This window comes from Streptomyces sp. NPDC090021, assembly GCF_044748225.1.
Taxonomy (GTDB): Bacteria; Actinomycetota; Actinomycetes; order Streptomycetales; family Streptomycetaceae; genus Streptomyces.
Genome location: NZ_JBIVFO010000005.1, coordinates 168,723 through 220,791, shown reverse-complemented (window position 1 = coordinate 220,791; position 52,069 = coordinate 168,723). Strand labels below are relative to the sequence as shown.

General features: G+C 70.8%; 49 protein-coding genes, 1 tRNA gene and 6 pseudogenes (1 of these 56 running past the window's edge). 31 read left to right on the top strand and 25 right to left on the bottom strand.

The annotated features are described in order from the left end of the window. Positions 1–64: 64 nt before the first annotated feature. The 7 genes from ACIPXC_RS05810 to ACIPXC_RS05780 form a co-directional block, all read right to left on the bottom strand. Positions 65–472, bottom strand: a complete 408-nt coding sequence (locus ACIPXC_RS05810; protein ID WP_401613866.1) for a hypothetical protein — start codon at positions 470–472, stop codon at positions 65–67. A 477-nt stretch (positions 473–949) separates the two neighbouring features. Then, positions 950–1,034 (bottom strand) — tRNA-Ser (locus ACIPXC_RS05805). A gap of 50 nt (positions 1,035–1,084) precedes the next feature. Beyond that, positions 1,085–2,041: a trypsin-like serine peptidase gene (locus ACIPXC_RS05800; protein WP_401613864.1), complete on the bottom strand. Its 957-nt coding sequence runs from the start codon at positions 2,039–2,041 to the stop codon at positions 1,085–1,087. Between the two features lie 208 nt (positions 2,042–2,249). Continuing rightward, the gene (locus tag ACIPXC_RS05795) at positions 2,250–3,296 is read right to left on the bottom strand and encodes a YeiH family protein (RefSeq protein ID WP_401613863.1); all 1,047 of its coding nucleotides are present in this window, start codon (positions 3,294–3,296) and stop codon (positions 2,250–2,252) included. Then, on the bottom strand, positions 3,296–3,844 hold the full coding sequence (locus ACIPXC_RS05790; protein ID WP_401613861.1) for a cysteine dioxygenase: 549 nt from the start codon (positions 3,842–3,844) through the stop codon (positions 3,296–3,298). Before ACIPXC_RS05790 ends, ACIPXC_RS05795 begins: the two co-directional genes overlap by 1 nt. Before the next feature lie 79 nt (positions 3,845–3,923). Beyond that, a complete protein-coding gene (locus ACIPXC_RS05785) occupies positions 3,924–4,829 on the bottom strand; it encodes a LysR family transcriptional regulator (RefSeq protein ID WP_401613859.1) in 906 nt (301 codons plus the stop codon). 92 nt (positions 4,830–4,921) lie between these two features. Continuing rightward, entirely contained in the window at positions 4,922–6,478 is a 1,557-nt protein-coding gene (locus tag ACIPXC_RS05780; RefSeq protein WP_401613857.1) for a S1C family serine protease, read from the bottom strand. Between the two features lie 238 nt (positions 6,479–6,716). Between ACIPXC_RS05780 and ACIPXC_RS05775 the strand changes: the two genes are divergently transcribed. The 3 genes and pseudogenes from ACIPXC_RS05775 to ACIPXC_RS05765 all read left to right on the top strand — a co-directional run bounded on the left by ACIPXC_RS05775 (position 6,717) and on the right by ACIPXC_RS05765 (position 9,384). After that, positions 6,717–7,505, top strand: a complete 789-nt coding sequence (locus ACIPXC_RS05775; protein ID WP_401613878.1) for a glycerophosphodiester phosphodiesterase — start codon at positions 6,717–6,719, stop codon at positions 7,503–7,505. A gap of 85 nt (positions 7,506–7,590) precedes the next feature. After that, positions 7,591–8,192: pseudogene (locus ACIPXC_RS05770) on the top strand (ATP-binding protein). Positions 8,193–8,409: 217 nt separating this feature from the next. After that, entirely contained in the window at positions 8,410–9,384 is a 975-nt protein-coding gene (locus ACIPXC_RS05765) for a DUF5926 family protein (RefSeq protein ID WP_401613855.1), read from the top strand. A 182-nt stretch (positions 9,385–9,566) separates the two neighbouring features. Here the strand turns inward: ACIPXC_RS05765 and ACIPXC_RS05760 are convergent, their stop codons facing one another. Both ACIPXC_RS05760 and ACIPXC_RS05755 read right to left on the bottom strand, forming a co-directional pair. Beyond that, the gene (locus tag ACIPXC_RS05760) at positions 9,567–10,139 is read right to left on the bottom strand and encodes a hypothetical protein (RefSeq protein ID WP_401613853.1); all 573 of its coding nucleotides are present in this window, start codon (positions 10,137–10,139) and stop codon (positions 9,567–9,569) included. A gap of 108 nt (positions 10,140–10,247) precedes the next feature. Next, positions 10,248–11,012 carry a bifunctional DNA primase/polymerase gene (locus ACIPXC_RS05755; protein ID WP_401613851.1) on the bottom strand — a complete coding sequence of 255 codons (765 nt, stop codon included), beginning with the start codon at positions 11,010–11,012 and terminating at the stop codon, positions 10,248–10,250. Positions 11,013–11,409: 397 nt separating this feature from the next. On the opposite strand from ACIPXC_RS05755, the gene ACIPXC_RS05750 reads away from it, so the two are divergent. Then, positions 11,410–12,963 carry a PP2C family protein-serine/threonine phosphatase gene (locus ACIPXC_RS05750; RefSeq protein WP_401613849.1) on the top strand — a complete coding sequence of 518 codons (1,554 nt, stop codon included), beginning with the start codon at positions 11,410–11,412 and terminating at the stop codon, positions 12,961–12,963. A 118-nt stretch (positions 12,964–13,081) separates the two neighbouring features. Next, on the top strand, positions 13,082–14,548 hold the full coding sequence (locus ACIPXC_RS05745) for an aminopeptidase P family protein (protein WP_401613847.1): 1,467 nt from the start codon (positions 13,082–13,084) through the stop codon (positions 14,546–14,548). Positions 14,549–14,722: 174 nt separating this feature from the next. On the opposite strand, the gene ACIPXC_RS05740 is transcribed toward ACIPXC_RS05745, so the two are convergent. Next, positions 14,723–15,166, bottom strand: coding sequence for an ATP-binding protein (locus tag ACIPXC_RS05740; protein ID WP_401613845.1), 444 nt, complete (start codon positions 15,164–15,166; stop codon positions 14,723–14,725). A 243-nt stretch (positions 15,167–15,409) separates the two neighbouring features. Here ACIPXC_RS05740 and ACIPXC_RS05735 point away from each other — a divergent pair, with 243 nt between their 5' ends. The 9 genes from ACIPXC_RS05735 to ACIPXC_RS05695 all read left to right on the top strand — a co-directional run bounded on the left by ACIPXC_RS05735 (position 15,410) and on the right by ACIPXC_RS05695 (position 25,123). Beyond that, positions 15,410–16,219, top strand: a complete 810-nt coding sequence (locus ACIPXC_RS05735; protein ID WP_401613844.1) for a hypothetical protein — start codon at positions 15,410–15,412, stop codon at positions 16,217–16,219. Positions 16,220–16,327: 108 nt separating this feature from the next. After that, positions 16,328–17,062: a YcnI family protein gene (locus ACIPXC_RS05730; protein ID WP_401613842.1), complete on the top strand. Its 735-nt coding sequence runs from the start codon at positions 16,328–16,330 to the stop codon at positions 17,060–17,062. A gap of 76 nt (positions 17,063–17,138) precedes the next feature. Further along, positions 17,139–17,795: an SCO family protein gene (locus ACIPXC_RS05725; protein ID WP_401613840.1), complete on the top strand. Its 657-nt coding sequence runs from the start codon at positions 17,139–17,141 to the stop codon at positions 17,793–17,795. After that, positions 17,792–18,271: a copper chaperone PCu(A)C gene (locus ACIPXC_RS05720; RefSeq protein ID WP_401613838.1), complete on the top strand. Its 480-nt coding sequence runs from the start codon at positions 17,792–17,794 to the stop codon at positions 18,269–18,271. Before ACIPXC_RS05725 ends, ACIPXC_RS05720 begins: the two co-directional genes overlap by 4 nt. A gap of 21 nt (positions 18,272–18,292) precedes the next feature. Beyond that, positions 18,293–20,251 carry a copper resistance CopC/CopD family protein gene (locus ACIPXC_RS05715; protein WP_401613836.1) on the top strand — a complete coding sequence of 653 codons (1,959 nt, stop codon included), beginning with the start codon at positions 18,293–18,295 and terminating at the stop codon, positions 20,249–20,251. After that, positions 20,176–21,534, top strand: coding sequence for an iron uptake transporter deferrochelatase/peroxidase subunit (efeB, locus tag ACIPXC_RS05710; RefSeq protein ID WP_401613834.1), 1,359 nt, complete (start codon positions 20,176–20,178; stop codon positions 21,532–21,534). Before ACIPXC_RS05715 ends, efeB begins: the two co-directional genes overlap by 76 nt. 42 nt (positions 21,535–21,576) lie before the next feature. Further along, positions 21,577–22,512: a prephenate dehydratase gene (gene pheA / locus ACIPXC_RS05705; protein ID WP_030026448.1), complete on the top strand. Its 936-nt coding sequence runs from the start codon at positions 21,577–21,579 to the stop codon at positions 22,510–22,512. A 524-nt stretch (positions 22,513–23,036) separates the two neighbouring features. After that, the gene (gene serS, locus ACIPXC_RS05700; protein ID WP_030816969.1) at positions 23,037–24,314 is read left to right on the top strand and encodes a serine--tRNA ligase; all 1,278 of its coding nucleotides are present in this window, start codon (positions 23,037–23,039) and stop codon (positions 24,312–24,314) included. Beyond that, positions 24,311–25,123 carry an HAD family hydrolase gene (locus ACIPXC_RS05695; protein WP_401613831.1) on the top strand — a complete coding sequence of 271 codons (813 nt, stop codon included), beginning with the start codon at positions 24,311–24,313 and terminating at the stop codon, positions 25,121–25,123. Before serS ends, ACIPXC_RS05695 begins: the two co-directional genes overlap by 4 nt. Before the next feature lie 137 nt (positions 25,124–25,260). Here the strand turns inward: ACIPXC_RS05695 and ACIPXC_RS05690 are convergent, their stop codons facing one another. Continuing rightward, the gene (locus ACIPXC_RS05690; protein WP_401613880.1) at positions 25,261–25,467 is read right to left on the bottom strand and encodes a hypothetical protein; all 207 of its coding nucleotides are present in this window, start codon (positions 25,465–25,467) and stop codon (positions 25,261–25,263) included. A 60-nt stretch (positions 25,468–25,527) separates the two neighbouring features. Here ACIPXC_RS05690 and ACIPXC_RS05685 point away from each other — a divergent pair. Beyond that, a pseudogene (locus ACIPXC_RS05685) lies at positions 25,528–25,755 on the top strand (response regulator transcription factor); the annotation flags it as partial. Here ACIPXC_RS05685 and ACIPXC_RS05680 read toward each other — a convergent pair. From ACIPXC_RS05680 to ACIPXC_RS05660, 5 genes are all read right to left on the bottom strand, one after another. After that, on the bottom strand, positions 25,741–26,397 hold the full coding sequence (locus ACIPXC_RS05680; protein WP_401613829.1) for a rhomboid-like protein: 657 nt from the start codon (positions 26,395–26,397) through the stop codon (positions 25,741–25,743). The pseudogene ACIPXC_RS05685 and the gene ACIPXC_RS05680 overlap by 15 nt on opposite strands. Positions 26,398–26,481: 84 nt before the next feature. Then, positions 26,482–27,201, bottom strand: coding sequence for an ABC transporter permease (locus ACIPXC_RS05675; protein ID WP_401613827.1), 720 nt, complete (start codon positions 27,199–27,201; stop codon positions 26,482–26,484). A 15-nt stretch (positions 27,202–27,216) separates the two neighbouring features. Next, complete coding sequence (locus ACIPXC_RS05670; protein WP_401613825.1) at positions 27,217–28,128, bottom strand: ABC transporter ATP-binding protein; 912 nt, start codon at positions 28,126–28,128, stop codon at positions 27,217–27,219. After that, positions 28,125–29,012: an ABC transporter permease subunit gene (locus ACIPXC_RS05665; RefSeq protein WP_401613823.1), complete on the bottom strand. Its 888-nt coding sequence runs from the start codon at positions 29,010–29,012 to the stop codon at positions 28,125–28,127. The genes ACIPXC_RS05670 and ACIPXC_RS05665 overlap by 4 nt, the downstream gene beginning before the upstream one ends. Further along, positions 29,002–29,991, bottom strand: coding sequence for an ABC transporter ATP-binding protein (locus ACIPXC_RS05660; protein ID WP_401613821.1), 990 nt, complete (start codon positions 29,989–29,991; stop codon positions 29,002–29,004). Before ACIPXC_RS05660 ends, ACIPXC_RS05665 begins: the two co-directional genes overlap by 11 nt. A gap of 217 nt (positions 29,992–30,208) precedes the next feature. On the opposite strand from ACIPXC_RS05660, the gene ACIPXC_RS05655 reads away from it, so the two are divergent. The 4 genes and pseudogenes from ACIPXC_RS05655 (at position 30,209) to ACIPXC_RS05640 (ending at position 34,005) form a co-directional block, all read left to right on the top strand. Next, positions 30,209–31,081 (top strand): M24 family metallopeptidase, encoded by an 873-nt coding sequence (locus ACIPXC_RS05655; protein ID WP_401613819.1) that lies wholly within the window; start codon positions 30,209–30,211, stop codon positions 31,079–31,081. Positions 31,082–31,086: 5 nt separating this feature from the next. After that, on the top strand, positions 31,087–32,868 hold the full coding sequence (locus ACIPXC_RS05650) for an SDR family oxidoreductase (protein WP_401613817.1): 1,782 nt from the start codon (positions 31,087–31,089) through the stop codon (positions 32,866–32,868). 53 nt (positions 32,869–32,921) lie between these two features. Then, a pseudogene (locus ACIPXC_RS05645) lies at positions 32,922–33,080 on the top strand (metal-dependent hydrolase); the annotation flags it as partial. A gap of 10 nt (positions 33,081–33,090) precedes the next feature. Next, complete coding sequence (locus ACIPXC_RS05640) at positions 33,091–34,005, top strand: MerR family transcriptional regulator (protein ID WP_392577000.1); 915 nt, start codon at positions 33,091–33,093, stop codon at positions 34,003–34,005. Positions 34,006–34,262: 257 nt separating this feature from the next. On the opposite strand, the gene ACIPXC_RS05635 is transcribed toward ACIPXC_RS05640, so the two are convergent. After that, positions 34,263–35,099, bottom strand: coding sequence for an aquaporin (locus ACIPXC_RS05635; RefSeq protein WP_401613815.1), 837 nt, complete (start codon positions 35,097–35,099; stop codon positions 34,263–34,265). Positions 35,100–35,242: 143 nt separating this feature from the next. On the opposite strand from ACIPXC_RS05635, the gene ACIPXC_RS05630 reads away from it, so the two are divergent. From ACIPXC_RS05630 to ACIPXC_RS05620, 3 genes are all read left to right on the top strand, one after another. Then, a complete protein-coding gene (locus tag ACIPXC_RS05630; protein ID WP_401613813.1) occupies positions 35,243–35,782 on the top strand; it encodes an RNA 2'-phosphotransferase in 540 nt (179 codons plus the stop codon). A 147-nt stretch (positions 35,783–35,929) separates the two neighbouring features. Beyond that, positions 35,930–37,822, top strand: coding sequence for an HSP90 family protein (locus tag ACIPXC_RS05625; RefSeq protein WP_401613811.1), 1,893 nt, complete (start codon positions 35,930–35,932; stop codon positions 37,820–37,822). After that, the gene (locus ACIPXC_RS05620; protein ID WP_401613809.1) at positions 37,819–40,875 is read left to right on the top strand and encodes a tetratricopeptide repeat protein; all 3,057 of its coding nucleotides are present in this window, start codon (positions 37,819–37,821) and stop codon (positions 40,873–40,875) included. The genes ACIPXC_RS05625 and ACIPXC_RS05620 overlap by 4 nt, the downstream gene beginning before the upstream one ends. Before the next feature lie 147 nt (positions 40,876–41,022). Here ACIPXC_RS05620 and ACIPXC_RS05615 read toward each other — a convergent pair whose 3' ends face one another. Together ACIPXC_RS05615 and ACIPXC_RS05610 are read right to left on the bottom strand one after the other, a co-directional pair. Further along, positions 41,023–41,919, bottom strand: a complete 897-nt coding sequence (locus ACIPXC_RS05615) for an LLM class flavin-dependent oxidoreductase (protein ID WP_401613807.1) — start codon at positions 41,917–41,919, stop codon at positions 41,023–41,025. 298 nt (positions 41,920–42,217) lie between these two features. Beyond that, entirely contained in the window at positions 42,218–42,988 is a 771-nt protein-coding gene (locus ACIPXC_RS05610) for an SDR family oxidoreductase (RefSeq protein WP_401613805.1), read from the bottom strand. Positions 42,989–43,048: 60 nt separating this feature from the next. On the opposite strand from ACIPXC_RS05610, the gene ACIPXC_RS05605 reads away from it, so the two are divergent. Together ACIPXC_RS05605 and ACIPXC_RS05600 are read left to right on the top strand one after the other, a co-directional pair. After that, positions 43,049–43,396: a darcynin family protein gene (locus ACIPXC_RS05605; protein WP_401613803.1), complete on the top strand. Its 348-nt coding sequence runs from the start codon at positions 43,049–43,051 to the stop codon at positions 43,394–43,396. Beyond that, the gene (locus ACIPXC_RS05600) at positions 43,389–43,976 is read left to right on the top strand and encodes a TetR/AcrR family transcriptional regulator (RefSeq protein ID WP_401613801.1); all 588 of its coding nucleotides are present in this window, start codon (positions 43,389–43,391) and stop codon (positions 43,974–43,976) included. The genes ACIPXC_RS05605 and ACIPXC_RS05600 overlap by 8 nt, the downstream gene beginning before the upstream one ends. 124 nt (positions 43,977–44,100) lie before the next feature. On the opposite strand, the pseudogene ACIPXC_RS05595 reads toward ACIPXC_RS05600, so the two are convergent. Both ACIPXC_RS05595 and ACIPXC_RS05590 read right to left on the bottom strand, forming a co-directional pair. Then, positions 44,101–44,316 (bottom strand): annotated as a pseudogene (locus tag ACIPXC_RS05595) (LLM class flavin-dependent oxidoreductase); the annotation flags it as partial. A 194-nt stretch (positions 44,317–44,510) separates the two neighbouring features. Further along, on the bottom strand, positions 44,511–44,774 hold the full coding sequence (locus ACIPXC_RS05590; protein WP_401613799.1) for a hypothetical protein: 264 nt from the start codon (positions 44,772–44,774) through the stop codon (positions 44,511–44,513). A gap of 391 nt (positions 44,775–45,165) precedes the next feature. Here ACIPXC_RS05590 and ACIPXC_RS05585 point away from each other — a divergent pair, with 391 nt between their 5' ends. The 3 genes from ACIPXC_RS05585 (at position 45,166) to ACIPXC_RS05575 (ending at position 46,336) form a co-directional block, all read left to right on the top strand. Continuing rightward, positions 45,166–45,510 carry a hypothetical protein gene (locus tag ACIPXC_RS05585; RefSeq protein ID WP_401613798.1) on the top strand — a complete coding sequence of 115 codons (345 nt, stop codon included), beginning with the start codon at positions 45,166–45,168 and terminating at the stop codon, positions 45,508–45,510. Between the two features lie 155 nt (positions 45,511–45,665). Continuing rightward, complete coding sequence (locus tag ACIPXC_RS05580; protein ID WP_401613796.1) at positions 45,666–45,947, top strand: hypothetical protein; 282 nt, start codon at positions 45,666–45,668, stop codon at positions 45,945–45,947. Beyond that, the gene (locus ACIPXC_RS05575) at positions 45,944–46,336 is read left to right on the top strand and encodes a type II toxin-antitoxin system VapC family toxin (protein WP_401613794.1); all 393 of its coding nucleotides are present in this window, start codon (positions 45,944–45,946) and stop codon (positions 46,334–46,336) included. Before ACIPXC_RS05580 ends, ACIPXC_RS05575 begins: the two co-directional genes overlap by 4 nt. Before the next feature lie 54 nt (positions 46,337–46,390). Here the strand turns inward: ACIPXC_RS05575 and ACIPXC_RS05570 are convergent. Together ACIPXC_RS05570 and ACIPXC_RS05565 are read right to left on the bottom strand one after the other, a co-directional pair. Next, positions 46,391–46,630, bottom strand: a pseudogene (locus ACIPXC_RS05570) (hypothetical protein); the annotation flags it as partial. 134 nt (positions 46,631–46,764) lie between these two features. Beyond that, positions 46,765–48,258, bottom strand: coding sequence for a hypothetical protein (locus ACIPXC_RS05565; RefSeq protein ID WP_401613792.1), 1,494 nt, complete (start codon positions 48,256–48,258; stop codon positions 46,765–46,767). Between the two features lie 258 nt (positions 48,259–48,516). Between ACIPXC_RS05565 and ACIPXC_RS05560 the strand changes: the two genes are divergently transcribed. The 3 genes from ACIPXC_RS05560 (at position 48,517) to ACIPXC_RS05550 (ending at position 49,639) form a co-directional block, all read left to right on the top strand. After that, the gene (locus ACIPXC_RS05560; protein ID WP_401613790.1) at positions 48,517–48,912 is read left to right on the top strand and encodes a hypothetical protein; all 396 of its coding nucleotides are present in this window, start codon (positions 48,517–48,519) and stop codon (positions 48,910–48,912) included. Between the two features lie 80 nt (positions 48,913–48,992). Beyond that, positions 48,993–49,241 carry a hypothetical protein gene (locus tag ACIPXC_RS05555; RefSeq protein WP_401613788.1) on the top strand — a complete coding sequence of 83 codons (249 nt, stop codon included), beginning with the start codon at positions 48,993–48,995 and terminating at the stop codon, positions 49,239–49,241. Next, a complete protein-coding gene (locus tag ACIPXC_RS05550; protein ID WP_401613786.1) occupies positions 49,238–49,639 on the top strand; it encodes a DNA-binding protein in 402 nt (133 codons plus the stop codon). The genes ACIPXC_RS05555 and ACIPXC_RS05550 overlap by 4 nt, the downstream gene beginning before the upstream one ends. Positions 49,640–49,697: 58 nt before the next feature. Here the strand turns inward: ACIPXC_RS05550 and ACIPXC_RS05545 are convergent. Beyond that, positions 49,698–49,946, bottom strand: a pseudogene (locus tag ACIPXC_RS05545) (LLM class flavin-dependent oxidoreductase); the annotation flags it as partial. A 117-nt stretch (positions 49,947–50,063) separates the two neighbouring features. Between ACIPXC_RS05545 and ACIPXC_RS05540 the strand changes: the two are divergent. Then, the gene (locus tag ACIPXC_RS05540; RefSeq protein WP_401613784.1) at positions 50,064–50,951 is read left to right on the top strand and encodes a Cof-type HAD-IIB family hydrolase; all 888 of its coding nucleotides are present in this window, start codon (positions 50,064–50,066) and stop codon (positions 50,949–50,951) included. Between the two features lie 62 nt (positions 50,952–51,013). Here the strand turns inward: ACIPXC_RS05540 and ACIPXC_RS05535 are convergent, their stop codons facing one another. Beyond that, positions 51,014–52,069: the 3' portion of a GAF domain-containing protein gene (locus ACIPXC_RS05535; protein ID WP_401613782.1), read on the bottom strand. Its footprint extends 696 nt past the window's final position; 1,056 of the gene's 1,752 nt are visible here — the last part of the coding sequence; the start codon falls outside the window, past its right edge; its stop codon occupies positions 51,014–51,016.

The following is a 52,069-nucleotide window of genomic DNA, read 5'->3' as shown; positions in this document are numbered from 1 at the left end:
AGCGGGTACTTCCTCGGCGCAGGCATCGTCTGGGCTCCTCTCATGAGACCCATCTGACCCTCTGTCACCCATCCCCGCATCTCGGGGGAACCTCAATCTTGTCCTGGAACGGGTACTTGGGCCGCCATTCCGCGATCTTCTGCGGGTTTTCCCACCGCCGCTTGTTGCCGCCCGAGTCGACCAGGCAGACCTGGTTTCCCTTGAACAGGTACAGGTCACCCGGGCTGCGCGGGTCGACGAAGCACGCGTCGATCCCGTCACTGAAGGGGTATAGAGAACGCCACTCGGCGATCTTCTGGGGCTTGTCCCACCGCCGCTTGTTGCCACCGGAGTCGACCAGGAGGACCTGCGATCCCTTGAACAGGTACAGGTCACCCGGGCTGCGCGGGTCGACGAAGCACGCGTCATACAGCGGCTCCGAGGAAAAATCCTCCTCTGTGTCTTCCATGCCCTCTGGGTTGAGCGCGGTCATGCTTGCTCCTCGGTGTCTTGGGGCCGCGACGGTCACAGGCCGTCTGCGGGGTCGTTGAACTGTTCCGGGGCTTCCATGCCCGCATCGCATGTGTTGTGTTCTAGGCGTCACTCGGCCAGCTCAGGAAGAAAGCATTCACCCATGTGAAACGGAGTAACGGCCCACACCCGTCTGGTTTCGTCGCATCGACGAGCGGGTGAGCCTCGGCAGGAGCAAACGTGTCGGCAGAAAGCGGGGCAGATCCCGTGATCTCAACACTGGTGGCCCAAGGGGCGTCCCATCACGGGGCGCCCCTTTCGCATGCCTACGTATGCGCAGGTCAGCGGCCTGCGGACCGGTGGACCGTGGTCCACGCCTGGTCCACAAACAATGATCCAAAGCGGTACAGGGGCGGTTCAAGGTGAGACAGGACCCATGACGAAGGGGCGCCCCGCTCTCGGGACACCCCTTCTGATCAGCACCTTCTCTGACCTGGTGCGGTGGGTGTGGGATTTGAACCCACGGTGACTCGCGCCACGACGGTTTTCAAGACCGTTCCCTTAGGCCGCTCGGGCAACCCACCTGGCCGGTACAGAGTACCGGCCGGGCGGGGGTGGCGGGGCGACTGTTGGATCAGGAGGCCTGCGCCTTGTCGTAGGCCGCCTTCGCCTCGTTGCCGAGGTACGGGCCGTACATCCGGTTCGGCAGGAAGACGTAGCCGAAGCTGTTCACCGAGACCTGGGTGCCCAGGCCCGTGGCCTCGTTGAAGTCCTGGAACCAGGGGCCGCCGCTGGAGCCGCCCGTCATGTTGCAGCCCAGACTGTGGTCCTTCGTGAGCAGGAAGTCCTTGCCGCTGTTGCCGCTGCAGTAGACCAGCTTCGTTCCGTCGTACGGGGCGGCCGCGGGGAAGCCGAAGGAGTACATCTTCTTGTTGTAGCCGCCGTTGAAGAGGACTCCCTGGGCGCCGACGGCCTGGCTGAGGGTCTGGCCGTTCAGCGGGGCGACGACGGCGAGGCCGACGTCCATGTTCATGTCCTCGCTGGCCGCCCACTGGTCGGTGGCGAAGGTCTTGGTGGCCGACCACTGGCCGTAGGGCGCCGACCCGTTGTCGTAGGCGGGCACGAAGACCCAGTTCGTGTGCCACGCGCCCTGGTACTTCACGCAGTGGCCTGCCGTCATGACCGTGCTGCCGTTGGCGCTGGTGATCGAATTGCCGGAGCAGGAGGCGGTGCGGCCGCCCATCGTGAAGAAGACCCGGCCCGAAGTCCTCACTACCGCGCCTCCGCCCGTCCAGGACCCGCCCGCCTGCGGGAACGCCGTGGGCGATACGGCGGACGAGGCGGCCGTCGAGGCGATGGCGGTGGGAGCGGCCGAGCCGGCCACCGCGGTGCGGGCGGCGCCGGGGACCGCCGTCACGTCGAGCGGGGTGGCACCCCGCATCCGCTCGGCGGTCCAGAAGCCCTGGGTCTGCTGCGGGCGGAAGGACGTAGGGGTGTCCGCCGCGATCGAGGGGGTGGCCGCCGTCAGGACGCCCGCGACCAGGGCGCCCGCCGAGAGCAGGACGGACAAGGCCGTGCGATGACGATTCACGCATGACTCCTTCTGCCGTGCCCGGACCGGTGGGGACCGGGCAGGGTGGGGGTGAAGAGCGGTCGGTGCGGATCGGCTGTGCGTGGTGCGTCGTACGTGGTGGGGCTTGCCGGGGCAGAGTGGCACGGCCCCGCGTCAATGTCAGCGGGCAGTCAGAACGTTCGGTCGGTTCCGGCCATGAAATGGCCAACTCCCGGCCGTTGCAGCGTCATACGGTGAGGACCACTCCCGCGTACGAGACCCCGGCGACGACCACCCACGCGCCGAGTCCCAGCGCCGCCGCGCGGCCCCCGGTCCGCGCCAGCGTCGGCAGATGGACGGCGCTTCCCAAGCCGAACAGGGCGGCCGCCAGCAGGGCCTCCTGCGCGGTGTGCGCCCACTGCAGCGCTACGTCGGGCAGCACACCGGTGGCGCGCAGCCCGGCCGCGGCCAGGAATCCGGCCACGAACAGCGGCACCGGTGCCGGTCGGCGCCCCGAGGGCGTGCGCGCCCCGCGCCGCCGGGCCCGTACCGAGAAGGCGACGGCCGCCACCAGCGGAGCGAGCAGGGCCACCCGCATCAGTTTGACCAGCACCGCTTCGCCCAAGGCGTCCGGACCTGCGGTCTGCGCGGTCGCCACCACCTGTCCGACGTCGTGGACCCCGGCACCGACCCAACGCCCGAAGGCGGGGTCCGTGAGTGCCAACGGGGCCTGGAGGAGAGGAAGTACGGCTATGGCGAGGGTCCCACAGAGAGTGACCAGTGCCACCGACGCCGCCACGTCCTCCTCGTCGCTGCCCGAGACCTGGCTCACGGCGCCGATCGCCGAGGCGCCGCAGATCGAGTACCCCGTGGCGATCAGCAGCGGCTGGTCGCCCGGAAGCCCGAGCCGGCGGCCCAGCCAGAGAGTGCCGAAGAACGTGGCCGCGACCACGGCGACCACCATGGCCACCGTGGCCCAGCCCAGTCGGAGCACCTGGTCCAGCCCCAGGCCGAGGCCCAGCAGGACGATGCCGATCCGCATGAGCCGTCGGCCGGCCAGGGACAGACCCGCGCGCCCGGCTCCCCGTACGAAGGTCCGCGGCCCGGGGAGGTGCGCCACCGCGATGCCCAGCACCACCGACGCGGTCAGCATGGGCACGGCGGGTACGAGCCGGTGGATGCACCAGGCGGCCAGGGCTCCGCCCGCGGCGAGCGCCAACCCCGGCCAGGCAGTGGATGTTTCACGTGAAACATGCCGAACAACCGTGCCCTGCGGGCGATGAAGGAGCGCCATCAGTCGACGGGAAGCTTGTAGACGCGCCGGATGCTGGTACCCAGACGGGACACGTCGGCGCCGTACACATGCACCGATATCGCTTTCGTCGCGCAGGAGTTGCGCACCTTGTGGATGTCTCCGGGAGGCGCGAACCCGCAGACCTCACCCTGGGCGTTGACCACGTCCTCGGTCGCCACCAGACGGGCGGGACCGGCACCGGGGGCGAGCCGGAAGCGGCGTTCGCTCTCCTCACCCTGGTGCACCCCGGCCACGCACCACGACACGTGGTCGTGGATGCAGGTCTCCTGCCCGGGGAGCCATACCAGCGCCACCACGGAGAAGCTGCCGTCCGACTCCGCGTGCAGGATGTGCTGCCGGTAACGCTCGGGGGCGCCCTCCTGCTGCATCGGCGTCAGCAGGTCGGGCGCCCCCAGGTGCGGGGCGAGCCGTTCGCCCACGAGGTAGGCGGTGAGGTCGGGAGCCAGCCCCCGCTCCACGACCGTGCGGATCTCACTGACGAGGGCGGCCATCCTCGTGGTGGTACGGGCCGGTGTGGTGGTGGTCATACGGGCAGCGTGCGGGCGCCGTTCCATCGCGTCCAACGACAGTTGTGACGTGAAATCCCAAGCAGCGCTTATGGATCGGTCAGCAGCCGACCCGGTTGGCGGCCACCTGCTTCAGCGCGTCCAGCACCACGGCCGTCGCCGGGATCCGCAGATGGTCCCGGTAGACGTACGCGGCGATGTGCCGACGCGCGGCGGGCTGGAGCGCACGTCCGCACACCCGGTTCAGCGAGAGCGAGGGCAGGACCAGCGCGGGCGTCATCGCCACGCCCAGGCCCTGCGCCACCAGACTCTGCACCACCAGGTTGTCGTCGGTGGCGAAGCGGATGTCGGGCACGAATCCCAGCTCCGCGCACTCGTGCAGCAGGTTCGCCCGGCAGCGCGGGCAGCCCGCGATCCACCGCTCCTCGGCGAGATCGGCCAGGTGCACGGCGCGCCGTCGGGCCAGCGGATGGCCGTTCGGGAGCAGCACTGTCAGCTGGTCCTCCAGCAGCCTGACCTCGGCGACCTCCTCCGGCACCTCCTCGTGCAGGCCCGGATAGGTGAAGGCCAGGGTGATGTCGCACTCGCCGCGCTCCAGCCGTCGCAGCGAGTCCGGGGGCTCTCCCTCCAGCAGCTCCACCTGTATGCCGGGGTGGTCCTTGGCCAGGCCGCTCAGGGCTTCCGGGACCAGGGTGACGTTGGCGCTGGGGAAGCCGCACAGTCTGACCCGGCCGGTGCGCAGCCGGGCGTACGCCCGCAGCTGGGCCTCGGCGGCGGAGAGGTTGCCGAGGATGGTCTCTGCGTGCCGGGACAGGGACTCACCGGCCTCGGTGAGCTGCATCCTGCGGCCCACCCGGGTGAACAGCGGGGTTCCGACGGCGCGTTCGAGCGCCTTCATCTGCTGGGTGATGGCGGGCTGGGTGTAGCCCAGCACGCGGGCGGCCGCCGAGTACGAGCCGGAGGCAACCACCGTGTGGAAGGTCCGTATGTGCCGAGAATCGAACACCAGCGAAGCATAAGCGGACGTTGGAGAGGCCGTGGGCGAAATCCCGCCCACGGCCCCTCGTCAAACCGCCACCGCGGTGGCCGGTGCTGATCCTACTTGTCACCGATCCTGGAGCCGAGTGTGATGTCGACGGTGGTCGGCTTGCCGTCGCGCAGGTAGGTCAGCTTCACCGTGTCGCCGGGCTTGTACGTCCAGATCATGCTGATCAGGGTCGGGCCGCTGTCGACCGGCTTGCCGCCGAAGTCCGTGATGACGTCGCCCGGCCTGAGGCCCGCCTTGCCGGCCGGACCGTTGGGGTCGACGAGCTCGTTGGCGGCCGCGCCCTGTTCGGAGATCTTCGCGCCCTCGGTCTTGGCCTGGAGGTCCACGGAGACCGAGATCACCGGGTAGACCGGCTTGCCCGTCTTGATCAGCGATTCGGCCACGTTCTTGGCCTGGTTGATCGGGATGGCGAAGCCGAGGCCGATGGAACCGGCCTGGCCGCCGCCGAAGCCGCCGTTGCCCGCCGACTGGATCGCGGAGTTGATGCCGATGACCGCGCCGCGTCCGTCGAGCAGCGGGCCGCCGGAGTTGCCCGGGTTGATCGAGGCGTCCGTCTGGAGCGCGCTCATGTACGAGTTCTTGCTGCCGGTGCCGTCGCCGGAGGCGACCGGGCGATTCTTGGCGCTGACGATGCCGGTGGTGACGGTGTTGGACAGGCCGAACGGCGCGCCGATCGCGATCGTGGCGTCCCCGACGGCGACCTTGTCGGAGTCTCCGAGCGCCAGCGGCTTGAGGCCGGCCGGCGGGTTCTTCAGCTTGAGCACGGCGACGTCGTAGCCCTGGGCCCGGCCGATCACCTCGGCGTCGTACCGCTTGCCGTCGGAGAAGGTCGCGAAGAGCTTGCCGCCGTTCGCCGCGGAGGCCACCACGTGGTTGTTGGTGAGGATGTGGCCCTGCTGGTCGTAGACGAACCCGGTGCCGGTGCCGCCCTCGCCGTCACCGGCCGAGGCCTCGATGGTGACCACGCTGGGCAGCGCGCCCGCGGCGAGTCCGGCGATGGAGCCGGCCTCGCGCTTGAGGTCCTTCGGGGTGTTGGCCGCGCTGATGGTGGTCGAGCCGGTGCCGTTGTTGCTGCGCTCGGCGGCCCAGTAGCCGACGCTGCCACCGATGCCGCCGGCGAGCAGGGCCGCCACGAGCACGGCCGCGATCAGGCCGCCCTTGCCCTTCTGCTGGGGCGCGGGATAGCCGTCGGCGGCCGGGGGAGCGCCCCAGACGGGGCCGCCGCCCGCACCGCCGGCGCCGTACGCCGGCACGGTGGGCGGCGGGGGCGGCCAGCCCTCGGCCCCGTGCGCGGCGGGGACCGGGGCCTGGCCGTAGCCGGGGGCCTGCGCCGCGGTCGCGGGCGAGATCTGCTGCGTCGGCTCGGTGCCCGGCGCGGGCGTCGGCGGAAGCTGCTGGGTCACCTGCTCACCACCGGCGGGCGCCGCAGGCGTGGCGGGCGCCGTCGGCGGGACCGGCGGTGCGGCCGGAACGGCGTCCTGCGGGGCGTGGTCCGGGCGCGGAGCGGGCGTGGAGGCCGCCGACGCCGTCTCGGAGCCCTGAGCGGGGGTTACGGACGGGGTCGCGGGGGGCGTGGGGGCCGCGGTGCCCTCGTTCTCGGTGCTCACAGCTCTCTCTCCTCGTCACACACAGCTGCAGAAATCTGGCGATATCGATCCGGCTGAACGTTCGACGTGCCGTACAAGTTCCTGGGCAGAAGCCTTTCCCATGACCCGTCAGAGCACTGTAAGCCGGACCTGTGCATCTCCCCCCATTCTTTATGTCCGACATTTGGGACGCACTCGCAGGGTCGGACCTCGACGCCCAAGGGGCTGACGGTGGCACCATGACCCGGTGACCCACGCAATGCCGCGCACCATCCAGGTCGTCGCCCACCGCGGCGCCTCGGAGGACGCCCCCGAGCACACGCTGGCCGCCTACCGCAAGGCCATCCAGGACGGCGCCGACGCACTCGAGTGCGATGTCCGTCTCACCGCGGACGGCCATCTGGTCCTGGTCCACGACCGCCGGGTGAACCGCACCTCGAACGGCCGCGGCGCCGTCTCCGCCCTGGAGCTGGCCGATCTCGCCGCCCTCGACTTCGGCTCCTGGAAGGACCGAGAGGAGTCCCCCGACTGGGACGCCGACCCCGAGCGCACCTCGGTCCTCACCCTGGAGCGCCTGCTGGAGCTGGTCGCGGACACCGGACGGCCGGTCCAGCTCGCCATCGAGACGAAGCACCCGACACGCTGGGCCGGGCAGGTGGAGGAGCGCCTGCTCATCCTCCTCAAGCGCTTCGGCCTGGACGCCCCGCCGGCCGAGGGCCCGCACCCGGTCCGGATCATGAGCTTCTCCGCGCGCTCCCTGCACCGGGTACGGGCCGCCGCACCGACGGTCCCGACCGTGTACCTGATGCAGTTCATCTCACCCCGGATGCGCGACGGGCGGCTGCCGGCCGGTGCGACGATCGCCGGCCCCGGGATGCGGATCGTCCGCAATCATCCCGGCTTCATCCGCAGGCTCCAGGATGCGGGCCATTCCGTGCACGTATGGACAGTGAACGATCCAGAAGACGTTCAGCTCTGCGCTGATCTGGGTGTGGAAGCAATCATCACGAACAGACCCCGTCAGGTTCTGTCCCAACTGGGTCGCTGAAGTCCCCATTTGCCCACCCACCACCCCCACCCCCTTCGTCACAGGGCGTGCCCCGGCGCATCCGCTCCGCATTCGGCCGACGTGAATGCGTCAGAGCGGCCTGCTCCGGCGGTTTCCGGTCCAGGCCAAAGGGGCATCCAGACCATGCGTGGGGCTAAGGAGGTTCCGGGGGTGGCGTTGGTGGTGGCACAAGAAGTGCCCACGTCGTCGTGCATGGACGTACGCCATGGTCCTGCGGGCGTGGGCAAGGCCAGACACCGGATGCGCGAGCAATTGCGGATCAGCGGGGTGGCCGAATCGGTCGTGGACGATGCCGTACTGATCCTTTCCGAACTGCTCAGCAACGCCTGCCGACACGGCAGGCCTCTGGGTGCGCGGGAGGTCGGGGACGGGGAGATACGCGCCGCATGGCGCGTCGACAGAGCCGGGCGGCTGACGGTGGAGGTCACGGACGGGGGTGGGCCCACCCGGCCTGTTCCTTCCACGCCCTCGGTCACCGCACGCGGCGGCCGGGGGCTGAACATCATCAGCGCCCTCGCCCAGGACTGGGGTGTCCGGGACGGAGCGGCGGGTGAGGTCACCGTCTGGGTGGTCGTCGCCTGTGGGCCCCGGCACGAGGATTTCGCTACGCGCGTTGCGCCCCCGGCGATCGACTTCAGCACGGCGTTCGACGATCTCGATGTCTGAACGCGTGGATCCACGAACCGGGACCCTCTGGAAGCCGGATCCCTGACCGCACAACAGCTCATCATCAGCACAGCAGTACCGGTCATCCGTACAGGCGGCCGTCCGGGAGCGCACGCCGACCGTGCTCCCGGCCGCACCCCACCGGTTCCGGCGGTACGAACGGCTAGGCTCGCGCCCAGACACGACGCCGTACCGCCGCAACCGGGAGACACGCACGATGGCCAAGAAGCGCCCCGCAGCCAAGTCCGCAAAGCCGCAGCTCAGCAATGGTGAGATCCCCGTTGTCGGCGCGCGCGAGCCCTGCCCCTGCGGATCCGGGCGCCGCTACAAGGCCTGTCACGGCGCAGCCGCCGCGCACGCCGCAACCGACCAGGTCCGGCGCCCCTTCGAAGGCCTGCCGGGCGAGTGCGACTGGGTCGCGCTGCGCGAACTCGTACCCGCGGCCACCATCCCGCTGTCGCTGAAGGGCGGCCTGCCCGACGGCGTCCCCTCCGTCACGCTGGTGACCGTACTGCCCATGGCCTGGCCGGCGCTGCGCCGCGAGGACGGGTCCGTACTGCTCGGCCTGCAGAACGAGACCTCCACCGGGGACCTGAGCCGCGACATGGCCGACACCCTGGAGCGCGCACTCGTGGCGGAGCCTGGAACTCCGGTCGCTGCCCGCCGGGTCCCGGCCGAGGGGCCCCGACTTCAGGATCTCCTGGACACCGACGGCGGTTTCGAGCCGGTTGTGCACAGCGGCTTCGAATTCTGGATTCCGGAATCCGAGGGCGGCCAGAACGCGTCCCCGGAGATCGCCGCCTCGCTGGAGCGGGCCAACGCCGCCGCCATCCCGACCGTGAAGCTGACCGGCGTCGACGCCGCCTACTGGTGTGAGACCCCGGACAAGAACCACCTGCGCTGGGTCATGCCGCACCCCGAGGAGAAGCTGCTCGACGCCCTCGCGCGGCTGCACGCGGCCGGCACGTCGTCGCTCGGCGAGGGCACGAAGCTCGTCGGCTCCTTCCGCGCCCACGGGCTGATGGTCCCGGTCTGGGACCTGCCGACCGGTGTGACCGCCGACGACGTCGAGAAGCCGGCGGCGGAGTTCGCGGAGCGGCTGGCCAAGGCGCTGGCCACGGATGCTCCGCTGTCCACGGAGGAGCGCCGGGCGCGCGGCGGTCTCACCAACCGCCAGGTGACTCTGAGCTGACGTCGCGCGCACGCGCGGGACCGGTGACCGGAGTCACAACTCCCGCTAATCGTCTGCAAATCGGTGTCTGAATATCAGAGATCGAATTTGCGAACAGGCGATCTCTTGTTACCGTTCTTGTAGCCCGGTCGCTGGTGCATCCCCCGTCGCCAGCGACCGGGCCCTTCCATTTAGGGCGGTGGTCAACCGTCACCCGGTGCCGGTGAGTTGCTTCCGGACCGCAGGAGCAGCTGCCCTTCATCATCCGGAACTGCAAACTCCGCAACAGCGTAGTAACTGTCCGGCTCTCCGGCCGAGTCCTCCTTCGGGGTCTCGCAGAGCCCGGGTTCGTCACCGGCGCCGACCGAACAGCGGATCTGCACCGTGCGCCCGGCCGGGCCCATCATCGTCAGCACGGCGTCCAGTTCCCGACCACTCGTGTTCCGGTAGTAACTCCGGCCCCACGTCCGGCCTTCGGCCACCAGCACGCACGTCTGCGCCTCCACTCCGTGGGGCGAGGACAGTTCGGGGCCGCAGCGGGAATCCGTACGGGGCTGCTCCGCCGGGCCGGTCCGGCCGGTCGCGGCCGGTGCCGCCGGGCGCCCGGCCGGCGCGGGCGAGGTACGGGCAGGGTCCGAAAGACCGAGGGTCCGGAACAGGCCACCGCCCTTTCCGTCGCCCTGACCGGCGAAATCAGGCCCGGCGATCGCGCCGGCGAGCGGGAGCGACAAGATGATCAGCACACCGGCGCCGATACCGATCAGGCGGAGATTCATTCGCCGAAGATAGCGATGCGGGAATGGGCGCGGAGATCCCCGCGCCCAATTCCCTTGGAAACTCGTCCCGCTGGCACCCGTACGAGTGATCCCGCGGAACCCCGCAGGTCAGTACGCCAGTCGGCTGCCGCCCCCCGGCGCACCGCTGCTCGCCTCGACCAGCGCGTCCACGACCGCCTCGACGTCCGGCAGCCAGAGCCCCGCGCCCGAGCCCTGCGAGGGCCGCACGCCGGGAGACTTCGGATCCGCAGGACACTTCGACAGCGGCATCGCACGCGGTTCACGCTCCCAGCGCACCCGACCGCCGCTGGACGCGGCGGACGGCGGCAGCAGCAGGTATCCGCCCTCGCCGTGGAACCGCAGCGAAGAGGGCACGTGGTCCTTCGCGTACAGGAGTTCCCCAAGCCGCTCCAGCGAGTACGGCGCCACGAGCAGCGCCCACCGGGTGGGTGTGGCGACGACCGGCCCGAGCCGCATGCCCTGCGCGTCCAGTCGTACGAGGGCCCGCGCGGCCGCGCCGGCCGGGAGGCTCACCGCGCAGGGGGCGGTTCCCCCGGTCGCCATCAGGACGGGCGCGGTGGGCCGGTTGGTCCACCACCAGGCCACCATCCGGGGGTCGGTGGAGGCGGCGAGCAGACCCGGATCGAAGGGATGGGCACCGGGAACGACGCAGTCGGGGTCGGGGCAGGCACAACGCGTGCCGTCCGTACCGGACCGGCCGACGCCGGGCAGGACGGGCCACTGCCAAATGGTGGCGCAGGTGAGCGCCGCTTCGAGGAGAGCGGGGGTGCCGCCGCTCCGTCCCCGGTCGGGGCGTAGGGATTGAAAGCGATCGCGGAGCCGCTGGAGACGCCTTCCGAGGATCTCGCGCATGAGCGCTCGTTCCTTTCCGTTGAACGCCGAGGGCCACATCACACCATGTAACCGGTGACTCACCACACGTGCAGGTTTCGCGTCACTGTCCGCCAGAGGCAGGTTCACACGGTTCGTGCAGTTTTCTTGCGGGTCCATCAAACGTCCGGCGGGGATGGAGCGCGACACGCGCCGACTGCCGAGACCGGCTGCCGCCTCTAACGACGACCGCCCGCGACCGAGCGGTTCCCGGTACGCCAACTGACCTCGGCCACCACCGAGTACGTACCCGACCCCCCTGCGGAGCTCGTCCAGTCGACCTCAAAAACCGACCGCTTCCAGCTTTTTCCGGCCAAGTTCTAGCCTTGACCCGACAGTGAGTTGCCGCCTCACGGACACCAGGATTCCCACCTGGGCGATGCTGGACATGCATCCATGTGTGCGTGTAGATGTGGATTCCTTGATGGCGGCGCAGCACGGTCTGGGGGTTTGCGATGCTATTTGGCGAATCGCACCAGGTGGAAAGGCGGACGCCATGAGCGCCCCGCACCTGCCGAAAGTGGCTGGAATCGATCCAGCAGTTACCGCGTCGCCGCACACTGCTGCGCCCGCGCCCGTCCGGACCACCCCCGCACCGGCCCCGCCGCCCGCACCGGGCAGCCTCATCCAGGACCGGCTGGCGGGCATGGTCTCGGACCTCACCACCCTGCACGAGCTGACCGAGCGCCTGGCCCGCGCCGGCGACCTGGACACCTCCCTCCACGAGTTCCTGCGTGCCGGAGCCGCACTCGTCGGTGCCCGCCGCGGCCTGATCGTCCTGGAGCCCTCCGACGGACTCGGTCCCACCGCCACCATCGGCCTCGGTCTCGGCCACGCCGAACTGGGCCACATCGAGACCGTGCCGCGCAGTGCGACCTCCTACGGGCGGATCCTCGACGGACTGCCCGACGCCGAGGGCGGTTCGGAAGTCCTCCCCGAGCCGGACGCGCCTCCCGGCACCGGCGGGTTCGCCGCCCCCGTGGACCCCCGCCACCGCGAGGTCGCCGCCCGGCTCGGCTACGCCGCCAGCTACGCGCTCCCGCTGACCGCCGAGGCCACCGGCCGGCTCGGCGCGGCCGTATGGCTCTACGACGAGCAGGCCGAACCGAACGACCGCCAGCGCGACCTGGCCGGGCTGTACGTGCGGCACGCCGCCGAGCACCTGGCCCGGATGCTGGAGGTGGAACGATCCCGCACGCGCCTGGCCAGCGTCGCGGAGGAACTGCTGCCCAGCCGGCTCCCCCGGATTCCCGGCGTGCAGCTCGCGGCCCGCCACCACACGGGACCGCGCGGCGGAGGGGACTGGTACGACGCGCTGCCACTGCCCGAGGGCGCCCTGGGACTGGCCGTGGGCTCCGTCACCGGATCCGGCCCGAGCGCCGTCGCCGCCATGGGACGGCTGCGCGCGTCACTGCGCGCCTACGCCGTCATGGAGGGCGAGGACCCCGTGGCCGTGCTGTCCGACCTGGAACTGCTGCTGCGGCTGACCGAACCCGCCCGCTGCGCCACCGCGCTCTTCGCCTACTGCGAGCCCGCCGGAGGGTCGCAGACCGACCACCGGGGCAGCAAGATCATTCTGGCGGGGGCCGGACACACCCCGCCGCTCCTCATCGGCGAGCACCGCACCGAGTACGTGGAGACCTCCCTCTCCGCTCCCCTGGGCATGCTGTCCTGCTGGGAAGCGCCGAGCATGGAGATCGAACCCGTACCCGGAGAAACGGTGCTGCTGTACACCGACGGGCTGCTCCACCACACCGGCGACCCGATGGACCGGGCGTACGCGCGGCTGCACGCGGCCGCCGCGGGGGTCCCCCGCGCCGCCCGCGAGGACCCGGCGGCCCTGTGCGACCACATCCTGCGGACCGTGCTGCCCGACGGCCGGCCGACCGACGCCCCCGAGGACATCGTGCTGCTCGCCGCCCGCTTCGAGTGATCCGCCGTGAGTGCCGGACCGTGACAACCCGCACGATCCGGACCACGCCTTCCCCGTACACGCATACGATGGATGAGGTCCACACCCAGGTCCGTACCGTCGTAGCTGAGGAGAAGACGTGGCTGACGAGCTCACCCCGGAGACCCCGGAAGAAGAGCAGCCCAAGAAGACGCACAAGCAGCGCAAGAACGGTCTGTACCCGGGCGTCAGCGACGAACTCGCCGAGAACATGCGCACCGGCTGGGCGGACACCGAGCTGCACGGCCTGGAGCCGATCGCCCAGGCCGCGCACACCGCCGCCCGGCGTGCCGCGCTGTCCGAGCGCTTCCCCGGTGAGCGCCTGGTGGTCCCCGCGGGCCGGCTGAAGACCCGCTCGAACGACACCGAGTACCCCTTCCGCGCCTCGACCGAGTACGCGTACCTCACCGGCGACCAGACCGAGAACGGCGTCCTGGTCCTGGAGCCGACCGGCGGGGCCGGGCACACCGCGACCATCTACCTGCTGCCGCGCTCCGACCGGGAGAACGGCGAGTTCTGGCTGTCCGGCCAGGGCGAGCTGTGGGTCGGCCGCCGCCACTCCCTCGCCGAGGCCGAGCAGCTCCTGGGCATCCCCGCCCAGGACGTCCGCGAGCTCGCCGAGGCCCTCGCCGAGGCCGAGGGCCCGGTCCGCGCCGTGCGCGGCCACGACGCGGTGATCGAGTCCGCCCTCACCGACAAGGTGACCAAGGAGCGGGACGAGGAACTGCGCGTCTACCTCTCCGAGGCCCGCGCCGTGAAGGACGCGTTCGAGATCGGCGAGCTGCAGAAGGCCGTCGACTCCACCGTCCGCGGTTTCGAGGACGTCGTGAAGGTCCTCGACAAGGCCGAGGCCACGTCCGAGCGCTACATCGAGGGCACCTTCTTCCTGCGCGCCCGCGTCGAGGGCAACGACGTGGGCTACGGCTCGATCTGCGCCGCCGGCTCGCACGCGTGCACCCTGCACTGGGTGCGCAACGACGGGGACGTCCGCTCCGGTGACCTGCTGCTGCTCGACGCCGGTGTGGAGACCCACTCCCTCTACACCGCCGACGTCACGCGCACACTGCCGATCAACGGCACGTACACCGACATCCAGCGCAAGATCTACGACGCGGTCTACGAGTCCCAGGAAGCCGGCATCGCCGCGGTGAAGCCGGGTGCGAAGTTCCGCGACTTCCACGACGCCTCGCAGCACGTGCTGGCCGAGAAGCTCGTCGAATGGGGTCTGCTGGAGGGCCCGGTCGAGCGTGTCCTGGAGCTCGGCCTGCAGCGCCGCTGGACCCTGCACGGCACCGGCCACATGCTCGGCATGGACGTCCACGACTGCGCCGCCGCGCGCACCGAGGCGTACGTCGACGGGACGCTGGAGCCGGGCATGTGCCTGACCGTCGAGCCGGGCCTCTACTTCCAGGCCGACGACCTGACCGTGCCCGAGGAGTACCGCGGCATCGGCGTCCGGATCGAGGACGACATCCTCGTCACCGAGGACGGCAACCGGAACCTGTCGGCCGGGCTGCCCCGCGCCTCGACCGAGGTCGAGGCCTGGATGGCGCGCCTGAAGGGCTGACGTCCGGAGGACCGGCGGTCGCCCGGCCGACGGTCACACCGCCGACGTCCCAGGACCGGCGACCCTGGGCCGGCGACCCAGGACCGGCGACCGAGGACCGACGTCCCTGGGCTGGCGTCCGCACCGCAAGGTGCCGGTGGGCGGGATCCCGAACGGGTCCCGCCCACCGCCGTACTACGACACCTTCAGCAGCGCGTCGTCGCGCCACTTCAGCATCTTGTCGAAGCTCACCACGGCGCCCCGGCCCGGCCCGTTGCGGAAGCGGACGTGGTCGGAGAGCTCGGCGATCAGGTGCAGGCCCCGGCCGTGCTCGGCCAGGGCGGGTCTGCGACGGGCCACCGCGGCGGGCGGGAACCCCGGACCGGAGTCGGTCACCTCGATACGGCAGCAGTCCCCGTCCAGATAGGCCGTGACGTGGTACGCCTCGGTCTCCTCCGGGACGTCCGTGCCCCCGCCGTGCTCCACCGCGTTCGCGCAGGCCTCGCTCAGCGCCACCGAGAGATCGAAGGAGATGTCCGGGTCCACCCCCGCGGTCTCCATCGTCCCCAGCAGCAGTCGCCTGGCGAGCGACACGCTCGCGGCTTCGCGCCTCAAGTGGAGAGACCACCAGATGCTCATACGGATACCTATTGCCGCCCGCGAGGGGCCGTAAGCGCCCTTCGGCCGTCCGGGAGGGCAATGCGCCCGTCCGGCGGATGCGGCTCTCCCGGAGAGCCGTGTATGAGGTGACGCGCTGCCCGCACCGTCCGGAGGCGGAGCGCACCGGCCGGCACCGCCCCGGCCCTTCCCGGAGCGGACCCATTCGGACCTTCCGGACCTGCCGTATGGAGGACATCAGCGCAGTGCGATGATGACCCGGCCATGTCTGACCCCCACGCGACGCACGCCGGAGCCGGCCTCCGGCTGATCCGGGCCGCGGTGTTCACCGCGGTCTGTGTCGTGCTGTCCGGGGCCGGGCACGCCCTGGCGTCCTGCGCCACCGTGCCCTGGTGGTCCCTGTGCGTCGGCTTCCTCGCCGTCTTCGCGATCGCGGCGCCGCTCGCGGGACGCCGCCGGACGCTGCCCGGCCTGGCCGCCGGACTGGCCGCCGGACAGCTCTCGCTGCACGCACTGTTCGGCATCGGCCAGCACAGCACAGCGGCCGCCCAGGCACCCGGCGGCGCCTCCGACGGCTCGCTCGCGGAACTCGCAGCCCGGCTGGTGTGCGGGGGCAACTCCGTGCCGCTGAGCCCGGCCGACGCCCGCAGGATCCTGGAGGCCGCCGGCCTGGACCCGGCCGCCCTGGCCGAGCAGGCCGCGGAACAGGGGCACGGCGCGCATGTGGCCCAGGCCGTCACCACCGCGCCCGAGACCGGTCTGTTCAGCCCGGCCATGCTGCTCGGGCACCTGCTGGCCGCGCTCGTCGCCGGCTGGCTGCTCGGCCGTGGCGACGCCGCGCTCTTCCGGCTGGTCGAACTGTCCCGGCTCACCGCCGAGGCCGTCCCGATGCGCCCGCTGCGCGCCGCACTGGCCTTCGTGCGCGCCCTCGGCACCGGACTCGGCGGGCCCGCCCGCACCCCTCGGACCGGGCGCAGGACCGGAACCGACCCCGCGGCCTGCACGGGCCGGGAAGCACTCCAGCACACGGTGATCCGCCGCGGGCCGCCCGCGGTGTTCGCCCTCGCAGCCTGACGCGGCGCCCTCCTCCCCGGGACACAGCGGGAGCACCGGTGCCGCGTACTCCGCGCGCGCCCGTGCGCGGAGCCACCGCCACCACTGCTTCCGTGGAGTGTTTCTGCCATGAAGACCTCGCGCGTCTCCCTCGCCGCCGCCCTCGCCGCCGGCTCCGTCCTCGTCCTGTCCGGCACCGCATTCGCACACGTCGGCGTGCAGCCGATCGGCGAAGCCGCCAAGGGCGGCTACGCGACGCTCAACTTCAAGGTCCCCAACGAGCGCGACAACGCCTCGACCACACAGCTCGAGGTCAACTTCCCGGTCGACCAGCCGCTCACGTCCGTCATGCCGCAGGAGGTTCCCGGCTGGACCGTGAACGTCGAGAAGACGAAGCTCGACAAGCCGCTGACCGTGCACGGCCGGCAGGTCAACGAGGTCGTCACCAAGGTGACCTGGTCCGGCGGAAAGATCGGACCGGGCATGTTCCAGCAGTTCCCGGTCTCCGTCGGCAAGCTCCCCGAGAACGCCGACCAGATGGTGTTCAAGGCGATCCAGACCTACGACAACAACGAGGTCGTGCGCTGGATCGAGGAGGCCAAGGAAGGCGCCGCGGAACCGCAGACGCCGGCCCCCGTGCTGAAGCTGACCGCCGCGAAGGGCGACGACCACCATGGCGGTGGCAAGACCGACGAAGCGAAGAACACCGAGAAGGACGGCGGCAAGGACGCCGGGCACGGCCACGGCGAGGCCTCCGCCGACCACGGCTCCGACACCACCGCGCGCGCTCTCGGCATCGCCGGCATCGTCGTCGGACTCGGCGGTGTCGCCTTCGGCGTCGCCTCGCGCCGCCGCTCCGCCTGACGTGCCGCGCCCCCGGGCGCGTTGTCTGCGTACATCCCCGACCATCCCGCATCCCCGATCCCAGGGACATCTCTCCATGCGCACCACACGTGTGACGGTCGCCGCGCTCCTCGCCGCGGCCGCGCTCACCCTCACCGCCTGCGGTGGCGGTGAACCCGCCCAGAACAGCGGGGTCACCCAGATCTCCGGCGGCCAGAACGGCAACAAGGCCGCCACCGTCCTGGACCGCCCCTTCAACAAGCCGGAGCTCGTCCTGACGGACACCACCGGCAAGCCGTGGAACCTCCGCGAGCAGACCAAGGGCAGGCCGACGCTCATCTACTTCGGCTACACCAACTGCCCCGACGTGTGCCCGCTGACGATGAGCAACATCGCCGTCGCCAGGAAGAACCTCCCCCAGGAGGACCAGGAGAACCTGCGGGTGGTCTTCGTGACCACCGACCCCGAGCGGGACACCGCCGAATCCCTCGGCGCGTGGCTCAAGGCGCAGGACCCGTCCTTCATCGGGCTCACCGGGGACTTCGCGACCATCCAGGCCGCCGCCCGCACGCTCGGCATCGGTATCGATCCCGCCAAGAAGGAGGCGGACGGCAGCGTCGTCTCCATGCACGGCGCCCAGGTCATCGCGTTCTCGCCCAAGACCGACGAGGGCTACGTCCTCTACGGCGAGGGCACGACCGTCGACGACTACGCCAAGGACCTGCCGAAGCTCATCAAGGGGGAGAACCCGTGAACACCCGCACCACCCGTATCCTCGCCGCCGCCCTCTCCCTGACGGCAGCGCTCGCCATATCCGGCTGCTCCGGCGACAGCGAGCCCGCGATGACCGTCAGCGGCGCCTTCATGCCGCAGCCGGTCAACGACAAGATGGCCGGCGGATTCATGGTCATCAAGAACGACTCCGGCACCGCCGACAAGCTGACCGGCGCCACCTCCCCGCTCTCCGACGATCTCCAGATCCACGAGACCAAGGACCAGAAGATGCAGCAGGTCCAGTCGATGGACGTGCCGGCGAACGGAAAGCTCAAGCTGGAGCGCGGCGGCAACCACATCATGTTCATGGGGCTGAAGAACACCCCGAAGGTCGGCGACAAGGTGACCGTCGAGCTCCGCTTCGAGAAGGCCGGCTCCGTCAAGGTCGAGCTGGACGTGAAGGACCGGACGTACAACGCGCAGGCTCCGACATCCACGGGCCACAACGGCCACTGACGGACCGAGGACTGACACGCCATGACGGCCACCGCCCCCGCCCCCTCCACGGCCCGCGCCCCCGCCACGGCATTCCTGCCGCGGCTCGCGCTGGTCCTCGCAGCCCTGCTGGCGACCCTGTTCACCGCGGCCTCACCGGCCACGGCGCACGCCGCACTCACCGCGAGTGACCCCACGGACGGGGCGGTGGTCGCCACGGCACCCGCCCAGGTCTCGCTCTCCTTCTCGGAGCAGGTCGCCATGGGTGACGACTCGATCCGTGTCCTCGACCCCCAGGGCCGACGGGTGGACACCGGAGAGCTGCGCGACATGTGCAGCGGGAACACCGTCCGCTACGGCACCGCTCTGCACTCCGGTCTGCCCAACGGCACCTACACCGTCGCCTGGCAGGCCGTATCCGCTGACAGCCACCCGATCTCCGGCGCGTTCACCTTCTCCATCGGCGCGCCCTCGGCCACCGAGGTCTCCCTCCCCACCACCCGGGCGGGCGGCGGACCCGTCGGGATCGCCTACGGCATCGCCCGCTACGCCGCCTACGCGGGCTTCACCGTCCTGGTGGGCGGCGCCGCCTTCATCCTGCTGTGCTGGCGCCGGGGCGCAGCCGAGCGGCCGCTCCAGAAGCTCGTCGTGCGGGCCTGGGTCACCCTGACCGCGGCCACCCTGGCGATGCTCGTGCTGCGCGCCCCGTACACGGGATCCGGCCGGTTCGCGGACGCCTTCGACCTGGACGGGCTCAGGGCGGTGCTGGAGACCAAGACGGGCGCTTCGCTGGTCTCCCGGCTGTTGCTGCTGGGAGCCGCCGCCCTCTTCGTCGCGGTCCTCTTCGGCGTGTACGCGCGCCGCCTGCAGGACACCGGGACCGAGGAGGACACGGCCAAGGACACCGACGACCTCACCTTCGGGCTGGCCATCGGCGGGGCCGTCGTCTCCTGCGGCATCGCGGCCACCTGGACCCTCTCCGAGCACGCGTCCACCGGAATCCAGCCCGGCCTCGCCATGCCGGCCGACATCCTGCACCTGCTGGCCGTCGCCACCTGGCTCGGCGGTCTCTCCGCCCTGCTCGTCGCCCTGTACAAGGTGCCGGGGATCGAACGCCCGGCGGTCCGGCGATTCTCCCGGGTCGCCTTCGTCAGTGTGGTGGTCCTGGCCGTCACGGGCGTCTACCAGGCCTGGCGGCAGACCGGCAGCTGGTCCGCGCTCACCGGCACCGAGTACGGGCAGCTGCTGCTGCTGAAGGTCGCTCTGGTCGCCGTTCTCCTGGGCGTCGCCTCCATGTCGCGGAAGTGGACCGCCCGGCTCGCCGAGGCTCCTGCGGCCGTCGGAAAGCACGACGCGAAGGCGGGCGTGCAGGTGACCGCGGGCGACGATGTTTCACGTGAAACAGAGCCCGCCACCGTTCCGGCGGACCCGGAGCGTGCCGCCCAGCTCGCCCGGCAGCGGGCCGCCCTCGAAAACGCGCGCGAGAAGCGGGTGCGGGACGCGGACCCGGACCGCGCGGGCCTGCGCCGCTCGGTCCTCGCCGAGGCGGCGGTCGCCGTGGTCCTGCTCGTCGTGACCACGGTCCTCACGAGCACAGAGCCCGGACGCACCGTCGAGCAGGAAGCGGCTCGCGGCTCCACCGCCACCGCGGTCCCCGACCGCGCCGTGAAGATCACCCTGCCGTTCGACACCGGCGGCCCGAACGGCAAGGGATCCGTCCGGCTGGAGCTCGACCCTGGCCGGGTCGGCGCCAACACGCTGCACCTGTGGGCGGACTCCGGCGACGGGCAGCCGTTCGCCCTCCCCGAGATCAAGGTGGCCTTCATCCTCCCGGCCAAGGACATCGGCCCCCTGCCGGTCGTCCCCGACCAGGCCTCCCCCGGGCACTGGACCGCATCGGGCGTCCAACTGCCGCTCGCCGGCGAATGGCGCATCGATGTGACCGTCCGTACGTCCGACATCGACCAGACAACCGTCCAGAAGACCGTGAAGATCGGCTGACCAGCGTGACCGAGAGCAACCCCGACATCGAGATCTCCCGGCGCAGGCTGCTGGGCACCGTCGGCGCCGCAGGCGCCGCCGGCCTGGCTCTGGGCGGCGCGAGCGGCGCCCTCGCGCACTCCGCGCTCGCCGGCTCCGGGGGCGCCTCCGCCACCGGAGCGGCAGGAAGCCTCTCCTCCCTCGGAGCCACCCGGGTGGCCTTCGACGGAGACCACCAGGCCGGCATCACCACTCCCCTCCAGGCCAAGGGGCACGTCCTCGCCTTCGATCTGGCCCCGGGAGCAGGCCGTACCGAGGCCGCCGCGCTGCTGCGACGCTGGTCCGAGACCGCACGCCGGCTCATGGCGGGCGAGACCGCCCCGACGGCCGACAGCGGCATCGCCCTCGACGCCGGGCCGTCCTCCCTCACGGTCACCTTCGGCTTCGGACATTCCTTCTTCGAGCGCACGGGCCTCACCGGCCGCCGCCCCACCGCCCTCGACCCGCTGCCCGACTTCTCCTCCGACCGGCTCGACACCCAGCGCAGCAACGGCGACCTCTGGGTCCAGATCGGCGCGAACGACGGACTGGTCGCCTTCCACGCCCTGCGCGCAGTCCAGAAGGACGCCGGGGAGGCCGCGCGTGTCCGCTGGCAGATGAACGGATTCAACCGGTCCCCCGGCGCGACCGGCACCCCGATGACCGCCCGCAACCTCATGGGGCAGGTCGACGGCACCGGCAATCCGAAGCCCTCCGAGCCCGACTTCGACAAGCGGATCTTCGTGCCCGCCCAGGGCCCCGGGCCCGCGGAGCACGCCTGGATGGGCGGAGGCTCGTACGCCGTCGTGCGGCGCATCCGCATGCTCCTCGACGACTGGGACAAGCAGTCCCTGGCGCAGCAGGAGCAGGTCATCGGCCGGATCAAGGCCACCGGGGCCCCGCTGACGGGCGGCGGCGAGACCACCGAGATGCAGCTCGACAAGATCGGCGCCGACGGCAGGCCCGTCATCCCGTCCAACGCCCATGCCCGGATCTCGGCCCCCGAGCAGAACGGCGGGGCGGCCATGCTGCGGCGGCCCTTCTCCTTCCACGACGGGATCGGCCCCGACGGCGCTCCCGATGCCGGGCTCCTGTTCATCTGCTGGCAGGCCGACCCGCTGCGCGGATTCGTGCCCGTACAGCGCAAGCTCGACCGTGGCGACGCGCTGTCGGCGTTCATCCGGCACGAGTCCAGCGGCCTGTACGCGGTTCCGCCCGGCCCGCGCGACGGCGAGTACGTGGGGCAGCGGCTGCTCGAAGGGTGAACGGCACCGCGGCGGCCGGCTCCCCGGCATTAGGCTGATCGCATGTCAGCCACCCGCTTCACGTATCTCGGTCCCGAGGGCACCTTCACCGAGGCCGCCCTGCGCACCCTGCCGGAAGCCGCGACCCGGGAGCTCGTCCCGATGGTGTCGGTCCCGGCCGCCCTGGACGCCGTACGGGGCGGGGAGGCGGCCGCCGCCCTCGTCCCGATCGAGAACTCGGTGGAGGGCGGGGTCACGGCCACCCTCGACGAGCTGGCCTCGGGCGAACCGCTGATGATCTACCGCGAGGTGCTGCTGCCCATCGCCTTCGCCCTGCTCGTCCGGCCGGGTACCGCCCTGTCGGACGTGAAGACCGTCACGGGACACCCGGTCGCCCAGCCCCAGGTACGGAACTGGCTGCGGGCGAACCTGCCCGACGCGGTGTGGGAGTCGGCGGCCTCGAACGCCGACGGGGCCCGACTGGTCCAGGAGGGGCGCTTCGACGCCGCCTTCGCGGGCGAGTTCGCCGCCGCCACCTACGGCCTCGTCCCGCTGGTCACCGAGATCCATGACGCGGAGAACGCCGAGACCCGGTTCGTGCTGGTGGGCCGCCCCGCGCGGCCGGCCGCGCCGACGGGGGCGGACAAGACGTCCGTCGTGCTGTGGCTGGGCGACGACCACCCCGGTGCACTGCTGGAGCTCCTTCAGGAGTTCGCGGTCCGCGGGGTGAACCTGATGCTCATCCAGTCCCGTCCGACGGGACAGGGCATCGGCAACTACTGCTTCGCCGTCGACGCGGAGGGCCACATCTCGGACCGGCGGGTCAGCGAAGCACTCATGGGCCTCAAGCGGACCTGTCCCCAGGTCCGTTTCCTCGGCTCCTATCCGCGGGCCGGCGTCGCTCAGAGTGACGTCCGCTCCCCGCGGGCCGGAACCTCCGATGGCGACTTCACGGCTGCCTCCGACTGGCTGGCCCGCTGTCTCGACGGCCGGGCGTAGAGCCGTCCACTGTCCACAGAGTTATCCACAGGCGGAGATGGGGACCTGGGGACAAGTCGACAGAGCTGCCCGACAAGGTCGACATATCGGTTGGGGATCCCAGGTTTCGCGCCGGGGAGCGGTAGGTGAACGGTGTCACCCGCGCATCGTGGATCAACTCTTTGGAGCGAGTCATTCCCACCCGAATGAGTGTGTGAGGGCGGTTTGAACCCTGATTCACCTCGGCCATCCACCGATCAGGAATGATCTATTCCTGTGTCCACAGATGCAGCACACAGCCTGTGGATAAACTGCGGACGGTCACAATTCCTGTGGACAAGAACCCTCTCCGGCCCTGCTCAGAGCCTGCCCCGGATCCGGCATTGTGCCCCTTCTCGGGGAATGGGCCCACCTTTATCGACCACCGGAGAGGGTTCACTTCCGGTCAGCGGCCAAGACTTATCCATTCGTTGCAATTAGGACATAGCGACACGCAGCGTGATATCGGTGTGATCCCAGGAAGCCCAGCCCGGTAGCCTGGAGGGGTGATTGACCTCCGGCTGCTCCGTGAAGACCCTGACCGTGTCCGCGCCTCGCAGCGCGCTCGTGGAGAGGACGTCGAACTCGTCGACGCCCTGCTCTCCGCGGACGAGCGCCGCAGGTCCTCTGGCATGCGCTTCGACGAACTGCGCAATGAGCAGAAGTCGCTCGGCAAGCTCATCCCGAAGGCCTCTCCGGAGGAGCGGACCGAGCTGCTGAAGAAGGCCGAACAGCTCAAGCAGGACGTCAAGGCCGCCGAGGCCGAGCAGAACGAGGCCGACGAAGCCGCCAAGCGCCTTCTCCTCCAGCTCGGCAACATCGTCCACGAGGACGTTCCCGTGGGTGGCGAAGAGGACTTCACCGTCCTGGAGACGCACGGCACCATCCGTGATTTCGCCGCCGAGGGATTCGAGCCCAAGGACCACCTGGAGCTCGGCGAACTGCTGGGTGCCATCGACGTCGAGCGCGGCGCCAAGGTCTCGGGCTCGCGCTTCTACTACCTGACCGGTGTGGGCGCCCTGCTGGAGCTGGCGCTGGTCAACGCCGCCATCGCCCAGGCCACCGAGGCCGGCTTCATCCCGATGCTGACCCCGGCGCTGGTCCGCCCGCGCGCCATGGAGGGCACCGGGTTCCTCGGCCAGGCCGCGGAGAACGTCTACCACCTGGAGAAGGACGACTACTACCTGGTCGGCACCTCCGAGGTCCCGCTCGCCGCGTACCACATGGACGAGATCATCGAAGGCGACAAGCTGCCGCTTCGCTACGCCGGTTTCTCCCCGTGCTTCCGCCGTGAGGCCGGTACGTACGGCAAGGACACCCGCGGCATCTTCCGCGTCCACCAGTTCGACAAGGTCGAGATGTTCTCGTACGTCGCGCCGGAGGACGCCGAGGCCGAGCACCAGCGGCTCCTGGAGTGGGAGAAGCAGTGGCTGACCAGCCTGGAGCTGCCGTTCCAGGTGATCGACGTCGCCACCGGTGACCTGGGCGCCTCCGCCTCGCGCAAGTTCGACTGCGAGGCGTGGATCCCGACCCAGGGCAAGTACCGCGAGCTGACCTCCGCCTCGAACTGCGACAGCTTCCAGGCCCGCCGCCTGTCGATCCGCTACCGCGACGGCAAGAAGACCCAGCCGCTGTCCACGCTGAACGGCACCCTGTGCGCGGTTCCGCGCACGATCGTCGCGATCCTCGAGAACCACCAGCTGGCCGACGGTTCCGTGCGGGTGCCCGAGGCGCTCCGTCCGTACCTCGGCGGCCGCGAGGTCCTGGAGCCGATCAACAAGTGAGCCCGGCACCGTTCCCGTACAAGCTCGTCGCGACCGACCTCGACGGGACGCTGCTGCGTGGCGACGACACCGTCTCGGAACGCACCCGTGAAGCGCTCGCCGCGGCCACCGCGGCGGGCGCGGCCCACATCATCGTCACAGGCCGCGCCGTGCCCTGGACCCGGCACGTGCTGGACGATCTCGGCTACAAGGGGATCGCCGTCTGCGGACAGGGCGCCCAGGTCTACGACGCGGGTGCGCACCGGCTGCTGACCTCGGTGACGCTGGACCGGCAGCTCGCCGGGCTGGCGCTGTCGAAGCTGGAGGCCGAGGTCGGTCCGCTGGCCCTGGCCGCCAGCCGGGACGGGGTGGACGGCGAGGTCCTGTTCGGGCCCGGCTACCAGGTGCAGGACGGGCTCCCGGCCCTCTACCTGGAGGACACGGCCGCGGTGTGGACGGCCCCGCTCAACAAGCTCTACATCCAGCACCCGGAGCTCGATGACGACCAGCTCGTCAAGGTGGCCCGGGAGAGCGTGGGCAGCCTGGTCGACGTCGTCATGGCGGGTCCGGGGATAGTCGAGATCCTGCCGCTGGGCCTGACGAAGGCCACCGGCCTGTCCCTGGCCGCGCGCCGGCTCGGGGTGAAGGCGTCGGAGACGATCGCCTTCGGAGACATGCCGAACGACATCCCGATGTTCGGCTGGGCCGCTCGCGGGGTGGCCATGGCCAACGCCCATGCGGAGCTCAAGGCGGTGGCCGACGAGGTGACGACCTCCAACGAGGAGGACGGGATCGCGGTGGTGCTGGAGCGTCTACTGGGCGCCGCATAACGCGCCGGACGTACGAGAGGTCCGGGGCAGCCCGCGCCAGAAGGCGCGCTCGAAGTGGCTGCCCCGGACCTTTTGTTGCTCCCCGCACCACTCACTCTGCCCCGGCCCGGAGCCCCTTACCAGCGAATTTCCGCCCATCAGCCATGCACCCGGCGGCGGCGCCAGCAGGCGACGGTGAGAACGCCGAGCAGCGGCCCCCACAGCAGCAGGGGCAGGTAGGACAGGCCGGGTAAGGCGTCCGGGGTCTGTGCGGGGGTGAGGGAGGCGGGAGTGGAGGCCAGCGTCCAAGTCCTTGGGGAGTGCGGCTGGTTGACGTATCGAGCCTCGTCGCGCTCGGCTCCCACCGCCCTTGGGGTGCCCGCGGTGCGGCTGCTGAGCCGGCTCACGCAGCCGGGTCCGGTCGCCGGCCCACCCCGCTGACGGAACGGGAGCTGGAGATCGTGCGGCTGATGGCGCGGGGGTTCACCAACGCCGAGATCGGCGGGGAGCTGTTCATCACCGCGGGCACGGCCAAGACGCACATCGCAAACGTCCAGGCCAAGATCGGGGCACGGAACCGGGTGGGTATCGCCGCATGGGCGTGGGAGCACGGAGTCGCGAAAGCGGAGGCCTACTGGTCACGTTTCACGTGAAACGGGCGGTGTTTCACGTGAAACACCGTGGCGCGTGAGCGGCCAGGAGAGCAGTCCGACGGCGAGCGCGACGGCGTGGCCGAGGTCGGTGAAGGTGCCGCCGGTGGCGAGGGGGATCCCGAAAAAAGCGACCGCTCCGGCCAGGTAGAGCCATCTCCAGGGGCTGGGGAGCCGGTAGGTGAGGACACCGATGGAGGCCGCGAGCCCGTAGCTGACGCCGATGTCGACGACATGGGTCATGCTGCGCGGGGCACGGTGGTCCTGGATGGCCGTCAGGAGGACCTTCTGGCTGATCAGTGTGGCGACGACATGTGCGGAGGCCACGATCACGAGCCAGCGCAGGGTCCCGAGCCACCGCTCGACGGGTGCGTGGAAGACCTCGAAGAGCACGGCGTAGAGGGCGAGCGAGGCCGGGTTCGCGATCCAGAAGCCGCTGCTGATGAGCGCCCGGACGGGGTGCTGGACGAGCTGGTGGATGTTGCTGCTGTTGCGGTGCAGCAGGACACGGTCCAGCTGGTCGGGCGCGATCGCGACGATGATGCTGGTCACAGCGATGATCAGCAGCCAGATGTGCGTTCCGGGCGTGGAACGTATCCAGGACCGCAGGGGCCTGGACGGCTCCGGGGCGGTGTGCTCGATCATGCACCGATGATGACCCGCAGAACTGTGCCCCGCCTGGCCGGTGGGCCGGGCGGGGCACTGTCGCGCGCGTGCTCGTGGCCGGGCCTACTCCTCGCCCGCCAGCGTGAGGCGGCGCAGCTTCTGGCCCGCGTAGACGGTGGCTCCGACGGTGACCACGACGAGCAGGACCGACGCGGTGGGCAGGCCCACCGTGGCGTCGACGTACCCCTCGCCGGCGACCTTCTCGGCCAGGGCCAGGGCCCACTGCTGGACGCTGAGGGTCTTGGCCCCCGAGACCAGGCTGCCGAAGAGCGACTCCCAGATCAGGGCGTAGACCAGGCCGAAGACGACCGCGTGCCGGCTGACCGTGCCCAGTAGCAGGAAGAGGGCGCTGTAGGCGATCGAGGCCACGAGCGCGGCGATCGTGTAGGCGACGGCGATCTGCTGGCCGTTGCCGTTGAGGATGAATCCGGCGATCAGGGTGGGGATCGCGGAGAAGGCCATGGTGACGGCGATCGCGACGATCAGCTTGGTCATGATGATCTTCGGACGCTTCACCGGCTTGGCCAGCAGATAGACGATGGAGCCGTCGTCGATCTCGGGGCCGATGGCGCCGGTGCCGGCGATGACACCGATCAGCGGGACCATCGTGGCGAGGGCGAAGCCCCCGAGAAGGTCGGCAGCGACCTTGTCGTCCACACCGACGAAGGCACGGACCACGCAGGCGATGACGATCAGCAGGGCGGGAAGTGCGAAGAGGATCAGCGCGCGGCGCCTACCGAGCAGGGCCCGGTAGGTGAGCCGGGCAACGGTGGGGTCGTACATGGGTGCCAGCTCCTTTCAGGCCGTGACGAGGTAGGAGAAGACCGACTCGAGGGACTCGTCCGAGGGCGAGACCGTCAGCAGCCGGATGCCGTGCCGGCGGGCCACCAGGGGCAGCAGCTCGGTGAACCGTCCGAAGTCCACGGCCTGGATGCGCAGTGCGCCCTCCTTCAGATCGACCTCGATGCCGGCCGTGGAGGGGTCGGCGATCAGGGCCGCGGCGAGGGACCGGTCGTCGGAAGAGCGGACCATGTAGCGGTGCGGGCGGTCCGTCATCAGGCGGCGGATCTTGCGGAAGTCGCCGGAGGCGGCGTGCCGGCCGGCCACGACCACCTCGATGTGCGAGGCGAGCTGTTCGACCTCCTCCAGGATGTGGGAGGAGAACAAGACGGTGCGTCCCTCGTCGCCCATGCGCCGCAGGAGGTCCATCAGCTGCATGCGCTGGCGGGGGTCCATGCCGTTGAACGGCTCGTCCAGGAGCAGCACGGACGGGTCGTGGACGAGGGCGGATGCCATCTTCACGCGCTGGCGCATGCCCTTGGAGTACGTGGAGATCTTGCGGTCCTGCGCGTACTCCATCTCGACGGTGGCCAGCGCGCGCCGCGCGGCCGCGTCGTCGAGGCCGTGGAGCTCGGCGTTGGCGACGACGAACTCACGGCCGGTGAGGAAGTCGTACATCGCCTCGCGTTCGGGCACGACGCCCACGTGCTTGTAGATCTGTTCGTTCTGCCAGATCGGGGCGCCGTCCAGGGTGACGGTGCCGGTGGAGGGGGCGAGGAAGCCGCCCATCATGTTGATGAGGGTGGACTTGCCCGCACCGTTCGGACCCAGCAGTCCCGTGACGCCGGGGCCGATGCGCATGGTCACGTCGTTGACGGCGACGACGTTCCCGAACCAGCGGGAGGTGTGGTCGATGTCGATGGTGGTCACAGCCCGGCCTTCCGGTAGCGGGCCATCAGGGCGGCGTAGGAGCCGGCGATGAGGCCGAGGACGACGAGCAGGTAGACGAAGCCGACGCCGTCCGAGGGGCCCTCACCACCGGGGAAGGCGGAGGTGGCGTCGAGGAACGCGGTCTGCACGCCGTCGATCAGGGTGATCGGGGAGAACAGACCCAGCCAGTCGATGGATCCGGCGTTCCCGGTGCTGTAGGCGATGCCCTGTACCGCGGTAACCGCGCCGTAGGGGATCAGGAGCACTGCGATGATCGCGGCGACGCCGAACCCGCGGCGCGGGGTGAGCGCGGCCATCACCAGGCCGATCCCGGAGAAGAGCAGCGACAGCAGCAGAACCGACACGAGTCCTTGCCCGAATCCCTTGGTCTGGTCGACGAAGTCGAACTTCGCCAGGAGCGCGCCGATCCACATGATCAGCAGCGGGGTCGCGGTGAGGATGAACATGGCCGAGGCCATGGCCGCGTACTTGGCCACGACGTAGTCGACGCGTTCGATGGGCCGCGAGAAGTAGAGCGGGACCGTCTTGAAGCGCAGGTCCCGCGAGACGGACTGCGGCGCCTGGGAGGCGAGGTAGAGGCCGATGACCACCTGGGTGGTCAGGGCGTACGTCGTGTACTTGATCGGCAGGTCCGTGGAACCGGGCACCGCGATGGCCACCGCGACGATGATGAGCGCCGGGACGCACATCACCGCGAAGAGCAGCATCGGGAGGACCTTGGACTTGGCGGACCGGCCGAGCCCGTAGGCGCCGCGCAGGGACTGCGAGAACAGCGACTTGCGGGCGTAGGCGCGGCCGAGCCGGGGGCCGTCGTAGGACCGGTAGCCGATGTTGTGGATCTGCGTCGATGTCTCAGGCGCCATCGGAACCGGCTCCCCTCTGCTGGGCGGTGTACGCGGGCTGGTCGTTGTCGCGGAAGACCTCCGCGATGTGGTGGCGGCGCTGTTCCATGCGGACCAGGCCTATGCCCAGCTCGGCGACCGTGTCGCGGATGACGTCGTAGGCGCTCTCGCCGGTGGCCTCGACGAGGAGGATGTGGCCGGCTCCGGGCAGGCCCTGCTCCTCGCCCGCGTGCAGGATGAGTCCGGCCTCGGTGAGCGCCTTGCGCAGGGCGGCGGTGCCGTCCGGGTGGGCGTCGGAGTCGGTGACCTCGACCGCGAGGGTCGCGGTGGTCTGCGTGAAGTCGCTGGTGGAGCTGGAGCGCAGCAGCTTGCCGCCGTCGACGACCACGACGTGGTCGCAGGTCCGCTCCAGCTCGCCGAGGAGGTGGGAGGTGACCAGGACGGAGATGCCGAAGTCGGTGTGGACGCGTCGGATCAGGCCGAGCATCTCGTCGCGCCCGACCGGGTCCAGACCGTTGGTCGGCTCGTCGAGGAGGACCAGCTGGGGATCGTGGACGAGGGCCTGGGCGAGCTTGACGCGCTGCTTCATACCGGTGGAGTAGCCCCCGATGGGGCGGTAGCGCTCTTCGTACAGCCCTACGTGGCGCAGGGTGTCGGCGGTGCGCTCGCGGGCCGCGGTCGGCGGCAGCCCTGACATGCGCGCCATGTGGACGACGAACTCGGTGGCCGAGACGTCGGGTGGCAGGCAGTCGTGTTCGGGCATGTACCCGACGCGTTCACGGATGGCGCTGCCATGCGTATGGACGTCGAGGCCGAGCACGGCGGCGCTGCCCTCGGTGGCGGGGGACAGTCCCAGCAGAATCTTGATCAGCGTGGACTTGCCGGCTCCGTTGGCGCCCACGAGCCCGGTCACGCCGGGGCCGATGTCCAGGGAGAGCCGGTCGAGGGCGGTCACTCGGGGGTACCGCTTGCTCAGGCTTTCAGTCGCGATGACAGTCACGGAACCGACGTTAGTGGCGCGGCTCTCGTGAGGCGTCAGACCTGGAGCTGGATCCGGTCTCAGCCTTCAGGCGTACATGCCCGTACTGGAGGCTGATGTGGACCGGACAACTTTGTCCACAGGTCCGTGCACAACCCTTGACGTGATCTCCGGTCATTGTCACATTCATCAGTGTCAACTTACGGGCGCGTACGGCTATACGGATGGACGGGCTGACATGGCTGGGGACACCAGGCAACGCACCGCGCTGCACGCCGGACGGCTCTCCGCCGACCTGAGCGGGTTCAGAGAGGTGCAGCGTCTCTCGTACGAGTGCGCCGAGGCGGTCGCGGCCCAGCTGCGGCCCGGAGTGACCGAGCGCGAGGCAGCGCGCATGCAGCGCGAGTGGCTGCGCGACCGTGGGGTGCGGGACTGGTTCCACCTGCCGTTCGCCTGGTTCGGGGACCGTACCGCCTTCGCGAACTTCCGGATCCCGCTGCAGTTCTTCCCGACCAACCGGCGGCTGGAGCCGGGCATGCCCTTCATCCTCGACATGGCGCCGGTCTACAAGGGCTTCTCGGCGGACATCGGCTACTCGGGCAGCCTCGGCCTGAATCCGGTGCAGGACCGGCTCATGGCCGACCTGCGGGCGCATCGGGAGCTGATCCTGGAGCAAGTGCGCGAACGCCGCTCCCTCCGCGAGATCTACGAGGACGTCGAGCGGCTGATGAACCGGCAGGGGTACGCCAACCGGCACCGGGCCTACCCCTTCGGCGTGATCGCCCACAAGATCGACCGGGTGAAGGAGCGGCGCTGGTCGCCGACGGTGTTCGGTTTCGGCGCGCAGTCCCTGAAGGGGCTGGCCGGTGACGCCCTGCACGGGCACCGTGAGGGCTGGTCCCCGCTGTGGAGCCCGTACCACTTCTCCGACCACCCGCCGCAGCCCGGCCTGTGGGCGGTGGAGCCGCACCTGGGTTTCCGGGGCACCGGAGCGAAGTTCGAGGAGATCCTCGTGGTCACCGACTCTCGGGACCCCGAGGAGAGTGCGTTCTGGCTCGACGACGACCTGCCGCACGTGCGGCGCTGGGCCGAGGAGGAGAAGGCAGCATGAGCGGCATGAGCAAAACGGGACCGGTGGAGCCGGTGGGCGCGCGTGAGCGTACGGTGCGCACCGGCGGGGTCGAGTTGTGCGTGGTCGAGCTCGGCGAGCGGGGCCGTCCGACGGTGCTGCTGGTGCACGGCTATCCGGACAGCAAGGAGGTCTGGACGGAGGTCGCCGAGCGGCTCGCGACCCGTTTCCACGTGGTGCTCTACGACGTGCGCGGCCACGGGCGCTCCACCGCGCCGCAGCCGCTGCGCGGCGGTTTCACGCTGGAGAAGCTGACCGACGACTTCCTGGCGGTGGCGGACGCGGTCAGTCCGGACCGGCCGGTGCACCTGGTCGGCCACGACTGGGGTTCCGTACAGGGCTGGGAGTTCGCGACGGTCGGCCGTACGGAGGGGCGGATCGCCTCCTTCACCTCGATGTCGGGGCCCTCCCTGGACCACTTCGGGCACTGGATCAAGGAACGCCTGTCGCGGCCGACCCCGCGGGCGGCGGCGCAGCTCCTCGGCCAGGGCGCGAAGTCCTGGTACGTGTACATGCTGCACACCCCCGTGCTGCCGGAGCTCGCCTGGCGGGGGCCGCTCGGCAAGCGGTGGCCCAAAATGCTGCAGCGCGTCGAGAAGATGCCGGCCGGCTCCTACCCGACGGCCTCGCTGCCCTCGGACGCGGCGCACGGTGCCTGGCTCTACCGCGACAACGTGCGCCCGAGGCTGCGCCGGCCGCGAACCGACGCGTACGCCCACGTACCGGTTCAGCTGATCACTCCGACCGGGGACGCCTTCCTGTCCGAGCGGCTCTACGACGGCCTGGAGCGGTGGGCCCCGGACCTGCTGCGACGGACCCTGCCCGCCAAGCACTGGATTCCCCGGACCAGGCCCGACCAGCTGGCTTCCTGGATCGCCGAGTTCGTCACGTCCCGGGAGGAGCCGACGGCGCGGGCGCCGGAGCGGAAGGCCCCGGCCAAGTACGCCGACCGCTTCGGCGGCCAGCTGGTCCTGGTCACCGGCGCGGCCAGCGGGATCGGCCGGGCCACCGCCTTCGCCTTCGCCGAGGCGGGAGCGCGGGTGGTCGCCGTGGACCGCGACGCCGAGGGCGCGGCGCGCACGGCCGACATGGCCCGTCTCGTCGGCGCCCCCGAGGCGTGGGCGGAGTGCGTGGACGTCAGCGACGAGCAGGCGATGGAGAAGCTGGCGGCGAAGGTCGCCGCCGAGTACGGGACCGTCGACGTCCTGGTCAACAACGCCGGGATCGGCCTGTCCGGGGCCTTCCTCGACACCACGGCCGAGGACTGGAAGAAGGTCCTGGACGTCAATCTGTGGGGCGTCATCCACGGCTGCCGGATCTTCGGGAAGCAGATGGCCGACCGCGGCCAGGGCGGGCACATCGTCAACACCGCCTCGGCCGCGGCCTATCTGCCCTCCCGCACCCTGCCCGCCTACAGCACCTCGAAGGCGGCGGTGCTGATGCTGTCGGAGTGCCTGCGCGCGGAACTCGCCTCGAAGTCCATCGGCGTCTCCGCGATCTGCCCCGGCATCGTCAACACCAACATCACCGCGACCTCGCGCTTCGCCGGGGTGGACGAGGCCGAGGAGAAACGCCGCCAGGAACGCTCCTCACGGCTGTACGGCCTGCGCAACTTCCCACCGGAGAAGGTCGCCGACGCCATCCTGCGCGCCGTCGTCCGCAACGAGGCGGTCGTGCCGGTCACGCCCGAGTCCAAGGGCGCCCTGTGGATATCCCGCTTCGCCCCGCGCGCCCTGCGGCGCATCGCCCGACTGGAGCCCAGGCTGTGACCGCGGGCCCGGATCCGTCGCGCGGGCGCGGCGTCGCGGGGGCGGGACCGGAGCCCGGGTGCAGAGACCTTGGCACGGCCATACCCGGCTCCTTCCGGCGGTCGTACCATCCCTCGCAGGAGGGCTCGCTGCGCAGGGCGGTCGAGTACCTTGCGGCTTCACCTGCCGCCCGGGCCGCAGCCGGCGCGGGCGGCCGAGCCGCCATGTCGTAGGGAGCCGGGATTGTCCGATCAGGCGGTAGCCGAGTACCGGATCGAGGATCTGGCGCACCACAGCGGAGCGACGGTGCGCACGATCCGCGCGTACCAGGACCGCGGTCTGCTGCCCAAGCCGGAGCGGCGGGGCCGCTCCAACGTCTACCGGGACACGCACCTGGCGCGGCTGCGCCAGATCGCCGACCTGCTGGACCGCGGCTACACGCTGGCCTCCATCAAGGAGCTGCTGGAGGCCTGGGACGCGGGACGCGGACTGGGCGGCGTACTGGGGCTGGTCGCCGAGGTGCACGGGCCGTGGACGGATGAGGAGGCGGCCCGGATCAGCCGGGAGGAGCTGAACGCGCGGTTCGGCGGCCTGCCCGACGACGAAGCGGTCGGCGAGGCCTGCGACCTGGGTGTGCTGGAGCGGATTCCGGGGCGCCCGGACCAGTTCCTGGTGCCGTCCCCGCAGGAACTGGCGGTGGCGGCCGAGCTGTACGCGGCCGGGGTGCCGCTCGCGGCGATCACCGGGCATCTCCGGGAGCTGCGGGGTCAGGTGGAGCACATCGCCTCGCGGTTCCTGGAGTTCACCACCGAGCACGTCTTCGCGCGGTACCTCGGGCAGGTGCCGCCCACCGACGCGGACGCTGCGGAGGCGGCGACGATGGTGCGGCGGCTGCGGCCGCTGGCACAGCAGACCGTGGACGCGGAGCTGGCGCGGGCGATGCGACTCTTCGCGACCCGGCACCTCCAGCGGCACCTGGGTGCGGCGGGGACGCCGCAGCCGACGGGGCCCTCGCCGGTGGCGCTGCCCGCCGGGACGGTACGGGCGGTGCAGGAGCTGGTCGGCGCCGAGCACGTGGCTGAGTTCGTGCGGGCAGCGACGGAGCGGGAGATCCAGGCCCGGACGATGAACGATCTGGCGCGCCGGGGGGACCGGTGACGGTGCGACCGGTGACGGGTGCCCCGTCACGGGGTGACCGTCACGGGGTGACCGTCACGGGGTGACCGTCACGGGGTGACCGTCACGGGGTGACCGTCACGGGGTGACCGTCACGGGGTGACCCTGGCGGGGTGACCGGTAGCGTCTGAGCGGATCGGTCCACAGGTTCCACAGGGCGGATCACGCGTTTGCCGTCAAAATCCGCCCAAACGGCTGTGGACAAGTGCCCTTTTCCTGTGGGCAACCGGGACGGCGTCTCACCCTATGGTCCGGTAGGCGTCCCGGTCGGGGTTCGCGCCGTCCGCCGGCCCGGTCGCGGGGAGCGCGGCCGGTACGGCCGGTACGGCCGTCGCGCCCGGCGCCGGCCCGGCCTCGCGGGCCCCCCGGCCCGCACGGCCCGCGCCGTTCTTCGCGCCGGAGCCGTAGAGGAAGCCGGCCAGGGCCAGCCCGACGATCCCGCCCAACAGCTGGGCGGCCACGAAGCCCGGCAGCGAACCGGGCGCGATGCCGGTGAAGGAATCGCTGAAACTGCGCCCGATGGTGCCGGCCGGGTTGGCGAAGGAGCCGGAGGAGGTGAACCAGATCGCGGCCGCGATGTACGCCGCCACCGCCACCGGGACCAGACGGGCGCGCCCGATGCGCCCCAGCCCCTGGATGACGAGGACGAGACCGGCGGTGGCGATCACCTCGCCGACGAGCAGGTGGCCCCCGTCGAGGACCTGCGTGGCGAACGCGCCCGGGCTCCGGCCGAACATGGCCTCCGCGAGGACGGCACCACCGATGGCCCCGGCGGTCTGAGCCGCTACGTAGACGGGCACCTCACGCCCGCCGACACCCTCGCCGCCGGTGCGGCGGCTCCACCAGGAGGTGAGGGTCACCACCGGGTTGAGGTGGGCACCGGACAGCGGCCCGAAGAGGGTGATGATCAGCCCCAGGCCGATCGCCGACACGAAGGAGTTGGCGATGAGGGCGACGCCGGTATCGGCGCTGAGCTGCCCAGCCTTGAGCCCGGAGCCGACCACGACCACGAGCAGGCCTGCGGTTCCGATCAGCTCGGCAGCCGCACGGCGTGGCAGAGAGGTATGGGCTGTCATGGGTCTCCCCCAGGGAAGAAGTGATAATGGAAAGTGTATTCCGCATCCTGGAATGACGATAGAGGGCGTCCCCCACCGCCCGGCACCGCACGCCCCCGGAAAATCCCTGCCGGAGCGCCTCCCGAGCGGGCACGCTGGGGTTCATGGATGCAAGACGCACCGTGAAGGTGTCCAAGTACGTCTCGAAACACCTGCGGCACCAGCCGGAACGGATCGGACTGACGCTCGACCCCCACGGCTGGGTGGAGATCGACGACCTGCTGCGCGCCGCCGCCGCACACGGCTTCCCCTTCAGCCGCGCCGAGCTCGACCACGTCGTGGCCGCCAACGACAAACAGCGGTTCGCCGTCGACGGAACCCGCATCAGGGCCAGCCAGGGACACACGGTCTCCGTCGACCTGGACCTTCCGGAGGCCGAACCTCCGGCGTACCTCTACCACGGCACCGTGGCCGCCGCCCTCGCCCCGATCCGCACCGAGGGCCTGCGCCCGATGGCCCGCCACCACGTGCACCTGTCCCCCGACCGGGAGACCGCGACCCGGGTGGGCGCGCGCCGCGGCCGGCCCGTCGTGCTCAGCGTGGACGCCGCGGCGATGCGCGCGGCCGGGCACGTCTTCCGGATCAGCGCCAACGGGGTATGGCTGGTGGGCTCCGTACCCCCGCAGTTCCTGCGCTTCCAGTAGCCGCGGCAGCCCCGTCCTCCCCGCGCACGCCTGAAATCGCGCGGAGATTGTCTGACCGTCCCCTTAATGTGTGTCCCACTCCGGGATCAGTGAGGGGGGACCTCGCGATCGCCGAACCCTTCACTCACACACGCGAGGTGACGCCCCATGACGTCCGGACCCGTGTCCGAACCCACGTCCACGCCCCACAGCTTCCAGGTCGATCTGCGCGGTCTGGTGGACCTCCTCTCCCACCACCTCTACTCCAGCCCCCGCGTCTACGTCCGCGAGCTGCTGCAGAACGCAGTGGACGCCGTCACCGCGCGCCGGGCCGTCGACCCGGCGGCACGGGTCCATATCCGGCTGTCGGCCTCCGGCGGCCGCGTGACCATCGAGGACAGCGGCATCGGCCTGACCGCCGCCGAAGCACACTCCTTCCTCGCCACCATCGGCCGCAGCTCCAAGCGGAGCGGCGACGACGCCTTCCACGACCAGGCCCTGGAGGCCACCCGCCGCGACTTCCTCGGCCAGTTCGGCATCGGACTGCTCGCCTGTTTCGTCGTGGCACGCCAGATCCGCGTCATCACCCGCTCCGCCCGCGACCCCCACGCCGCCCCCGTGGAATGGCTGGCCACCGACGACGGCTCCTACACGGTGCGCGAACTGCCGCACGCGGCCCGCCCCGAGCCCGGCACCACCGTCGTCCTGGAAGCCCGTCCGGGTGCGACGGAATGGACCGCCGCGTCCAAGGTCGAGGAACTGGCCCGCGACTACGGCTCCCTGCTGCCCTACGACATCACCTTCGACGACGGCGAGGGCGGCGCACCGCGCCCCGTCACCGACCGGCCCGCCGTGTGGGAGCGCACCTTCGCCACCCCCACCGCCCGTCGCGTCGCACTGGCCGGGCACTGTGCGGAACTCTTCGGCTTCACCCCGCTCGACACCATCGACCTCGACCTCCCGGTCGCCGGTGTGCGCGGAGTGGCGTACGTCCTGCCCGATCCGACCAGCCCGGCCCACCGGGCCGGACACCGCGTCCACCTGAAGGGCATGCTGCTGACCCAGCGGGCCGACAACCTGCTGCCGGAGTGGGCGTTCTTCGTCCGCGCCGTCATCGACACGGACACCCTGCGGCCCACCGCCTCGCGCGAGAACCTCTACGACGACGAGACGCTCTCCGCCGTCCGGGAGGCCCTCGGCGCCCGCATCCGCGGCTGGCTGGCCGAACTCGCCGCGAGCGACCCCGACCGCCTGGCCGCGTTCCTGCGCGTCCACCACCTCGGCGTGAAGTCCATGGCCCGGCACGACTGCGAACTGCTCGGGCTGATGCTGCCGTGGCTGCCGTTCGAGACCAGCGCCGGTTCGATGAGCCTGCAGGAGTTCGCGGCGGCCCACACCGACATCCACTTCACGCGTACCGTGGAGGAGTTCCGGCAGATCGCACCGATCGCCGCGGCCCACGGCCTCGGCGTCATCAACGCCGGCTACACCTACGACGCGGATCTGCTCGCCCTGCTGCCCGCCGTGCGGCCGGAGCTCAAGGTGACCGAGCTGGACGCCGGAGCCGTCACCGAACGGCTCGACCCGGTACCCACCGCCGCCGAGCTGGCGCTCGCGCCCTTCCTGGCCACCGCGCGCACCCGCCTCGAACCCCAGAGCTGCGACGTGGTGCTGCGCGCCTTCCAGCCCGTCTCCGTCCCCGCCCTCTACCTGGACGACCGCCAGGCCCGCCAGGAACGCGACCGCACCACCGCACTGGAGAGCGCCGACTCCCTGTGGAGCGGCATCCTCGGTGCGCTGCGTGGATCCGCACCCCGCGCACGCCTCGTCCTCAACCACGACAACCCGCTGGTCCGCCGGATCTCCGGCCTGCAGGACGAGGCGCTGACCGGCACCGCCGTCGAATCGCTGTACGGACAGGCTCTGCTGATGTCCCAGCGCCCCCTGCGCCCCGCCGACTCCGCCCTGCTCAACCGGGCCTTCCTCGGACTCCTGGAGTGGGCGACACACTCCACCGCGCATCCCACCGACACCCGTGACGGGGAGGAGAACCAGAAGTGACGACCCTGACGCACGAGGAGATCGTGCGGGGACTGGCGGAGAACCGCGAGGCGCCGGGCGGTGCCGCGCGCAACGCGCACGCGGAGGCCCTGGCGGGCGCGGCCGAGGCACACGGCGACCGGGCCCTGTTCCGCGAGGCCCTGGACAACCTGATCAACGCCTACCTCTACAGCTCCGAGTCGCCGAAGATCCTCGTCCCCTTCGCGCGGCTGCTCCAGGAGTACGACAAGGACCCTGCGGCGTTCTCCGAGTGGGAGACCCACTCACTGTTCTGGCAGTTCAAGTGGGTGGCAACGGCCATCGCCGACTCCCCCGGCATTCCGCTGGACTCGGCGACCGGCTGGCTGGACGAGATGGAGCGCCGCTACCGGCTCGCCGGATACAGCGAACGGCCCGTGCGCGACGCGGAACTGTGGCTGGCCCACGCCACGGGTGACGACGAGCGCGCGGAACGCGCCTTCCGCAGCTGGCTCGCGGCGGAGCGCGACGACATGAGCGACTGCGAGGCCTGCGAGCTCGGGGGACAGGGCCACTACGCGATCCTGCAGGGCGACGACGCCGGGGCCCTGGCGCTGTGGCAGCCGGTCCTTGAGGGACGGCTGGTATGCGCCGAGGAACCGCACCGTGTGCTCGCCGCCTCGCTGCTGCCGCTGCTGCGGCTCGGCCGGACCGACGAGGCGCGCTCGCACCACCTGCGCGGCTACCGCATGGCCCGCGGCAACGACAGCCTGCTGCCCTCGGTCGGCAAGCACATCGAGTTCTGCGCGCTCACCGGCAACACCTCGCGGGGCCTGGAGATCCTGGCCGAGCACGACTCGCACGTCGCGCCGCTTGCGAACCTCGACGACCGGCTGGCCTTTCACGGCGGCATCCTCGTCCTGCTGCACCGCCTGCGGGAGCTGGGGCACGGAGATCTCCCGGCCGTCTCCTACGAGGGCACCCCCCGCACCGTCTCCGAGCTGTACGAGGTGCTGTACGCCGGCTGCGTCGACATCGCCGGGCAGTTCGACGCGCGCAACGGCACCACCCGGGTCTCGGAGCGGTTCCTCGCGCGGGTCGTCCGGGAGCCGCTGGCGGTGGACCTCCCGCTGGGAGTGCGCACCGCCGGGCTGCCCCGCCCGGCAACGCCCGGCGCCGGGGCGGCCCCCGTCGAAGCCGTCGCCGCGCCCGCCCGGAACGGGACGACCGCAGCGACGCCCGTCGGTTTCACCGAGCTGGTGGCGCGCGCCCGACGGGCACGGGACCTGGGTCATCCGGGTGCGGACGCCCTGTGGGCCGAAGTGGCCCTACGGCGGGAGGCGCAGCGGGAGGGGCAGCGGGAGGCGGATCCAGAGGGGGATCCGCTGGTCCGCGCCGACCTCGCGGACCAGCAGGCGCTGGCCGCCGCGCGGCGCGGGGCGCAGAACGCGGGTGAGCTGCTGGCCGCCGTCCGGGACGAGTACCGGGCGCTCGGCCGGGCGGAACGGGCAGCGCTCGCGGAGCTTCGGATGGCGGGCGCGGCCGCTCGGTCGGCGGCCGCACCCGCCGAGATCCGCGCGCTGCTGCGGGCCGCCCTGCGGTCCGCCGAGGCGCTGGACCGCACCGAGCCGCTGCGTGCGCGCCGGATCGCCCTCGCGGAACTGTCGGCGATCCGCCTGGAGTCGTACCTGCGCACGGTGGAGAACACCGGCCCGGACGGGCACCACGACCACGGTCATCCCCACGCCGGGGACCAGGAGCACGGTCACGCCGAGCTCGCCGCCGAACTGACCGCCTTCGTCGCCGTCCACCGGGAAGCGGCGCCCGACCTGGTGGCGGAGGCGGAGGAGATGCTGGGCCGGGTGGCCCTCGCGCAGGGCGACCCGGAACGTGCCGTGCCGCTGCTGGCGACGAGCGCCGAGCGGGCCGTCGCCGCGGGACGCCCCTGGCAGGCGGTGGACCCGCTGGTGCTGCGGGCCGGGGTGCTGATGTCGCTGGACCGCGCCGAGGAGGCGGAACAGGCGGCGCGCGCCGCGCTGGAGCATGCCGCCGAACTGACCGACGCCGAGGCGCAGGGCGTCGTACGGCTGACCCTCGCGGACATCCTGCTGCGGCGGGACGGGACGGGGGCCGAGGCTGCGGCGCACGCGCTGACGGCGGCCCACTGGTTCGACCGGGCGGGTCTCGGGGACGACGGCGGTGCACAGGCCCGGCTGCTGCTGGCCAGGGCGTACGCACGGGACGAGCGCGCCGCCGAGGCGGCAGAGGTGCTGCAGTCGGCCCTGCCGGACCTGCTGGAGCACGGCGACGGGCAGACCGTGTCCGTACGGGAGTTCCTGGGCGACCTGCTGCGGCGGCTGGGCGAGCTGCGCCCGGCGGCGGAGCAGTACCTGCTGGCGGCGGAGGTGACCAAGGGGTGGGAGGATCCCCGCCCGCAGGCGAGTCTCGCGCAGTCGGCCGCAGACACCCTGAACGACGCGGGTCTGGCCGAGCAGGCGGTCGCCGCCTACGAGCGGGCCCTGGAGCTGCACCGCTTGACGGGCGCGGCGCCCGTCGCCGAGGTCCGGGTGCTGCGCTCCCTGGCCTGGCTGGGTCTGCGCGAGGAGATCACCGCCGCGACGGTGGCCGGCGCCCGGGGCCGTATGGAAGAGGCCGCCGCGGTACTGGAGGCGGCCCTGGCCGCCGACCCCGGAGCCCCTGATCTGCGGTCCGAACTCGCCCAGACCTGGCACCAGCTGGCACAGGTGCTCGACCGATACGTCACCGCCGCCCCGGACGCCGACGGGGACGGGAGCACGGAACCGCTCCCGTCGACCCCGCTGAGCCCGGCGGAGGTCGACGCACTGCGCCTGGAGGAGATCGAGCTGTGGGACCGGGCCGGCCGGACCTATGCGGAGCTCGGCCCCGACCACCTGCGGGACCGCTTCCAGTGCCTGAACAACGCGGCCTGGACGGAGCAGGAGCGCGGTGACGCCGAGGCGGGGGCGGCCCGCGTCTCCGCACTGATCGAGGAGGCACGGGGGCTTCCCGAGGACGAGGTGGCGGACTGGCTCCTGCCCTCCGCCGAGCGGTTGCTGGAACAGCTGAACAGCTGAACGGCCGGAACGACTGAACGGCCGGGACGGCCGGGACGACCCGGCGACCAAAACGGCGAGGACGGCCACACCAGCCAGGACGGCTGACTGTCTTGGTGTCCCGCACGGTCGTCGCCGCTCCCGCACGGAGCGGCGACGACCGGTCGATCAGCTGGCGAGCTGCGCCAGGGCCTCGGTGGCGATCTTCTCAAAGACGGCCTCGTCAGCGGCGAAGGCGGAGTCCGGGATCGGTGCGTGGATCACCAGCTCCGTGAAGCCCAGCTCGCGATGCCGGCCGGCGAAGTCGACGAACGCGTCCACGGACGCCAGCACGGAGTTGGCCTCGGGCGTGAACCCGGTCAGCAGGATCTTGTCCATGGGCCCGGAATCCCGGCCGATCTCCGCACAGGCCTTGTCGAGCCGTTCGAGCTGCCCGCGCAGGGCCTCCAGCGACTGCTCGGGGGTGCCGTCCTCGAAGAGCTTCGGGTCACCCGTGGTCACCCACGCCTGCCCGTACCGGGCGGCGAGCCGAAGACCGCGCGGTCCGGTCGCGGCAACCCCGAACGGCAACCGCGGCTCCTGCACACAGCCGGGGATGTTGCGGGCTTCCTCGGCGGAGTAGAAGGTGCCCTCGTGGCTCACGGAGCCCTCGGTCAGCAGTCGGTCCAGCAGCGACACGAACTCGGCGAAGCGATCGGCGCGCTCACGCGGGGACCAGGCCTCCTGGCCCAGGGCCGTCGCGTCGAACCCGTTGCCGCCGGCGCCGATACCGAGGGTGATGCGGCCGCCCGAGACATCGTCCAGGGTGATGAGGTCCTTGGCGAGGGTCACCGGGTGACGGAAGTTCGGCGAGGTGACGAGGGTTCCCAAGCGCATACGGTGTGTCACCGTCGCCGCGGCCGTGAGGGTGGGGATCGCTCCGAACCACGGCCCGTCGCGGAAAGTCCGCCAGGAAAGGTGGTCGTACGTGTACGCGGCATGGAAGCCGAGGTCTTCGGCCCGCCGCCAGGTCTTCTGCCCTTCGACCCATCGGTGGATGGGGAGGATCACCGTACTCAGTCGCATGTCCTCGACTCTATGTCCCGGAGGGACCGCAGGGACGCTCTCCCGGGACAGGGTCGAGGCGGTCACCGCACACGTCGCGAGGGCTTCGGCCGTTGCTCAAGCATGCCGACCTGTACGGCCACACGTAACGGCCACATGTGAGCGATCGACGCAGCGGTCGCCAAGACTGCACTCCGGATGCCTGGACCGGTGGGCAGGCTCACCTCTGGCGTCGATCGCATGGCCAAGCTGCGTCCCGGGCGTACAGGAAAGGGGTGAGCCCGAGGCCGTGACCGACCTCGTTCCCGTCTTTCCGTGGTCAGCCGTCCCGGAGCAAGCGTGCCGCCAGGGCCGGGGACAGCCGGTGCAGGACCGTCAAGGCGCGGGCCTTGCCGACGCGGATGACCGGGCGGTTGCGGTCGAGGCCGCGCAGCAGGTCCGCGGCGGCCCGTTCCGGACTGATCTTGCCGGTGCCCCGGCCGGCCGTCATGGCCGTGTCGACGAGGGGCAGCATGGCTTCCGTCACCTGTATGCCCCGCTCGTCGTCGGCGAGCTGGTAGCGCAGGGCGGTGGTGTAACTACGCAGTGCGGCCTTGGTGGCGCAGTACAGGGGAGCGGCGCGCTTCGGGGTCAGAGCCAGGGCCGAGGTGACGTTGACGATCAGGCCTCCCGGCAGCATCAGCGGCAGGGCCAGTGCGGTGAGCTTGACCGGCCCGGTCAGGTTCGTTCCGATCTCCGTGTCCACGTCGCGCAGCAGTCCGTCGGGGTGGCGCTCGGCCGTCCGGTGACCGAACTGCACCGCCGCGTTGTTGACCAGCAGTCGGATGCCGCCCCTGGCACGCAGCTGCTCCGTCATGGAAACGATCTCGCTCTCCACGGAAAGGTCGCACCGGATGGCCTCGATCCCCGGAAGGGCGTCGGCGGCAGCCAATCGCTCCCCGTCCCGACCGCAGACGACGACCCGCTCGCCGCGCCCTGCGAGCTGTCGTGCCAGCGCCAGACCGACGCCCGCGGTGCCGCCGGTGATCACGGCCAGTCCCGTGCGTTCCGTACCGGACACGTCTACCCCCTGCTCGTTCCGATATTTCATTACAGCACTGTACTGTAACGAAATATGAGCAAGGGATGCGCGCACACGAGAGGGAGCGTCGTGACGTACGTGGTGATGAACATGCTGCAGTTCCAGCCCGCCTGGCTCCGGTTGGATCGGAGCGAGCGGGCCCGTGTCTGGGAAACGGTCAAGGCCCTGGCTGCCCGAGACGAAGGGATCCGGCTGCGCTGGTTCGACGCGGAGGCGTTCTGCGCCGACTACAGCGACATCCTGTTCGTCGAGACCGAGGACCTCTCCGGTTACTACATGTTCTGGGAGGCGGTTCGGGACACCGAGCTGTTCTCGGTGCCGTACGTCGAGGTGAAGCAGATCGCGATCGGGGTCGAAGACGGGTTCGCCGCATACGACAGGGCCGTCGCCGAGCAGGGGCAGGTGACCAGTGAGTGAGCGACGCCCCGCGCCGGGTCGGCCGCGCAGCGACGAAGCCTCGGCACGGATCCTGCGGGCCACGGTCGAGCTTCTGGCCGAGAGCGGGGCGGCCAACGTGTCGGTCGACGCGGTGGCCGGCCGTGCGGGCGTCTCCCGGCCCACGGTGTACCGGCGATGGAAGGACCGAACGGAACTGATCGCGGCCGCGGTCAGGGACGCCTTCGCGCAGACCAACCCCGAAGCCCCGCACACCGTCGACCCACTGGCGGACCTCGTCACCGTGCTGTCCAACACCATGCGCCTCCTCACCGGCACCGAACTCGGCCGCGTCATCGCCGGACTGGTCAGCGAACTGCCCCGATCGCCCGAACTCGCCACCGCTCTGCGCGAAGTGGAGCGCGAGAGGCGCGAGGTCCTCCGCCAGGTGCTGCGACGGGCCGAAGAGCGGAACCGGCTGCGGCCAGCCGATGTGGAGCTGGCCGTCGATCTCCTGCTCGGCCCGGTCTACTTCAGGTTGCTCATCACCGGCGACCCCGTCTCCCGCGAACTCGCCACGGAACTCGCTGAACTGGTGGTCGCCCCACCGAGTCCCGACTGACCGGCCCCTGGCGAAGTGACCACTCGGGCGAACCGGGGCCCGCCCCCGGTCCCGGTGCCGGACGTGCGGAGCCCCTCTGAAGAAGACCCGCAGGTCAGGCCACGATAGGTGAACAAGGTTTGACCGAGGTCACGAGCGTACCCAACCGCATACCCTGTGTGACCGTCGCTGCCGCTGTCAGCGTCGGGATCGCACCGAACCACGGCCCGTCCCGGAACGACCGCCACTACAGGTGGTCGTACGTGTACGCGGCGTGGAAGCCGAGTTCTTCGGCCCGCCGCCAGATCTTCTGCCCTTCGACCCATCGGTGGATGGGGAGGATCACCGTGCTCAGACGCATCACTCAGACGATACGCGGTCCCGGCCACCACTGCCGTGCCGACGGAGCAGGTCGATACCGGCGGCGGGGAGGGACCGCGGGGTTCGCCGGCCTGAAGGGCGGTCTCCGCGCGAGAAGCGCCCCTCCCCTCGCGTGATCCGCCCCTGCTGAGGGCCGTGTCATAGCGAGGGAAGGAGCGCTTCCATCAGCGTCGATCAGCCGCGGCTCTTCCAAGAAGAAGCGGCGCAACTCTTGAAGCGCCCCTTGAACGGCTCCGGGAGGTTCTGGACCTTGATTCCCCGGTACTGTGGCAGGTTGATGATCCTGGCGTTCTCCGCGCACAGCGCCTTTGTCGGCTCCCAGTTGCACGAGCGGGTGTTGTACTGGCAATCGCGCGCGGACGCCTGCGAAGCCCCCATGGCTCCCACGCCGGATGCCATGAGAACGGTCACCAGAACCATGCTCGCCTTGCGCTTCATGTTTCCCCCATATGGTTACTACTTCGGGCGCGCAACCTGCGCGCCCGGGTCGAATACAGACTCTAGGAACCCGCGTTGTTCCTGCCCAGACATCTGAGGATCTTCAGAGCTTCCCGACCGGACATGCTGCCGGTGTAAAACAGGCAAGGTAACCGTGCGCGGTCCTCGGCCCGCCGCCAGGTCTTCTGTCCCTCGCTCCACCGGTGGATGGGAAAGATCCCCGTACTCAGACGCATCCCCCCGACATACGCGGGCCTCCCACTGCCACGGATGTGCCGACCGAAGAAGCTGATTCGGGAAGCCACGCCGACGTCTCGGCGGGGGTCGCTACCGTGGCGTCCTGAGCACGCTGAACGTGGCTGACGCCGTACAGGGCGCGGGTGGACCCTCGGTGGCCGACCTCATCGAGCGCAGCGCCGAATTGAAGGGGTGGATGGTCGCCTTCGCGCAGAGTGCCCGTTTCGACCGGTGGTTGACGCCCCTCCTGCTGGAGGCCGGTTGGCCTGAACGGCAGTTGGAGGAGGGCGAGGCGATCCGGATCACCGATCACTTCATCCTGGGGTACCGCCTGCCGGACGGTTCGACCGTGATGGACCGGTTCGTCGCCGGCCGGAAGGACTTGACCCCGGCCGACCGGGAGATGCCGCTCGGCTGGCGTGACCCGGTCGAGGGCGTCTTCGAGATCCGAAGCCGAGGATCGACGGGCTCAACTTCTACGCCGGCTACGGCACGGTGAGGCGCTGCTGCGCCGGCGCAAGCCCTGGTACTACGAGAACGAGCCCCGTCCGGGCGTCTCCGTCATCGGCGACCGCCTCAGCAGGCTCGCCGCCGGCCGCCGATAGTCACCGCAGAGCGCCAGCGGGTTAATAGGTCATGTACTACACTTCCCCTATGGACACGCCCCGCCCCGGCAAGACGCGAGTCACCAGCGTCTCCCTACGTGCCGAGACCCTGGAGGCGATCCGCGCACGCGCCGGCAAACAAGGCGTCTCCTCCTATATCGAGGAGGCCGTACAGCGGCAGCTCCAGCGCGAGGCCATCGACGAGTACATCGCCACTGCTGAAGCAGAGCATGGCCCTGTCGACCCTGCCGAGGTGTCGGACAAGGCCGAGCGTATCCGCGCCCACCACGCTGCCCACCGCGGTGAGCCCGCTCCAGCGGACGCCGCATGAGCGGGACTCTCGTTCTCGACAGCGAGGCCCTCTCCAAGCTTTCCCGTCGGCACCGTGACATGACCGTATGGCTGGACGTCGCCCGCAGACTGGACCTGCTCGTCGTGACGAGTGCCGCCACGCTGGTGGAGGCGCGCGACCCGAAGGTGCCGCAGGCGGCGTTCGACCATGCCGTTTCCCTGGCCAAGGTGCGCCCCGTCACGGAGGAGATCGCACGTGCGGCAAGCAGCCTGCTCGCCGCAGAAGGCCTGCACGGTCACAAGTACGCCATCGATGCGATGCTCGCGGCCACGGCCCACGTGGAGCACGGCGACGTCACTGTCATCACGAGCGACACGGATGACCTGCGCAGACTGTGCCACCCTCGCATCGCCGTCGAGCCGACCTAAGCACCCACGTCGGCTTTTCCTGCCCCCTTGCCGCGTTTCCGCAGGTCAGCCTGCGATAGGCGAACGAGCCTTGACCGACATCACGAGCGTGCCCAGACGCGTACTCTGTGTGGCTGTCGCTGCCGCTGTCAGCGTCGGGATCGCACCGAACCACGGACGGTCCCGGAAGGTCCGCCAGGAAAGGTGGTCGTCCGTGTACGCGGCGTGGAAGCCGAGCGCCTCGGCGCGCGGCCACTTGGCGCGGCCTACCTCGTGCCAGCGGTCGATCGGCAGGATCACAGTGCTCAGTCGCATGGTGGTGACCTACGCGCAGGCGGCCTGAGCACCAGGGTCCAACCTCAGGAGCCGGCCGCGCCGGACCACGAGCGGAGCGATGACGGGTGCCTCGCCGACGGCGTGGCACCCGTCCGTGCGCTGCCGAGCGGTGTTCAGCGCAGGACGGTGACGGGCGCCACGCTGCCTCCGTCCGCATGAACGAGGGCGTATCCGCCGGAGTCGAGGATCCACAGGTCGGCGGGGAACCGGGTGTCGGTCTCCCGCGTCGCGACCTCGTGGGTCCGCAGGCCAGTACGGGGGGAGACGGCCGTCAGCTTGCTGCCGCCGACCGCCCAGATCTCGTCCTCATGGCGGACCACCCCCTCGACCTCGTCGTCGGTGTCGATGCTCCAGAGCCGGGTGCCGCTGGTCAGGGAGAACCCGGCTATCCGGCCCCGTGTCGACTGGTACCCCGGCCTGTTGCCGCTGGATACCCACCGCCGGTCACCGGATCGCACCTCGGCAGCCACCAAGGTGTCGCCGACCACGGCGGCCGAGCGGACCGGGCGGGCCTCCAGCACATCGAGGTACTCGCTGGAGTATCCGGGCAGGATCCGGATCTCCCCCGTCGGCTCGTCGGTCGGCAACGTGGTGCGGACGTCTCCCCGTTCGTCGTAACTAACTACTGCCCGGGTACCGCGGAGGTCGCTCTCGTGCACCCAGAGAGTCAGGGGGGCGGCTGACAGGACCATCAGGAACCGCGGGGCGCCGACAGCAGGCACTTGGCCGCGGCTGAGTCGTCGGCCGTCGCGACCCGCGTACGTGGCCAGTGCGGGAGCGGCGCGCGCCCCGCAGTCGGCGACGGTCACCACGGTGTGGTCGTCGCCGTCGGCGAGAAAGGGGGAGCAGCCTGCCTCGCTCGCGGCGCGCCAGCGCTCCCTTCCGTCGGACAGTCGGACGGCTCTCCATCCTCGGGCCTCGGGCAGAATCACGGTCTCGCCGGTGACCGCGATCAGGTCGGGTACCTGGCCTTTCAGGGCACGATCCACCGGTGCCATGGAGGAACGCCAAACCTCCCGCCCCGTGCCCAGCTCCAGGGCGGCCACGGCCGCGCAGGACGCGCCATCCGTGGTGTATCCGAGGACACCGATGCTCCCTGGCGTCCGACGGCTCAGTGTGCAGACCGTCTCCCGGCCAGGAGGGCTCCAACTCCACGCGATACCACCGTCGTCGACCCGGAACGCGGTCACCCTGTCCGCCCGTACCCGAACGACGACGCCGCCACTGTGCCAGCTGCCCACAGCCGACACACGGGTCTGGGTGTCATGCGGGGCCGACCACACGGGCCGTACGAACTCTCCCGTCGACGAGACGGCCGCCAGCGCGACCAGGACGGCCGCGACGAGAGCACCGGTCCAGGCCCAGAAGCGGTGTGTCAGCACCGCGCGGAGAAACGGCCACCAGGTGATCCACAGACCGAGGGCGCCTCCGATGAGGTACGCCCACTCGCTACCGTCACCGAGGCCCAGCAACTTCAGCGTGCCCCCGGCCAGAAGCGCTCCCGCCGCCGCCCCGCCTGGCAGGGCGATGATGGCCGCGACCGGTCCGGCCACCGGCCAAGGGGGTATCGCACCCGAGGAACGGACGACGTTGCGTGTGCGCGCCATGGCATCTCCCCTCCGGCCGGCGGGCGGAGAGCGGCCCGACGGGCTTTCCTGTTCGCTGCCATGATCCGCCTCCGGCGACGGGCGGCGTAGAGCTGATCACGGACGCCGCGACGGCCCATGACTGCTGACAACCGGCAATCGCAGTCTCTGGCACGGCGTGCTGGGAGCGTGCGCGCCAGTGATGAAACGCCCGGCAGGCGACGCGAGACGCCCCTGACGCATGTCTCCCCGGGTCAGGCTGTGACAGGTGAACGAGGCTTGACCGAGGTGACGAGGGTCGAGCTGCCGTCAGCACTGGCGGGTTCGGACACCGTCGGCGTCATCTACGACCAGGTCGACGGGCTCAACTTCTACGCCGACTACGGGATACTGCGGGACCTCTTCGCTGATCCGGCCCTCGCGGGCCGCAAGCAGCACCAGAACCTGCTGCGCACGTACCTGCGCGAGGAGTCGATCACGCCACTGCCGATCCGCCGACGGATGGTCGCCGCTCACCCGGAGACGGCGGACGCCGTGTTCCGAAAGCCGCTGAGGAAGCCCGGATTCGTCTGGAGCGAGCACGCCGACGCGCTGCTGCGTCGGCGCAAGCCCTGGTACTACGAGAGCGACCCACGCCCCGGGCGGGGTGTCCGTGATCGGCCACCGTCTGAGTGAGCTGCTCGGTGCCGGACGGCGCTGAGCTCATAGGTGGGTAAGCCCGACAGATGGCACGCATACCGCAGTATGCTGGCTCCATGGCTGATACGACCCGCATCACGGTCACTCTGCCCACTGAGCAGGTGGCGGAGCTGAAGAGGCTCACGGACAACGTCTCCGGCTACGTCGCGGAGGCGGTCGCCCGCCAGATCAGAAACCAGCTGCTCGGCGAGGAGCTGCGCCGCTACGAGGAGGAGCACGGCGCGTTCACCGACGAGGAGCTGGCCGCGGCCCAGGCCAGGATCTTCGGCACGGCCGAGCACGAGGAGCCGGCGAGCGCCGCGTGAACCACCGCATCGAGACCGTCGTACTGGACTCCCAAGGACTGTCCGCCTGGATCTCACAGGACCGGGCCGTGCTCGCGATGATCCGGTCCTTCCACTCGATGGCTGCCGATCTCGTGGTCTGCGCCAACACCATCGTGGAAGTCGTGCACGCCCGGGTGAACACCGCCCGACTGAACTGGGTGCTCTCCCAGGTCAAGGTGGAAGCGGTGACCGAGCAGGCGGCCAGAGCCGCGGCCGGCCTGCTGAAGGAAGTCGGCCTTCACGGCCACAAGTACGCGATCGATGCCACCGTCGCCGAGCTGGCACTCCGCCAGCCGGGCCCGGTGGCCATGCTCACGTCGGACGTCGACGACATGGCCAAGCTGTGCGGCAACCGCGTCCGGCTCATCGCGATCTGATCCGCTTCGCTTCGGTCGGGACCGAGACGCCCCTGACGTGTGTCTCCCCGGGTCAGGCTGTGACAGGTGAACGAGGCTTGACCGACGTCACGAGCGTGCCCAGACGCAGCCGCTCGGTGGTGGCGGCCGCGGCGGTCAGGGTGGGCACCGCGCCGAACCAGGGGCCGTCGCGGAAGGTCCGCCACGACAGGTGGTCATAGGTGTAGGCGGTGTGGAAGCCGAGCTGCTCGGCCCGCCGCCACTGGCCCCGGCCCCCCTCGTGCCATCGACGTACCGGAAGGATCACCGTGCTCAGACGCAGGCTCATGCATCGAGCCTACGGCGGGCCCATGTTTCACGTGAAACATCGGCCCCCTCAATGTTTCACGTGAAACAGCGCCCTCTGCGGCAGCCTGGCTTGATCATGGTCCGGTCCCCCCGTCCCATGGGCGAAGATGGAGCCGTGACCTCGGCTCCTCAGTGCCCGGACGGGCCCACCCCCACTCCCCGGCTCATCGCCACCGACCTCGACGGCACCCTGCTGCGCGACGACCAGTCCGTCTCGCCCCGTACCGTCGCCGCACTCGCCGCAGCCGAGAAGGCGGGGATCGAGGTCTTCTTCGTCACGGGCCGTCCCGCGCGATGGATGGACGTGGTCGCCGACCACGTCCACGGTCACGGCCTCGCGATCTGCGCGAATGGCGCGGCGGTTGTCGACCTGCATGCCGGGCGGGAGTTCGTACAGGTCAGAGCCCTCCCGAGGGTGGCCGCACTCTCCGTCGTCGAAGCTCTGCGCGCGGCGGCACCCGGCACGTCCTTCGCCGTCGAGCTGACCACCGGCATCAACTACGAACCCGCCTACCCGCCCTTCTTCAAGGATCCGGGCGCCCGGCTGGCAGCCGCCGAACAACTGCTCCACGAGAACACGTACGAAGGCGCAGCGCCCGTACTGAAACTGCTGGCGCACCACTCCGAGATCGCCCCGGACGAGTTCCTGGCACTGGCCCGCTCCGCCGCCGGCGCGCACGCGTCGATCACCCGGTCGAGCCCCACCTCTCTGCTGGAGATCAGTGGGCACGGCGTGTCCAAGGCGAGCACGCTGGCGCTGTGCTGCGCCGAACGGGGCATCTCCCCGGACCAGGTGGTCGCTTTCGGGGACATGCCGAACGACGTGGAGATGCTCAGCTGGGCCGGCACCTCCTACGCGATGGGCAACGCCCACCCGGATGTGATCGCTGCCGCGTCCGGACGTACGGTCGCCAACAACGAGGACGGGGTGGCCCTCGTCATCGAACGCATCCTGGCCGAACGCCTCGCGCGGCACGAGGCGTAGGCCGGGCCTGAGTAGGCCAGGCCGGGGTAGGCCGGCCAGGCACAGGCGCACGCCGGCCGGCGCTACTGGAGCGGAGCCTCCCACACCAGAGTGGTCCCGCCGCCGTCCTCCCCGAGCCCCGGCCCGTAGGAGCTCGTGCCGCCGAGGGACTCCGCCCGCCGCCGCAGGTTGCGCAGGCCGCTGCGCCGACCGCTCTCGGGGATACCCACCCCGTCGTCGGCGACTTCCAGCCGGACTCCGGGCCGGCCGTCGGGCAACGTGACGGTGCAGTCCAGGACCACCTCGATCCGGGACGCGTCGGAGTGCCGGAAGGCATTGGACAGCGCCTCGCGCAGCGCGGCGATCAGGTTCTTCCCCACGAGCTCGCCGACGACCGTATCGACCGGTCCGAGGAAGCGGTGTGCCGGTTTGAAGCCCAGTGGGACGGCCGCCATGTTGATCTCCCGCAGGACGCGGGTGCGCAGCCCGGACGGCGCTTCGGCGGGACCCTGCTGGAGGGCGAAGATCGCCGTCCGGATCTCCTGGATCGTCACGTCCAGTTCGTCCACGGCCTTGCCCACGCCGTCGCGGACCTCGGGCACGATCGACCTGCGCTGCGCGCCCTCCAGCATCATCCCGGTGGCGAACAGCCGCTGGATGACCAGGTCGTGCAGGTCACGTGCGATCCGGTCGCGGTCCTCGAAGACCGCCAGCCGCTCCCGGTCGCGTTGCGCCTCGGCCATCATCAGCGCGAGCGCCGCCTGCGAGGCGAACTGGGTGGCCAGGGTTCGCTCGGACTCGCTGAAGGGCCGACCGCCGAGGGCACGCGGGGTGACCAGAGCTCCCAGGACCCGCCCGCCGCTGTGCAGGGGGAGCATCATGCAGGGGCCGAACTCGCTGGTGTGCGGACTGATCATGCGGGGGTCCGACGAGGCGTCGTCTGTGAAGACCGGCTCGCCGCACAGCAGATGCTCCACCACCGGACTCTCGGCCGGGATCACCACGCCGAGCGAGGCGGCGGCGTTCTCCGCCGATACCGCGACGATCTCCATCCCGCCCTCCTCGGCCGGCAGCAGGACGATCCCGGCGGCGGAGTCGGCCAGGCGGCGGGCCTGTTCGGCCACCACGGAGAGGGCGTC

What these genes read in the sequence shown, in the direction of transcription:
- ACIPXC_RS05810 (WP_401613866.1), bottom strand. Translation starts at nt 472, where the DNA reads ATGACCGCGCTCAACCCAGAGGGCATGGAAGACACAGAGGAGGATTTT.
- ACIPXC_RS05795 (WP_401613863.1), bottom strand. Translation starts at nt 3,296, where the DNA reads ATGGCGCTCCTTCATCGCCCGCAGGGCACGGTTGTTCGGCATGTTTCA.
- ACIPXC_RS05790 (WP_401613861.1), bottom strand. Translation starts at nt 3,844, where the DNA reads ATGACCACCACCACACCGGCCCGTACCACCACGAGGATGGCCGCCCTC.
- ACIPXC_RS05775 (WP_401613878.1), top strand. Translation starts at nt 6,717, where the DNA reads ATGCCGCGCACCATCCAGGTCGTCGCCCACCGCGGCGCCTCGGAGGAC.
- ACIPXC_RS05765 (WP_401613855.1), top strand. Translation starts at nt 8,410, where the DNA reads ATGGCCAAGAAGCGCCCCGCAGCCAAGTCCGCAAAGCCGCAGCTCAGC.
- ACIPXC_RS05760 (WP_401613853.1), bottom strand. Translation starts at nt 10,139, where the DNA reads ATGAATCTCCGCCTGATCGGTATCGGCGCCGGTGTGCTGATCATCTTG.
- ACIPXC_RS05755 (WP_401613851.1), bottom strand. Translation starts at nt 11,012, where the DNA reads ATGCGCGAGATCCTCGGAAGGCGTCTCCAGCGGCTCCGCGATCGCTTT.
- ACIPXC_RS05750 (WP_401613849.1), top strand. Translation starts at nt 11,410, where the DNA reads ATGCTGGACATGCATCCATGTGTGCGTGTAGATGTGGATTCCTTGATG.
- ACIPXC_RS05740 (WP_401613845.1), bottom strand. Translation starts at nt 15,166, where the DNA reads ATGAGCATCTGGTGGTCTCTCCACTTGAGGCGCGAAGCCGCGAGCGTG.
- ACIPXC_RS05735 (WP_401613844.1), top strand. Translation starts at nt 15,410, where the DNA reads ATGTCTGACCCCCACGCGACGCACGCCGGAGCCGGCCTCCGGCTGATC.
- ACIPXC_RS05730 (WP_401613842.1), top strand. Translation starts at nt 16,328, where the DNA reads ATGAAGACCTCGCGCGTCTCCCTCGCCGCCGCCCTCGCCGCCGGCTCC.
- ACIPXC_RS05725 (WP_401613840.1), top strand. Translation starts at nt 17,139, where the DNA reads ATGCGCACCACACGTGTGACGGTCGCCGCGCTCCTCGCCGCGGCCGCG.
- ACIPXC_RS05715 (WP_401613836.1), top strand. Translation starts at nt 18,293, where the DNA reads ATGACGGCCACCGCCCCCGCCCCCTCCACGGCCCGCGCCCCCGCCACG.
- efeB (WP_401613834.1), top strand. Translation starts at nt 20,176, where the DNA reads ATGGCGCATCGATGTGACCGTCCGTACGTCCGACATCGACCAGACAAC.
- pheA (WP_030026448.1), top strand. Translation starts at nt 21,577, where the DNA reads ATGTCAGCCACCCGCTTCACGTATCTCGGTCCCGAGGGCACCTTCACC.
- ACIPXC_RS05680 (WP_401613829.1), bottom strand. Translation starts at nt 26,397, where the DNA reads ATGATCGAGCACACCGCCCCGGAGCCGTCCAGGCCCCTGCGGTCCTGG.
- ACIPXC_RS05675 (WP_401613827.1), bottom strand. Translation starts at nt 27,201, where the DNA reads ATGTACGACCCCACCGTTGCCCGGCTCACCTACCGGGCCCTGCTCGGT.
- ACIPXC_RS05665 (WP_401613823.1), bottom strand. Translation starts at nt 29,012, where the DNA reads ATGGCGCCTGAGACATCGACGCAGATCCACAACATCGGCTACCGGTCC.
- ACIPXC_RS05655 (WP_401613819.1), top strand. Translation starts at nt 30,209, where the DNA reads ATGGCTGGGGACACCAGGCAACGCACCGCGCTGCACGCCGGACGGCTC.
- ACIPXC_RS05650 (WP_401613817.1), top strand. Translation starts at nt 31,087, where the DNA reads ATGAGCAAAACGGGACCGGTGGAGCCGGTGGGCGCGCGTGAGCGTACG.
- ACIPXC_RS05635 (WP_401613815.1), bottom strand. Translation starts at nt 35,099, where the DNA reads ATGACAGCCCATACCTCTCTGCCACGCCGTGCGGCTGCCGAGCTGATC.
- ACIPXC_RS05630 (WP_401613813.1), top strand. Translation starts at nt 35,243, where the DNA reads ATGGATGCAAGACGCACCGTGAAGGTGTCCAAGTACGTCTCGAAACAC.
- ACIPXC_RS05625 (WP_401613811.1), top strand. Translation starts at nt 35,930, where the DNA reads ATGACGTCCGGACCCGTGTCCGAACCCACGTCCACGCCCCACAGCTTC.
- ACIPXC_RS05615 (WP_401613807.1), bottom strand. Translation starts at nt 41,919, where the DNA reads ATGCGACTGAGTACGGTGATCCTCCCCATCCACCGATGGGTCGAAGGG.
- ACIPXC_RS05610 (WP_401613805.1), bottom strand. Translation starts at nt 42,988, where the DNA reads ATGAAATATCGGAACGAGCAGGGGGTAGACGTGTCCGGTACGGAACGC.
- ACIPXC_RS05590 (WP_401613799.1), bottom strand. Translation starts at nt 44,774, where the DNA reads ATGAAGCGCAAGGCGAGCATGGTTCTGGTGACCGTTCTCATGGCATCC.
- ACIPXC_RS05580 (WP_401613796.1), top strand. Translation starts at nt 45,666, where the DNA reads ATGGACACGCCCCGCCCCGGCAAGACGCGAGTCACCAGCGTCTCCCTA.
- ACIPXC_RS05575 (WP_401613794.1), top strand. Translation starts at nt 45,944, where the DNA reads ATGAGCGGGACTCTCGTTCTCGACAGCGAGGCCCTCTCCAAGCTTTCC.
- ACIPXC_RS05565 (WP_401613792.1), bottom strand. Translation starts at nt 48,258, where the DNA reads ATGGCGCGCACACGCAACGTCGTCCGTTCCTCGGGTGCGATACCCCCT.
- ACIPXC_RS05555 (WP_401613788.1), top strand. Translation starts at nt 48,993, where the DNA reads ATGGCTGATACGACCCGCATCACGGTCACTCTGCCCACTGAGCAGGTG.
- ACIPXC_RS05540 (WP_401613784.1), top strand. Translation starts at nt 50,064, where the DNA reads ATGGGCGAAGATGGAGCCGTGACCTCGGCTCCTCAGTGCCCGGACGGG.